General features: G+C 71.6%; 44 protein-coding genes and 1 riboswitch (2 of these 45 cut by a window edge). Of the genes, 32 read left to right on the top strand and 12 right to left on the bottom strand.

Annotated elements, in window-relative coordinates; all coding sequences use genetic code 11:
* Window positions 1–2,322: the 3' portion of a vitamin B12-dependent ribonucleotide reductase gene (locus tag ACZ4WH_RS18120; RefSeq protein ID WP_468181475.1), read on the top strand. The gene continues 564 nt to the left of window position 1, outside the view; the window shows 2,322 of its 2,886 coding nt (coding positions 565–2,886); its start codon lies beyond the left edge, outside the window; the stop codon is at window positions 2,320–2,322.
* 71 nt (window positions 2,323–2,393) lie between these two features.
* Here ACZ4WH_RS18120 and ACZ4WH_RS18115 read toward each other — a convergent pair whose 3' ends face one another.
* Window positions 2,394–2,927, bottom strand: coding sequence for a TerD family protein (locus ACZ4WH_RS18115; protein ID WP_468181473.1), 534 nt, complete (start codon window positions 2,925–2,927; stop codon window positions 2,394–2,396).
* A 156-nt stretch (window positions 2,928–3,083) separates the two neighbouring features.
* On the opposite strand from ACZ4WH_RS18115, the gene ACZ4WH_RS18110 reads away from it, so the two are divergent.
* The 3 genes from ACZ4WH_RS18110 (at window position 3,084) to ACZ4WH_RS18100 (ending at window position 5,414) form a co-directional block, all read left to right on the top strand.
* Window positions 3,084–3,689 (top strand): YdbC family protein, encoded by a 606-nt coding sequence (locus ACZ4WH_RS18110; RefSeq protein ID WP_468181471.1) that lies wholly within the window; start codon window positions 3,084–3,086, stop codon window positions 3,687–3,689.
* Window positions 3,690–3,836: 147 nt separating this feature from the next.
* A complete protein-coding gene (locus tag ACZ4WH_RS18105; protein ID WP_468181469.1) occupies window positions 3,837–4,496 on the top strand; it encodes a histidine phosphatase family protein in 660 nt (219 codons plus the stop codon).
* A 12-nt stretch (window positions 4,497–4,508) separates the two neighbouring features.
* Window positions 4,509–5,414 carry an ADP-ribosylglycohydrolase family protein gene (locus tag ACZ4WH_RS18100; protein WP_468181466.1) on the top strand — a complete coding sequence of 302 codons (906 nt, stop codon included), beginning with the start codon at window positions 4,509–4,511 and terminating at the stop codon, window positions 5,412–5,414.
* A gap of 380 nt (window positions 5,415–5,794) precedes the next feature.
* Here the strand turns inward: ACZ4WH_RS18100 and ACZ4WH_RS18095 are convergent, their stop codons facing one another.
* Complete coding sequence (locus ACZ4WH_RS18095; RefSeq protein ID WP_468181464.1) at window positions 5,795–7,345, bottom strand: MFS transporter; 1,551 nt, start codon at window positions 7,343–7,345, stop codon at window positions 5,795–5,797.
* 185 nt (window positions 7,346–7,530) lie between these two features.
* Here ACZ4WH_RS18095 and ACZ4WH_RS18090 point away from each other — a divergent pair, with 185 nt between their 5' ends.
* From ACZ4WH_RS18090 to ACZ4WH_RS18080, 3 genes are all read left to right on the top strand, one after another.
* On the top strand, window positions 7,531–8,154 hold the full coding sequence (locus ACZ4WH_RS18090) for a TetR/AcrR family transcriptional regulator (RefSeq protein WP_468181461.1): 624 nt from the start codon (window positions 7,531–7,533) through the stop codon (window positions 8,152–8,154).
* Window positions 8,155–8,235: 81 nt separating this feature from the next.
* Complete coding sequence (locus ACZ4WH_RS18085) at window positions 8,236–8,937, top strand: ribonuclease HII (protein ID WP_468181459.1); 702 nt, start codon at window positions 8,236–8,238, stop codon at window positions 8,935–8,937.
* Window positions 8,938–9,005: 68 nt separating this feature from the next.
* Entirely contained in the window at window positions 9,006–9,638 is a 633-nt protein-coding gene (locus ACZ4WH_RS18080; RefSeq protein ID WP_468181457.1) for a hypothetical protein, read from the top strand.
* 497 nt (window positions 9,639–10,135) lie between these two features.
* Here the strand turns inward: ACZ4WH_RS18080 and ACZ4WH_RS18075 are convergent, their stop codons facing one another.
* Together ACZ4WH_RS18075 and ACZ4WH_RS18070 are read right to left on the bottom strand one after the other, a co-directional pair.
* Entirely contained in the window at window positions 10,136–10,756 is a 621-nt protein-coding gene (locus ACZ4WH_RS18075; protein ID WP_468181455.1) for a hypothetical protein, read from the bottom strand.
* Between the two features lie 374 nt (window positions 10,757–11,130).
* On the bottom strand, window positions 11,131–13,296 hold the full coding sequence (locus tag ACZ4WH_RS18070) for a RecQ family ATP-dependent DNA helicase (protein ID WP_468181453.1): 2,166 nt from the start codon (window positions 13,294–13,296) through the stop codon (window positions 11,131–11,133).
* A 143-nt stretch (window positions 13,297–13,439) separates the two neighbouring features.
* Between ACZ4WH_RS18070 and ACZ4WH_RS18065 the strand changes: the two genes are divergently transcribed.
* The 7 genes from ACZ4WH_RS18065 to ACZ4WH_RS18035 all read left to right on the top strand — a co-directional run bounded on the left by ACZ4WH_RS18065 (window position 13,440) and on the right by ACZ4WH_RS18035 (window position 25,436).
* Entirely contained in the window at window positions 13,440–15,047 is a 1,608-nt protein-coding gene (locus ACZ4WH_RS18065; RefSeq protein WP_468181451.1) for a DUF4192 domain-containing protein, read from the top strand.
* 653 nt (window positions 15,048–15,700) lie between these two features.
* The gene (locus ACZ4WH_RS18060) at window positions 15,701–17,611 is read left to right on the top strand and encodes a glycogen debranching N-terminal domain-containing protein (RefSeq protein WP_468181449.1); all 1,911 of its coding nucleotides are present in this window, start codon (window positions 15,701–15,703) and stop codon (window positions 17,609–17,611) included.
* 153 nt (window positions 17,612–17,764) lie between these two features.
* The gene (locus ACZ4WH_RS18055; protein ID WP_014675471.1) at window positions 17,765–18,523 is read left to right on the top strand and encodes an NUDIX hydrolase; all 759 of its coding nucleotides are present in this window, start codon (window positions 17,765–17,767) and stop codon (window positions 18,521–18,523) included.
* A gap of 162 nt (window positions 18,524–18,685) precedes the next feature.
* Window positions 18,686–21,427 (top strand): ABC transporter ATP-binding protein, encoded by a 2,742-nt coding sequence (locus tag ACZ4WH_RS18050; protein ID WP_468181446.1) that lies wholly within the window; start codon window positions 18,686–18,688, stop codon window positions 21,425–21,427.
* 162 nt (window positions 21,428–21,589) lie between these two features.
* Complete coding sequence (locus ACZ4WH_RS18045) at window positions 21,590–22,477, top strand: FadR/GntR family transcriptional regulator (protein ID WP_468181444.1); 888 nt, start codon at window positions 21,590–21,592, stop codon at window positions 22,475–22,477.
* Window positions 22,478–22,914: 437 nt separating this feature from the next.
* Window positions 22,915–24,453 carry an RNA polymerase sigma factor gene (locus ACZ4WH_RS18040; RefSeq protein WP_468181442.1) on the top strand — a complete coding sequence of 513 codons (1,539 nt, stop codon included), beginning with the start codon at window positions 22,915–22,917 and terminating at the stop codon, window positions 24,451–24,453.
* Window positions 24,454–24,575: 122 nt separating this feature from the next.
* Window positions 24,576–25,436 carry a S1 family peptidase gene (locus tag ACZ4WH_RS18035; protein WP_468181440.1) on the top strand — a complete coding sequence of 287 codons (861 nt, stop codon included), beginning with the start codon at window positions 24,576–24,578 and terminating at the stop codon, window positions 25,434–25,436.
* Between the two features lie 99 nt (window positions 25,437–25,535).
* On the opposite strand, the gene ACZ4WH_RS18030 is transcribed toward ACZ4WH_RS18035, so the two are convergent.
* Window positions 25,536–25,766 (bottom strand): DUF7455 domain-containing protein, encoded by a 231-nt coding sequence (locus ACZ4WH_RS18030; RefSeq protein WP_030735014.1) that lies wholly within the window; start codon window positions 25,764–25,766, stop codon window positions 25,536–25,538.
* A gap of 441 nt (window positions 25,767–26,207) precedes the next feature.
* On the opposite strand from ACZ4WH_RS18030, the gene ACZ4WH_RS18025 reads away from it, so the two are divergent.
* The 6 genes from ACZ4WH_RS18025 (at window position 26,208) to ACZ4WH_RS18000 (ending at window position 33,674) form a co-directional block, all read left to right on the top strand.
* Complete coding sequence (locus ACZ4WH_RS18025; protein ID WP_468181438.1) at window positions 26,208–28,331, top strand: DNA gyrase/topoisomerase IV subunit B; 2,124 nt, start codon at window positions 26,208–26,210, stop codon at window positions 28,329–28,331.
* Between the two features lie 750 nt (window positions 28,332–29,081).
* Window positions 29,082–29,633 carry a DUF1453 domain-containing protein gene (locus ACZ4WH_RS18020; protein ID WP_468181436.1) on the top strand — a complete coding sequence of 184 codons (552 nt, stop codon included), beginning with the start codon at window positions 29,082–29,084 and terminating at the stop codon, window positions 29,631–29,633.
* On the top strand, window positions 29,630–30,781 hold the full coding sequence (locus ACZ4WH_RS18015) for a sensor histidine kinase (RefSeq protein ID WP_468181434.1): 1,152 nt from the start codon (window positions 29,630–29,632) through the stop codon (window positions 30,779–30,781). The genes ACZ4WH_RS18020 and ACZ4WH_RS18015 overlap by 4 nt, the downstream gene beginning before the upstream one ends.
* Window positions 30,778–31,467 carry a response regulator transcription factor gene (locus ACZ4WH_RS18010; protein WP_468181432.1) on the top strand — a complete coding sequence of 230 codons (690 nt, stop codon included), beginning with the start codon at window positions 30,778–30,780 and terminating at the stop codon, window positions 31,465–31,467. Before ACZ4WH_RS18015 ends, ACZ4WH_RS18010 begins: the two co-directional genes overlap by 4 nt.
* A gap of 69 nt (window positions 31,468–31,536) precedes the next feature.
* Window positions 31,537–32,085 (top strand): DUF485 domain-containing protein, encoded by a 549-nt coding sequence (locus ACZ4WH_RS18005; protein WP_468181430.1) that lies wholly within the window; start codon window positions 31,537–31,539, stop codon window positions 32,083–32,085.
* Entirely contained in the window at window positions 32,082–33,674 is a 1,593-nt protein-coding gene (locus ACZ4WH_RS18000) for a solute symporter family protein (protein WP_468181428.1), read from the top strand. The genes ACZ4WH_RS18005 and ACZ4WH_RS18000 overlap by 4 nt, the downstream gene beginning before the upstream one ends.
* A 16-nt stretch (window positions 33,675–33,690) precedes the next feature.
* Here ACZ4WH_RS18000 and ACZ4WH_RS17995 read toward each other — a convergent pair whose 3' ends face one another.
* Window positions 33,691–34,383 carry a response regulator gene (locus ACZ4WH_RS17995; RefSeq protein ID WP_468181426.1) on the bottom strand — a complete coding sequence of 231 codons (693 nt, stop codon included), beginning with the start codon at window positions 34,381–34,383 and terminating at the stop codon, window positions 33,691–33,693.
* 158 nt (window positions 34,384–34,541) lie between these two features.
* Here ACZ4WH_RS17995 and ACZ4WH_RS17990 point away from each other — a divergent pair, with 158 nt between their 5' ends.
* The 3 genes from ACZ4WH_RS17990 to ACZ4WH_RS17980 all read left to right on the top strand — a co-directional run bounded on the left by ACZ4WH_RS17990 (window position 34,542) and on the right by ACZ4WH_RS17980 (window position 37,333).
* Window positions 34,542–35,357, top strand: a complete 816-nt coding sequence (locus ACZ4WH_RS17990; protein ID WP_468181424.1) for an ABC transporter ATP-binding protein — start codon at window positions 34,542–34,544, stop codon at window positions 35,355–35,357.
* Window positions 35,347–36,210, top strand: coding sequence for an ABC transporter permease (locus ACZ4WH_RS17985; RefSeq protein ID WP_468181422.1), 864 nt, complete (start codon window positions 35,347–35,349; stop codon window positions 36,208–36,210). The genes ACZ4WH_RS17990 and ACZ4WH_RS17985 overlap by 11 nt, the downstream gene beginning before the upstream one ends.
* Window positions 36,211–36,274: 64 nt before the next feature.
* Window positions 36,275–37,333, top strand: coding sequence for an ABC transporter substrate-binding protein (locus ACZ4WH_RS17980; RefSeq protein WP_468181420.1), 1,059 nt, complete (start codon window positions 36,275–36,277; stop codon window positions 37,331–37,333).
* A 43-nt stretch (window positions 37,334–37,376) separates the two neighbouring features.
* Here the strand turns inward: ACZ4WH_RS17980 and ACZ4WH_RS17975 are convergent, their stop codons facing one another.
* The 4 genes from ACZ4WH_RS17975 to ACZ4WH_RS17960 all read right to left on the bottom strand — a co-directional run bounded on the left by ACZ4WH_RS17975 (window position 37,377) and on the right by ACZ4WH_RS17960 (window position 42,192).
* Window positions 37,377–38,057 carry a response regulator gene (locus ACZ4WH_RS17975; protein WP_468181418.1) on the bottom strand — a complete coding sequence of 227 codons (681 nt, stop codon included), beginning with the start codon at window positions 38,055–38,057 and terminating at the stop codon, window positions 37,377–37,379.
* Window positions 38,054–39,733 carry an ATP-binding protein gene (locus tag ACZ4WH_RS17970; RefSeq protein ID WP_468181416.1) on the bottom strand — a complete coding sequence of 560 codons (1,680 nt, stop codon included), beginning with the start codon at window positions 39,731–39,733 and terminating at the stop codon, window positions 38,054–38,056. The genes ACZ4WH_RS17975 and ACZ4WH_RS17970 overlap by 4 nt, the downstream gene beginning before the upstream one ends.
* A gap of 207 nt (window positions 39,734–39,940) precedes the next feature.
* Complete coding sequence (locus ACZ4WH_RS17965) at window positions 39,941–40,882, bottom strand: sucrase ferredoxin (RefSeq protein ID WP_468181414.1); 942 nt, start codon at window positions 40,880–40,882, stop codon at window positions 39,941–39,943.
* A 53-nt stretch (window positions 40,883–40,935) separates the two neighbouring features.
* Window positions 40,936–42,192: a citrate synthase gene (locus ACZ4WH_RS17960; protein ID WP_468181412.1), complete on the bottom strand. Its 1,257-nt coding sequence runs from the start codon at window positions 42,190–42,192 to the stop codon at window positions 40,936–40,938.
* 124 nt (window positions 42,193–42,316) lie between these two features.
* Here ACZ4WH_RS17960 and ACZ4WH_RS17955 point away from each other — a divergent pair, with 124 nt between their 5' ends.
* Both ACZ4WH_RS17955 and ACZ4WH_RS17950 read left to right on the top strand, forming a co-directional pair.
* Window positions 42,317–43,483, top strand: a complete 1,167-nt coding sequence (locus tag ACZ4WH_RS17955; RefSeq protein ID WP_468181410.1) for a citrate synthase/methylcitrate synthase — start codon at window positions 42,317–42,319, stop codon at window positions 43,481–43,483.
* 245 nt (window positions 43,484–43,728) lie between these two features.
* A complete protein-coding gene (locus tag ACZ4WH_RS17950; RefSeq protein ID WP_468181408.1) occupies window positions 43,729–44,796 on the top strand; it encodes a CobW family GTP-binding protein in 1,068 nt (355 codons plus the stop codon).
* A 165-nt stretch (window positions 44,797–44,961) separates the two neighbouring features.
* On the opposite strand, the gene ACZ4WH_RS17945 is transcribed toward ACZ4WH_RS17950, so the two are convergent.
* Window positions 44,962–47,421: a DNA gyrase/topoisomerase IV subunit A gene (locus tag ACZ4WH_RS17945; RefSeq protein WP_468181407.1), complete on the bottom strand. Its 2,460-nt coding sequence runs from the start codon at window positions 47,419–47,421 to the stop codon at window positions 44,962–44,964.
* Window positions 47,422–47,679: 258 nt separating this feature from the next.
* On the opposite strand from ACZ4WH_RS17945, the gene ACZ4WH_RS17940 reads away from it, so the two are divergent.
* From ACZ4WH_RS17940 to ACZ4WH_RS17925, 4 genes are all read left to right on the top strand, one after another.
* Window positions 47,680–49,083 carry a M16 family metallopeptidase gene (locus ACZ4WH_RS17940; protein WP_468181405.1) on the top strand — a complete coding sequence of 468 codons (1,404 nt, stop codon included), beginning with the start codon at window positions 47,680–47,682 and terminating at the stop codon, window positions 49,081–49,083.
* Window positions 49,080–50,468 (top strand): M16 family metallopeptidase, encoded by a 1,389-nt coding sequence (locus ACZ4WH_RS17935; protein ID WP_468181403.1) that lies wholly within the window; start codon window positions 49,080–49,082, stop codon window positions 50,466–50,468. Before ACZ4WH_RS17940 ends, ACZ4WH_RS17935 begins: the two co-directional genes overlap by 4 nt.
* Window positions 50,469–50,703: 235 nt before the next feature.
* Window positions 50,704–50,863: riboswitch (cyclic di-AMP (ydaO/yuaA leader) on the top strand.
* Window positions 50,864–50,875: 12 nt separating this feature from the next.
* The gene (locus tag ACZ4WH_RS17930; RefSeq protein ID WP_468181401.1) at window positions 50,876–51,631 is read left to right on the top strand and encodes a M23 family metallopeptidase; all 756 of its coding nucleotides are present in this window, start codon (window positions 50,876–50,878) and stop codon (window positions 51,629–51,631) included.
* 198 nt (window positions 51,632–51,829) lie between these two features.
* The gene (locus ACZ4WH_RS17925) at window positions 51,830–52,516 is read left to right on the top strand and encodes a GntR family transcriptional regulator (protein ID WP_468181399.1); all 687 of its coding nucleotides are present in this window, start codon (window positions 51,830–51,832) and stop codon (window positions 52,514–52,516) included.
* Between the two features lie 202 nt (window positions 52,517–52,718).
* Here the strand turns inward: ACZ4WH_RS17925 and ACZ4WH_RS17920 are convergent, their stop codons facing one another.
* Entirely contained in the window at window positions 52,719–53,000 is a 282-nt protein-coding gene (locus ACZ4WH_RS17920; protein WP_014675499.1) for an HPr family phosphocarrier protein, read from the bottom strand.
* A 176-nt stretch (window positions 53,001–53,176) separates the two neighbouring features.
* Here ACZ4WH_RS17920 and ACZ4WH_RS17915 point away from each other — a divergent pair, with 176 nt between their 5' ends.
* From ACZ4WH_RS17915 to ACZ4WH_RS17905, 3 genes are all read left to right on the top strand, one after another.
* Window positions 53,177–55,987 carry a bifunctional acetate--CoA ligase family protein/GNAT family N-acetyltransferase gene (locus ACZ4WH_RS17915; protein ID WP_468181397.1) on the top strand — a complete coding sequence of 937 codons (2,811 nt, stop codon included), beginning with the start codon at window positions 53,177–53,179 and terminating at the stop codon, window positions 55,985–55,987.
* 99 nt (window positions 55,988–56,086) lie between these two features.
* Window positions 56,087–56,683, top strand: a complete 597-nt coding sequence (locus ACZ4WH_RS17910) for a DUF5998 family protein (RefSeq protein WP_468181395.1) — start codon at window positions 56,087–56,089, stop codon at window positions 56,681–56,683.
* Window positions 56,683–57,671, top strand: partial view of an alkaline phosphatase family protein gene (locus ACZ4WH_RS17905; protein ID WP_468181393.1) — the 5' portion only. Its footprint extends 202 nt past the window's final position; the window shows 989 of its 1,191 coding nt (coding positions 1–989); it begins with the start codon at window positions 56,683–56,685; its stop codon lies off the right edge, out of view. The genes ACZ4WH_RS17910 and ACZ4WH_RS17905 overlap by 1 nt, the downstream gene beginning before the upstream one ends.

Below are 57,671 nucleotides of genomic sequence, written 5' to 3'. Positions count from 1 at the left end.
GCCGGCCTGAACCTCTCCCGCATCCGCTCCTCCAAGGAGCTGCTGTCCTCCGGCGGCAACGCCTCCGGCCCGGTCTCCTTCATGCGCGGCGCCGACGCCTCCGCCGGCACCATCAAGTCCGGTGGTGCCACCCGCCGCGCCGCCAAGATGGTCGTGCTCGACGTCGACCACCCCGACATCGAGGACTTCATCGAAACCAAGGTCAAGGAGGAGGAGAAGATCCGCGTCCTGCGTGACGCGGGCTTCGACATGGACCTGGGCGGCGACGACATCACGTCCGTCCAGTACCAGAACGCCAACAACTCGGTCCGTGTGAACGACGAGTTCATGAAGGCGGTCGAGAACGGCGACAAGTTCGGTCTGCGCGCCCGCATGACCGGCGAGGTCATCGAAGAGGTCGAGGCCAAGGCCCTCTTCCGCAAGATCGCCGAGGCCGCCTGGGCCTGCGCCGACCCGGGCATCCAGTACGACGACACCATCAACAACTGGCACACCTGCCCCGAGTCCGGCCGGATCACCGCGTCGAACCCGTGCAGCGAGTACATGCACCTGGACAACACGTCCTGCAACCTGGCCTCGCTGAACCTGATGAAGTTCCTGAAGGACGACGGCAAGGGCAACCAGTCCTTCGAGACCGAGCGTTTCCAGAAGGTCGTCGAGCTGGTCATCACCGCGATGGACATCTCGATCTGCTTCGCGGACTTCCCGACCCAGAAGATCGGCGAGAACACGCGCGCGTTCCGCCAGCTCGGCATCGGCTACGCCAACCTGGGCGCCCTGCTGATGGCCACCGGCCACGCCTACGACTCCGACGGCGGCCGCGCCCTGGCCGGCGCGATCACCTCCCTGATGACGGGTACGGCCTACCGCCGCTCCGCCGAGCTGGCCGCGGTCGTCGGCACCTACGACGGCTACGCCCGCAACGCCGACGCCCACAACCGCGTCATGACGCAGCACGCCGACGCCAACGGCAAGGCCGTCCGCATGGACGACCTGGACACCCCGGTGTGGGCCGCCGCCACGGAGGCCTGGCAGGACGTCCTGCGCCTCGGCGAGAAGAACGGTTTCCGTAACTCCCAGGCGTCCGTCCTCGCGCCGACCGGCACCATCGGCCTCGCCATGTCCTGCGACACCACCGGTGTCGAGCCCGACCTGGCGCTGGTGAAGTTCAAGAAGCTCGTCGGCGGCGGCTCGATGCAGATCGTCAACGGCACCGTCCCGCAGGCCCTGCGCCGCCTGGGCTACCAGGAGGAGCAGATCGAGGCGATCGTCGCCCACATCGCCGAGAACGGCAATGTGATCGACGCCCCCGGCCTCAGGCACGAGCACTACGAGGTGTTCGACTGCGCCATGGGCGAGCGCGCCATCTCCCCGATGGGCCACGTCCGCATGATGGCCGCGATCCAGCCGTGGATCTCCGGCGCCATCTCCAAGACGGTCAACATGCCGGAGACGGCGACCGTCGAGGAGGTCGAGGAGATCTACTTCGAGGCCTGGAAGCTGGGCGTCAAGGCACTCGCGATCTACCGCGACAACTGCAAGGTCGGCCAGCCGCTCTCCGCCAAGAAGAAGGAGACGGAGAAGAAGACCGAGGAGACCGCGGCCGTCGAGCCCAAGGTCGAGAAGGTCGTCGAGTACCGCCCGGTCCGCAAGCGCCTCCCGAAGGGACGTCCCGGCATCACCACGTCCTTCACCGTCGGCGGCGCCGAGGGCTACATGACGGCCAACTCCTACCCGGACGACGGTCTCGGCGAGGTCTTCCTGAAGATGTCCAAGCAGGGCTCGACCCTCGCGGGCATGATGGACGCCTTCTCCATCGCCGTCTCGGTCGGCCTCCAGTACGGCGTGCCGCTGGAGACGTACGTCTCGAAGTTCACCAACATGCGCTTCGAGCCGGCCGGCATGACGGACGACCCGGACGTGCGGATGGCGCAGTCGATCGTCGACTACATCTTCCGCCGCCTGGCACTGGACTTCCTGCCCTTCGAGACCCGCTCCGCGCTCGGCATCCACTCCGCCGAGGAGCGTCAGCGGCACCTGGAGACCGGCTCCTACGAGCCGGCCGAGGACGAGGTCGACGTCGAGGGCCTGGCCCAGTCGGCGCCGCGCGCCCAGGAGCTGAAGGCGGTCGCCACGCCGAAGGCCGAGGCCGAGGCGGCCAAGCCCGCGCCGCGGCAGGCGCACACCAGCGCCGAGCTGGTGGAGATGCAGCTGGGCATCCAGGCCGACGCCCCGCTGTGCTTCTCCTGCGGTACGAAGATGCAGCGGGCCGGTTCCTGCTACATCTGCGAGGGCTGCGGCTCGACCAGCGGCTGCAGCTGATGACACGCCGTTCCTGAAGTAAGGGGCGCCGGCCATGGCCGGCGCCCCTTACGCGTTGCGGAACCGGGCCGTCAGGACAGGTGTGCCCTGCCCATCACCTGGGTGAAGGTGGCCGGGTCCTCGTCGAAGCCACGCACGCCGGGACGGAACGTCCACTCCTCCGAGCCGTCCCGGACGAACTCGGCGATCGTGGCGGCCGTCGACCCGAGGACCGACGCGAAGCCGTCCTCGGCGAGCACGGTGTACCCCTCACGGATGCGGACGGCGGGATTCAGCACCTGGGCGAACGTCTTGTGCCCGGGCCGCTGTTGGATGACGACACCTACCACCACGCGCGCGTAGCGGTCGCTGAGGCGGTCCAGTTCGAGCGTCATGACCTCGTCCCAGCCGAAGCCCTTGCCGTCCGTGCTGTCGCGGTTGAGGAGGATCGTGCCGTCCGGCGAGCGGCTGTCGAAATGCACCAGATAGGCCGGATCCCCGTACGGGGCACCCGACAGGAACGTCGCCGCGACGATGTCCAGATCCGTCGGCGGCCGACCCGCCGGACTGGGGTCCCACTTGAGCGCGACCTCGACCTTGCGGATTCCCTTGCTGAAGCCGGTCACCAGGCTTTCCCTTCCCCCTGTGGCTCGCTCGACCCCAACTCCCCATCGGCCGGGGTTCCTTGCCGTCCATCGTCCCACGCGCGCGGGGGCACGTGTGCGGGCGATCTCCGCCGGAAGCGTGACCGACGCCACGCCGGGTGGCCTTACGATGGCGCGGTGCTGGTCAAGTGGATTCGCTGCACCGTGGTGGACCGCCGGGGGTTCGAGCGGGGACAGCGAAAATGGGCGGGGCTTCTGGGGGAGCCGGGTTTTCGGGGACAGGGCGGGGGCTGGAGCCGGCAGCGGGCGGGTGTGGCGCACACCTTCGCCTTCTGGGAGAGCCGTGCCTTCTACGACTCCTTCATGGCCCGCTCCCACGACCGCCTGGCCGCCGCCCAGTCCGGCACGTTCAAGGACGCCCAGGTCAAGTTGTTCGAGTACCGCTTCGACGTGAAGACGGGCTTCGAGCCGCGGTTCACCGATGCCGATCTGATCCGTGTGGCCCTGTGCCGGGTCCATGAGGAGCGCGTGGAGCATTTCACGCTCATGCAGGAGAAGGTCTGGAATCCCGCGATGGCGGGCTCGCCCGGCATGATCCGCGGCATGTTCGGCGAGGCGGCCGAGCAGGAGTTCCTCATCCTGTCGATGTGGCGGTCGGCGGCCGAGCACGGCAAGTACCGCACGGAGCGTGTGGAGCGCCTCGCCCTGCGTGCCCAGACCGAGGCGGACATCGCGGCGCTCTCCGGTGACATCGTGGACCTCGAGCCGACATGGACGGTCTGATGTGTCGGTTCGACAAACCAACGCACTGCCCCGAGGCCCCGATACGGCGGGTCCGGAAGCGGCCCCCGACACGGGACGCGTGTGACCTACGCCGTACAGGGCCCCTCTGAGTGCTCGACTCCGCGCAGTTCGAACTAGGGTTTTGGCATGGCACGACCACGGCGCATCGTCCTTGTCCGGCACGGCGAGTCCACGGGCAACGTCGACGACTCCGTGTACGAGCGCGAGCCCGACCACGCCCTCGCGCTGACCGACCGCGGCTGGCGGCAGGCCGAGGAGACCGGCAAGCGGCTCCGCGAGGTCTTCGGCCGGGAACGCGTGAGCGTGTACGTCTCCCCGTACCGCCGCACCCACGAGACCCTCCGCGCCTTCCACCTCGACCCCGACCTCATACGCGTCCGCGAGGAACCCAGACTGCGCGAGCAGGACTGGGGCAACTGGCAGGACCGCGACGATGTGCGCATGCAAAAGGCCTACCGCGACGCGTACGGCCACTTCTTCTTCCGGTTCCCGCAGGGCGAGTCCGGTGCCGACGTGTACGACCGGGTCGGCGGCTTCCTGGAGAGCCTGTTCCGCAGCTTCGAGGCCCCCGACCACCCGCCGAACGTTCTTCTGGTGACCCACGGGCTGGCGATGCGGCTGTTCTGCATGCGCTGGTTCCACTGGACGGTCGCGGAATTCGAGTCCCTGGCCAATCCCGGGAACGCGGAGATGCGGATGCTCGTTCTCGGACAGGACGGCAAGTACACACTCGACCGGCCCTTCGAGCGCTGGCGGGAACCGGTGCCGTACTGGGCGAACGGATAGAGTGGCAGGGCGATGACCGCTGACTCCTCTTCCCTCGTACGCCTGGAACGCGCCCTGGCGAGCCTGCGCGGACTGGCCGTGGGGGACGCGCTGGGCTCCCAGTTCTTCGTTCCCGTGAACTACCCGCTGCTGAAGCGCCGCGAGTTGCCCGCGGGCCCCTGGCAGTGGACGGACGACACCGAGATGGCCTGCTCCGTGGTCGCCGTTCTCGCCGCCCATCACCGCATCGACCAGGACGCGCTCGCCCGCTCCTTCGCCGAGCACCACGACTTCGACCGGGGCTACGGCCCCGCGGTCAACCGGCTGCTGCGCCTGGTCCGGGAGGGCGAGGACTGGCGCCGGCTGGCCGCCGGACTCTTCAACGGTCAGGGTTCCTGGGGCAACGGCGCCGCGATGCGGATCGCGCCGCTGGGCGCCTGGTACGCGGACGATCCCGAGCAGGCGACCCACCAGGCGGAGATCTCGGCCTATACGACGCACCAGCACCGGGAAGCCGTGGTCGGGGCCATGGCCGTGGCTGCCGCGGCGGCACTGGCCGGCTCACCGGACGGCCCGCCCGCCCCCGAGGCACTCCTCGACGGTGTCATCGCACTCGTCCCGAAGAGCGCGGTCGGCCAGGGCCTCCGCCGCGCCCGCGACATGCTCGACTACGGCGACCCCGCCACCGTCGCCGCCGTCCTGGGCTGCGGGCGCCGTACGACGGCCCACGACACCGTTCCCTTCGCCCTCTGGTCCGCCGCGCGCTCTCTCGGTGACTACGCGACGGCGTTCTGGACCACCGCTCAGGTCGGCGGGGACGTCGACACGACCTGCGCGATCGCGGGCGGCGTGCTCGCCGCCGGCAAGTCCGGGGCGCCGCCCGCCGAGTGGGTGCGGCACACCGAGGCACTGCCGGACTGGGTCCCCACGGGGGCCTGACGGCCGTCTGGCCCACGGGGGCCTGCGGCTTCCGTCTGACTCCGCCCGACTGCTTCCGGCGGCCCTGTGGCGACGGAACAGAAACTCTCCGTGTCCGTCGGGAACCCTCCGTGACCGTCGCCCGTTCTTCCGGTATCCGCCGTCCACCGCGTCTGTGGTCGGGTGGGTGGGCGGAGCCGTGACGAGGAGGGACGGAGGGGTGGGAGATGGCGATCGATTCGCGGGTGCGGGTGGCAGTGCTGGTCCCGGCTCTGGTCGTCCTGTTTCTCGGCTTGTCCAGGGCGCTGGTGGCAGTGGTGCGGCCGACCGGCCCCCCGCGTGCGCCGGCTGTTTCCCGGCGGCGGTCCGGTCGGCCGCGGCTTCGCGAGGCTCGGCCTGGATCAGCCGAGGTGCGGCCCCGCCGTGCCCGCGAGGGACTCGAGGTCGCCCTTGCGAACCCTGAGCACCAGCCAAGCGGTGAGGAAGGCCAGCGCTGCCATCGCGGCGGCAGGTATGAAGGCCGTGGAGATGCCATGGGCGAGCACGTCGTGACCCCAGGGCGCGGGCAGTTGGTGCGTCTTGGCGAACTCCGCCTTCTGCTCCGGCGAGCCGTCGGCGAGGAACTTCGGCAGTTGCCTCTTCGCCTCGTCCGTGCTGGCCGACCCGAAGACAGTCGTCAGGATGGACAGCCCGAGCGAACCACCGACCTGCTGCATCGCGTTGAGCAGTCCGGAAGCCGCTCCCACCTCGTGCGGGGCGACACCCGACACGGCGGTCACGGTGGCCGTCACGAAGTTCAGGCCCATGCCGAAGCCGAACACCAGCATGGGCCCCAGCACCCCGCCCACGTAGGTGCTGTCGGGCCGGATGAAGGTCTGCCAGGCCAGCCCGATCACCACCAGCGCGGAACCGCCCATCATGAACGGCTTGGGACCGAGCACCGGCAGGAAGCGCTGGGACAGGCCCGCACCGACCGCGATGGCCGCGGTCACGGGAAGGAAGGCGAGACCGGCCTTGATGGCGCTGTAGCCGAGCACGTTCTGCACGAACAGCACGATGTAGAAGAACATGCCGAACATCGCCGCGGCCAGGCTCAGCATGATCACGTACGTGCCCCAGCGGTTCCGGTCGGCGAACATCCTGAGCGGTGTGATGGGCTCCTTCGCCCGCATCTCGGTGAGGACGAAGGCGAACAGGAGCACCACGGCCGCGCCGAAGGAGCCCAGGGTGAGGCCGTCCCGCCAGCCGTCTTCGGCCGCGCGTATGAACCCGTACACCAGCGAGGCCATGCCGACCGTGGAGGTCAGGGCACCGGTGAGGTCGAAGCGTCCGGGATGCCGCTCGGACTCGTTGATGTACAGCGGTGCGAGCGAGGCGATCAGCACACCGATGGGCACGTTGACGAACAGCACCCACCGCCAGTCGAGCCAGTCGGTGAGCATGCCACCGGCGAGCAGGCCGATGGCACCACCGCCCGCGGAGACGGCGGCGAACACTCCGAAGGCCCGGTTCCGTTCGGGTCCCTCGGGGAAGGTCGTGGTGATCAGGGCCAGCGAGGTGGGCGACGCGATCGCGCCACCCACGCCTTGCAGGGCCCGTGCGGCGAGCAGTTGCCAGGGTTCCTGAGCCAGACCGCCCAGCAGCGAGGCGAAGGTGAACAGCAGGATGCCGGCCATGAACACCCGTCGGCGGCCGAGGATGTCACCGGCTCGCGCCCCGAGCAGCAGCAGACCGCCGAACGTGAGCGTGTAGGCGCTGACCACCCAAGTCAGGTCGGTGGTGCTGAACTTGAGTGCGTCTTGAATGTGCGGGAGCGCGATATTCACAATCGTCGCGTCGAGTACCACCATGAGTTGGCAAGCCGCGATGACGGTGAGTGCGATGCCGGGATGTCCATCCCGGCGGGCCACGCCCGGTTTCTGATCGTTCTTGAGCAACTGAGAGGTCGTCACTGTGGGTCCCCCATAAAGGCGTTAGTGAACGCTCGCGTTCACTGTCGCGTCTACGGTAGTGAGTCCCCAACAGTGAACGCAAGCGTTCACTTAATCGCGCGCCGCGTCCCGCGTCCCCCTGTTGCTGCAACGCGGCGCCACTCCCCCCGGAATCCCCGCTTCCCTTGCATGTTGGAGAAACGCAGATGGTTACCTCGCGCTGGACGGCCGCGTCCGCCCGGACGGCTTCCCCTCGTCGGCGCGGTGCGGTGTTGGAGCGCGCGATCCTCGATGCCGCTCTGGAGCAGCTCAGCACGGTCGGCTGGAAAGGCCTGACCATGGAGGGCGTCGCGGCCGGCGCCCAGACCGGCAAGGCCGCGGTCTACCGCCGCTGGCCCTCCAAGGAGGACCTGGTCGCCGATGCCCTGGTCTCCGGACTGCCTCGTGTGGAAAAGGCCCCGGACCTCGGGAGTGTCCGCGAGGACCTGCTCACTCTGTGCCGTCAGGTGCGGCAGATCATGTACTCGCGGCCCGGCGTCGCATTGCGTTCGGTCATTCACGAATGCGATCACGTCCAAGTCGAGCGCTTCGAGGGAGTGATCTTCGGGAGCGTGGTGGAGCCGACCGTCAAGCTGCTCCGCGAGGTCATCACCCGTGGAATAGGGCGAGGAGAGGTCCGCCCGGACGCGGCCAACGGGTACGTCTTCGATGCCGTCCCGGCCATGATGATGTACCGGTCGAAGATGTGCGCGAGCGAATGGAACGATCAGGATCTCGAAGAGATGATCGACCATCTGATGCTCCCGCTGCTGCGGCCGTACGGGACCTGATCCGCCGCGCCGGCACTCCCGATCCCGGCCGGGCGACCGGGGTGTCGCACGGCGATCCCGGCGGCGTACGCTAAGGGCGCCATGCCGTACGAACCACCTACTCACACCGTCGAGCGCTCCCTGCGCGCCACGACCGGAGCGAAGGTCATTGCCGGTGTCGACGAGGTGGGGCGCGGCGCCTGGGCCGGGCCCGTCACCGTCTGCGCGGCGATAACCGGGCTCCGTCGCCCGCCCGAGGGACTGACCGACTCCAAGCTGCTGACGATCAAGCGGCGTACGGAACTCGCCCTGACCCTGCGGTCATGGGTGACGGCCTACGCGCTGGGGCATGCTTCCCCGGAGGAGATCGACGACCTGGGGATGACGGCCGCGCTGCGGCTCGCCGCAGTCCGCGCCCTGGACGCCCTGCCGGTCCGCCCCGACGCCGTGATCCTCGATGGGAAGCACGACTACCTCGGCGCACCCTGGCAGGTACGCACGGTGATCAAGGGCGATCGGTCGTGCGTGGCCGTCGCGGCGGCGTCGGTGATCGCCAAGGTCCAGCGAGACAAAATGATGGCCGAACTGGGTATCGACCATGCACACTTCGGATTCGCGGACAACGCCGGGTATCCGTCGCCCGTGCACAAGGCCGCACTGGAGGAGTGGGGGCCCACCCCGCACCACCGATTGTCGTGGGCGTATCTTGATGCGTTGCCTCAGTGGCGGCACCTCAAGAAGGTCCGCAGCTGGGCGGACGGAAGCGTTCCGGAAATTGAGGGTCAGCTCGGTCTCGATTTCTGACGGTTCCGCTCGCACTGATGTGCCACCCGGTCATCCGCGCCGCACCAACGTTTGATAAATATCAGCTCATGCCTCTCATTCCCGAGGAGCCTCAGATTCACGAGAGTGCCCAGGGTCCCCGCGCCACTCCGGCCAGCGGCCGTACCGCGCCGACCCCCCGCCCCGTACCCGGCCCCCGCCCCGCGGCTCCGTCCCGCCCCGGTCGTCCCGGCCCTCTGCGGCCCACGCCGCCGGTGCAGCGCACGCCGCGTGACGTGGCTCCGGCCAAGCCTGGCCCCTCCGGCCCGGCCGCTACCGCCGCCACCGCGGCGAGCCCGCAGATCCAACTGATCCCGGCCTCGGCCGAGGGTGCGCTCGACGCCGCCGAGGAGGCCGTCGACCTGCTCCTGGACTCGGGCCGTGCCCCCGGCGACGTGCTCGTGATCACCACCGGTGCGCAGCACCCGTGGGCCGAACACGAGCTGTCCTTCGGCGAGACGTCCTACTGGGCGCAGCATGACGCCGGCGACGACGTCTTCTATGCGGATGCCGCCGTCGCCTCCCGTGCCGCGTCCCGCCCGGTGGTCGTCGTGGCCGTCAACGGAGGACCCGCCTCCGCCGCTGCCACCGCCCTCCCGCTGGCCCACTCCCGGGCCGGTGCCCTGCTGATCGTCTGCGGCGACCCGCAGCAGATCAACTCGGTGCTGGGCGCCGGCGTCTGAGCCGCGTCCGGCACCTCGGGACACCGGGGTGTCGAAGGAGCCGCTCCGGCGGAATCCGCACGGTGCGGCTTTTGGCATGCCTGCACGCCGGCGTGGCTCTCCGAGGGCGCCTCGATCATGGCGTAAGGCTTGCCCGGCACGCCTGCTCCAGGTCGTCACAGCGGCGGGCGTACGCCGGGCCGGACCGTGTGTTCCGCCTGCGCGACCGCGGGCAGGCGAACGTGCCGGGGCCGCTTCAGGGTTGATCTCGCCGGAGCGGATCTCGTATCTCCGCCGCCGGACCAACGCGTGAGCCCACCCGTGTCCTCGGCGCCGCTCGCGGCACACAACGGCCCGGCCCGGTCATCGCACACCGGCTACGGCTACCGGCTGGCCCGGGCGTTTGGTGGAGCCCGGCTGCCGTGCCGTTTGTGATGCCTCGCTGGCCTTGTTGTTCGTACAGCGCGGTGCGGGCGGCACGAGCCGTCGTACCGCCCGCGCCGCGCTGCTCAGCGGGTTCAGCGAGCCGCCGCCCGGCGCAGCACCTCGGAGACCGGGCCGCCGGTGCGCGGTACGAGCTGCGGGGTCTCCGCCGTGGCGAAGGGCTCCGGCGCCGAGTGCGCGTTGGGCCGGCGTCCGCCGCGCCCTTCGCCGAGCACCTGCCAGCCGTCATGCGTCAGCGTGATGTACGCCCCGCAGCGCAGCCCGTGCAGTGTGCAGGCATCGCGCAGTCCCCACATCCAGGCGCCGTCCTCCTCGGTCCAGCGCGCGTCGCCTTCACGGCAGTAGAGCAGGACGGCCGTGCGCACCGGCGTGCGGCGGCGGAGGTCGTGCGGAATCACCCGGCGCAACTGGGCCAGCAGCGCGTTGCGGAACATCCAGCCGTCGGCCGGGGCCGGACGGCGCGTGAACGAGGCGCTGGCCCGCAGCCGCTCGTCCGGGTCGAGAACCGCCACGATCGCCGTGAGCGGCTTCGGGTGATGGCGGGCATGCAGCCCGCTGACGACCTCACGGGGGTTGCGCAGCAGAGGGATTCCGGCAGCGGCCCACTCGGCCGGCTCGAGCAGGCGACTGGCGGAAGCGGCGGACGCGGACATCGACAACGAGGCCGCCGAGGACGAGGCGAATCCGAAGGTCACGTTCCTCCCTTCGGCTACGCGCCCACACTGCGGGCGAGGTCGGATTCGGGGGAGCGCGCACCGCAGCGGAGCCCAACCGGATCACGGACGAGCCGCGCGGGGAGCGGACCTCAATTCTTCCTGTCGAACTTGGCTGCGGCAACGAGCAATTGGCGCCGCCGACTGTTATCTGGTGGTGCGTCGCTTATATCCCTACCCAAAGGTTCGGCAGATGACGCCTGAGGTGTCCGGCCGCCGCCTGCCGGGTTCCGCGAGTGACTGCTTGCTCCTCCCTGAGCTGCGCGGCCGGCGGCAGCACGCCGCTCAGCCCAGGAAGGCGAGAACCGGCGGCCGCACCTCGCTCACCCCTGACGGCGACCAGCGGTCGCGACATGTCACCCCTGAACGGCGAGCACCAGCGGCAGCACTCCGCGCGCCCCGGACTTCCGGAGCAGGCGGGCCGCGACCGCGAGCGTCCAGCCCGTTTCCGTGAAGTCGTCGACCAGCAGCACCGGACCGTTCGCCTCGACGAGTGCCGACGCCAGGGAGTGCGGCACCGTCAAGGCGCCGTCGAGGGCCTTCAGTCGCTGCGCGCTGTTGCTGCGTGGCGACCTTGGCGCGTCCCCGGCGTACTCCACCGAGCCGAGCAGGGGGAGCCTGCCGATCTCGGCGATCCGGGCGCCCAAGGAGTGGATCAGCCGGGGCCGGCCGCGCGAGGCCACGGTGACGACGCCCACCGGCCGGGGCGGGGCGTCGGACGCACCGGAGGCCCAGCCGCCGGGGCCTCGGGCCCAGTCGGCCAGGACCTCCACCACGGCTCGCGCCACGTCGTCCGGCACCGCGGCGTCCGGCGTCTGGAGCGCGAGCAGCGGACGCAGCCGGTTGCCCCAGCCGATGTCCGACAGACGCCCCAGCGCCCGCCCGGGCGAGGCCTGTTCCCCGGCCGGGATGCGTCCCTTGAGGTCGATGCCGATGGCCGGGAGGCCGGTCGGCCACATGCGACGGGGCTCCACTTCCACCCCGGCGCGGCCCAGGTCGCTCCGCGCGGCGTCCAGGGCCGCCGTGGACAGACCGGAGGTGAAGCGCGGTCCGGCGCAGTTGTCGCAGCGGCCACAGGGCTTGGCGCCCTCGTCGTCCAGTTGGCGTTGCAGGAACTCCATCCGGCACTCGGCGGTGGTCGCGTACTCGCGCATCGCCTGCTGTTCCGCCGCGCGCTGTCGGGCCACCCACGCGTAGCGCTCGGCGTCGTAGGACCACGGCTGCCCGGTCGCGATCCAGCCGCCCTTGACGCGCCGCACCGCGCCGTCCACGTCGAGGACCTTCAGCATGGTCTCCAGGCGTGAGCGCCGCAGCTCGACCAGCGGTTCCAGGGCGGGCAGCGACAGGGGCCCGTCCGCCCGGGAGAGGACGTCCAGGGTGCGCCGGACCAGATCCTCGGAGGGGAAGGCCAGCGAGGCGAAGTACTCCCAGATCGCCTCGTCCTCCTTGCCCGGCAGGAGGAGTACCTCCGCGTGGTCCACACCGCGGCCGGCCCTGCCGACCTGCTGGTAGTAGGCGATGGGGGAGGAGGGCGAACCTAGATGGACCACGAATCCGAGATCCGGCTTGTCGAACCCCATGCCGAGCGCGGAGGTGGCGACCAGGGCCTTGACGCGGTTGGCGAGCAGGTCGTCCTCGGCCTGCTGCCGTTCGGCGTTCTCGGTCTTGCCCGTGTACGAGGCGACGGCGTGCCCGCGCTGCCGCAGGAAGGCGGTGACCTCCTCGGCGGCGGCCACGGTGAGCGTGTAGATGATGCCGGAGCCCGGCAGGTCGTCCAGGTGGTCGGCGAGCCAGGCCATCCGGTGCGCGGCGTCCGGGAGCCGCAGCACGCCGAGGCTCAGACTCTCGCGGTCCAGCGGCCCGCGCAGGACCAGCGCGTCGGACGTGCCTCCCGTGCCGAGCTGCTCGGCGACGTCCGCGGTCACTCGCGCGTTGGCCGTGGCGGTGGTGGCCAGGACGGGGACGCCGGGTGGGAGGTCGCCGAGCATGGTGCGCAGCCGGCGGTAGTCGGGGCGGAAGTCGTGTCCCCAGTCGGAGATGCAGTGGGCCTCGTCCACGACCAGCAGGCCGGTGGCCGCGGACAGCTTGGGCAGGACCTGGTCACGGAAGTCCGGGTTGTTCAGCCGCTCAGGCGAGACGAGCAACACGTCGACGTCGCCCGCCTCGATCTCGGCCTGGACGGCCTCCCACTCCTCGGTGTTGGCGGAGTTGATGGTCCGGGCGTGGATACCGGCCCGGCCGGCGGCATCCACCTGGTTCCGCATGAGCGCGAGCAGCGGCGAGACGATCACCGTGGGCCCGCTTCCTCTGGCCCGTAGCAGCGAGGTCGCCACGAAGTAGACCGCGGACTTGCCCCATCCCGTGCGTTGCACGACCAGGGCCCGGCGCCGGTCCGCGACCAGTGCCTCGATCGCCCGCCACTGGTCCTCGCGCAGCCGGGCCGCGCCCGTGGCATCCCCGACGAGCCGGGTGAGGACGGCGTCCGCCTCTGCCCGGAGATCCGCGTTGCTCGTGTGCTCCATGCGTCCCATACAACAGGACGGGACCGACAACCGGGCGGGCTCGGGCCGAGGCTGTGGACAACGCCGGGCGGCTTTGTCGTGTCCCTGATCCGACTTATCCACAGGCTCAACCGGAATCTCAAGATCCGCGAGATCTTCGGGGCATGACGAATCACAGCGAAACCACCGGACCCTTCGAGAGCAACGACATCTCGGGGCAGGAGCCGTCGACCGGACCGACCGAGCACGCCACGCAGGTCACGCTGCGCACCCCGGCCGAGCTGGCCGACGCCCTGCCCTACCTCCTCGGCTACCGCCCGGAGGACAGCATGGTGCTCGTCGCCCTGCACGATCACGTGGGCCGTCGCGGCAGGTTCGGCGGCCGGGCCCGGCTCGGCATCCCCGCGAACGAGGAGGACTGGGAGGCCGCCGCCCGGCAGCTGGCCCGCGGACTGGTCACCGGCAGCGAGCGGCGCGGCACCCGGCCCGAGCGGATGGTGGCCTACGTCTGCCAGGAACCGGGCCCGGGAGAGTCCGGACGGGACGTCAAACGACGGCTGGAGAGGCTGGCCCACCTGATGCGCACCGAATGCGGCAGCCTCGACGTGCCGGTCATCGAAGCCCTGTGCATCTCCGACGGCCGTTTCTGGTCGTACTGCTGCCCGGTCAAGGGCTGCTGCCCCGAGGACGGCTCGCCGATGGGCCTTCCCGGCACCTCCGTGCTCGCCGCGGCAGCCACCTACGCCGGCATCCAGGTGCGCGGCACGCTGCGGGAGCTGCGCGCCAGGTTGCAGCCCTGGGAGACCACCGCCGCGCTGGGACAGGAGATCGCTCTGGACGCGGCCGGCATGAGCCTGGTGCCCCGCCTCCTGGACGAGACGGCCCGTCAGGAGGTGGCGGAGGAGACCCTGGACCTGGCCGAGCGGATCATCCGCCGCTACGCCACGGAGGCACCGGTCTCCGGGACGCATTCGGCGGACGTACGCGACGACAACCTCCTCGCGGACGACGAGGCGGCCACCCTGATCCTCGGGCTCCAGGACCGCACGACCCGCGACAAGGCCGCCGCCTGGATGGAGGGGGAGGAGGCCGGTCCGGCGCTCCGGCTCTGGCGCGCCCTGGCCCGCCGCTGCGTCGGGCCCTACGGCGAGCACGCCGCCGCACCGCTGACCCTCGCGGGCTGGGTCGCCTGGTCCATGGGGGACGAACTGGAGGCGCGCGAGGCGTTGGCCATGGCACTGGCCGCCGATCCCGACTACCTCTTCGCCCGCCTGCTGCACCAGGCCTGCAACGAGGGGCTCGACCCCGAGTCGGTCCGCCGCTGCCTGCGCGCGGAGGGCGCGCGGCACAGGCCGAGGGAGACCACGGAACGAACGGACCAGGCACCCCGGACCGCTCCCACTGAGCCCCCGCGGACCGCCCCCACCGAGCCCCCGCAGACGGCGCTCACCGAGCCGCAAGGCCCGGCCCCCGCACCAGGAGCCGGCATTCAGGCGGACGATCCGGGCGCCGAACCCGGCTCCCGGACGAGCGCACAGCGACGGCGTCGTGCGCGCAGCGCGGACGGCGACGACAGTCGTCGCACAGCCCGCGCGAAGGGAGGCCGACGGAGGCCGGCCGACTCCCGCCCCCGATCGTCCGCCACCGAGGCCACCGGGCCCGGCACCCGCAGCCCGATCACCACGCGCACGCGTGCGGCGGGTGCGGGCGACGCCACAACCGGCGACGCCCGTTCGGACACCGGGCGTCCGCAGCCCGAGGAGAACGGATGAGCGTCGACCGGTGCGAACCCGGGAAAGTGCCGGTCCGCACGGGCAGGGCCGCACCGGTCCGCATGGGCCGGGCCGCCGATCCACCGGGGCACGACGGAGGCAGTCCCCGACGCCACCGGAGCGCACGCCCGGCGAGGCCCCGAGGCCAGTTGGCGCGGAGCACCCCGACGGCCACCCCCGCCGACCGGTCACGTCACCATTCGGTCGGCTTCATCGAGGCGAGCCGTGACCCGGACGAGTCCCCTTCCGTTCACCTGAGTGGCGGAAAGCCTGAACGGGCCCTGCCGCCGCACCTCCCCTGTCCTCCGGGGCGGCCCACCGGCCGCCCAGCACGTCCGAGGCACACCGAGCGCAGAAGAAGCCAGCCCATGCACCAGCAGCCGACTCCGCCCTCCGCCGCCGGCGAACGTCCGCCTCGGAGCAGGCCCGAGCCGTTCCCGGCGGACGGCGCCGGATCCCGCACACCGAAGGCAGCCGACCGTCGACTGACATCGTCCGGGGACATCCGTCCCCTCGTCCCGGCCACCCAGCGCGGTCGTCCGCCCCTCGTCACTGCCCGGCCCCGCCGGCCCGCCCTGACTCCCCCGCCCCGCACATCTCCGGGCAACCGTTCGGCGCCAGAGCTGCCGCCCACGCACACCGCGCTGATCTGTGTGGCCCTGCCCGGCCTCGCCATCTCCGGTGAGTCGGGGCAGCTGGCCGGCGCTGGTCTGGACGGGTTCTACCGGGGCGGCAGGCGGTTGCTCTCCCGGTGTCAGGTCCGCGTGGCAGGCCGGGAACCGCTGCCGGTGCAGGCCAGGACGGCCGGAGCCGACAGCGCCCGTTTCGTGGGGACGCTGCGCACCTCACCGGCCGCCGGTCCCGACCCCGATGCCGTCGTCGAACGGACACGCCACGCCGACGGAACCGAAAGGATCACGCTCCGCAACGCCGCCGCGCGTCCGGTGCGCCTGCCCGTCGAGGTCGCCCTCGGCACCGACCTGGCGGAAATCGGCGCCATCGCCGCCGGGACGGCAGGCGCCGAACTCCCGGCCAGCGTCCACGATTCGGGTCTGCGCTGGGCCAAGGCCGACGCCGCCGCCTGCGTCACCGCGGACCCGCCGCCCGCCGCCGCTCTGGCTTCCGCCGGGCTGCTGCGCTGGGAGCTGGACCTGCCACCTGGCGGGACGGCAGCCGTGGAACTGCGGGTACGACCCGAGGGCGCAGGCCCTCTGCGGGCCGCGGGGCACGCCGCCACCAGCCCGCTCGCCCCCGCCCGGGCGGCGTGCGACGACCCCCGGGTGGCCCCGCTGCTGCACTCGGCCGTCGCCGACCTCCAGGCACTGCTCCTGCGCGACTCCGCACACCCCTCCGACACCTACCTCGCGGCGGGCGTTCCCTGGCGCTGCGGAATGGCCCCGGCCGAGGCGCTCGCCGCCGCCCGCGTGGCGCTGCCCCTGGGCACCCGTCTCGCCGCGGGCACCCTGCGCGCCCTGGCCCGCACCCAGCTACCGGGCCCGGGTCCCCGGGCCGGCATGATCCCCGGCCCCCGACGCGACACAGGCCCGCACCTCCCGCCGAGCTGCACCGGAACGGAAGCCACACTGCTCTTCCCCGTCCTGCTCGCCGAAGCCCGCCGCTGGGGGCTGCCCGACCAGGAGACACAGGAACTGCTGCCCGCGGCCGAGCGCTGCCTGACCTGGCTGCGGACCACCCTCGGTGACGGCACCTACCTCCCCGATCCGCACCCCGCAGGACCGGCCCGCTGCGAGACCCAGGCCCACGCGCACCGCGCCGCCCTGCTCGGCGCCGACCTCCTCGACGCCTTCGGCAGACCGGGCGCCACGGAATTCCGCCAGTGGGCCCAGGCACTGCGGACGGCCTTCCGGGCCGACTTCTGGGTGGAGGGCCGCGGGGGCGGGCGCCCGGCCATGGCTCTGGCACCGGACGGCCGACCCGTGCCCCACCTGGCCGCCACCGCCGTCCACCTCCTCGACACCGGCCTGCTCGGCGCCGGCCTGCACGCCCCGGGCCTGCTCGACAAGGTGCAGACGGAACACCTGGCCCGGCTGCTCGGCGCCCCCGCCATGGACGCGGGCTGGGGGCTGCGCGGCCTCGGCACCAAGGAGGCGGGACACAATCCGTTCGGCCACCGGACCGGAGCCGTGCGGGTCCAGGAGACGGCACTCGCGGTCGCCGGACTGGTGGCGGAGGGATACGAGAAGGAAGCGGCAGGCCTGCTGAGCGGGCTGCTGGAAGCGGCGGAACACTTCGGTCACCGGCTGCCCGAGATGTTCGCCGGTGAACAGCGCTCCGCCGACACCGCGCCCCTCCCGCACCCGGCCGCCTGCCGTCCGGCGGCCACCGCAGCGGCCTCCGTGGTCCTGCTGCTCACCGCCCTCGCCGGCATCCGTCCCGACGCCCCCGCCCGCACGGTCACCCTGCGTCCCGTGCGGAGCGCCCCGCTCGGCGAACTCCAACTCAGCGGGCTGCGCGTCGCGGGCGCCCCTTTCGCGGTGCGGATCAGCCGACTGGGACTGGCCATGGTGGAGGAGGCGGCGGACGGCCTGCAACTGGGAGCGTGACATCTACGGAACAGCGGGGTGACCTCGTACGACACCACTGGATCGGCGAACGGAGAGCCGGTTCCGCGCTCCGTACCGGAACGAAGCGGAATCACCACCGGTGCGACCGACGAAGGGAGTGTTTATCGTCAGGGAGACGACTATGATCGCGGCATGCCCTACGACCCGTCAGCCTTTCCGCCCTTCGCCGTCACCGTGGATCTGGTCGTGCTGACCGTGCGCCGCCATTCCCTGTGCGCGCTGGCGGTCCGCAGGGGCGAGCCTCCCTTCCAGGGGCGCTGGGCGCTGCCCGGCGGCTTCGTACGGGCCGACGAGGATCTGTCCCAGGCGGCGGCGCGCGAGCTGGCCGAGGAGACCGGGCTGTGCGCGCACGACCCCTCGGTCCCGGCCCAGGACAACGGAGCCCACCTGGAGCAGCTCGCCACCTACGGCGACCCCAAGCGGGACCCGCGCATGCGCGTGGTCAGCGTCGCGCATCTCGCGCTCGCGCCCGACCTGCCCGCACCACGCGCCGGCGGCGACGCCAGCAACGCGCGCTGGGCCCCGGTCGAGGAACTGCTCCAGCAGGGTGGCTACGGCCGCGACGGCGAACCCGTGGCGCCACTCGCCTTCGACCACGCGCAGATCCTCGCCGACGGAGTGGAACGCGCCCGCTCCAAGATCGAGTACTCGTCGCTGGCCACCGCCTTCTGCCCGCCCGAGTTCACCGTCGGAGAGCTGCGCCGGGTGTACGAGGCGGTGTGGGGCGTGGCGCTCGACCCGCGCAACTTCCATCGCAAGGTCACCGGAACCCCCGGATTCCTCGTCCCCACAGGAGGTACGACCACACGCCAGGGCGGCAGGCCGGCCCAGCTCTTCCGAGCTGGCGGTGCCACCCTGCTCAACCCGCCGATGCTGCGCCCGGAGGTCTGAGACGCGGAGCGCAGGGCCCGCCGGACGACCGGCGAACCGGCCGCCCGCGCGGAGCCCCGGCTCCCTCGAACGGCGGACAAGATCGGGCCTAGACCAAGCGGCATGTTTTCGCAAGTCGCCTTATACCGGGAAAACCGGACATGTAGCGCTATCTTGCTGAAGGTGATCCAGGCCTTCGGACTGACCAGCAATCCCCGCAAGGCGCATCCGCCCGCTGTCGACGACATCTCCTTCGAGGCGCGCGCCGGGCATGTCACCGCGCTCCTCGGGGCCGCCGGCGCGGGCAAGACGACGGCGCTCAAACTGATGCTTGAGCTCCAACCAGGGCGCGGCATCACCTACTTCAGAGGCCGACCCCTGCACCGGATCGCGCATCCGTCGAGGGAGGTCGGCGTACTCCTCGGCGACGTACCGGGCCACCCGTCCCGCTCGGTCCGCGGCCATCTGCGCATGCTGTGCGCGGCCTCGGGAGTTCCCGCGCGGCGAGCCGACGAGGTCCTCGAAGTGGTCGGTCTCGTCAGCCTCCGTGAGGAGCGCCTCGGCACGCTGTCGCGCGGCATGGACCGCAGGCTCGGCCTGGCCTGCGCCCTGCTGCCCGACCCGCACACGCTCGTCCTGGACGAACCCGCCGACGGACTATCCACCCGCGAGGCCCAGTGGCTGCACAGCATGTTGCGGGCCCACGCCGCCCAGGGCGGCACAGTGCTCTTCACCACGGCCGACACCAAGGAAGCGGCGCGCACCGCCGACCGGGTCGTCACGCTCGACGCCGGCAAAGTCGTCGCGGACCAGGACGCAAGGGCGTTCGCCCGCACCCGGCTGCGCCCCCGCGTTGCCGTCCGCAGCCCCCACGCCGCACGCCTCGCGGCCCTGCTCACCAAAGACGCGCGCACCGCCCGCCGCTCCGTCGAAGTCGTACGCGAGGGCGGCAACCGCCTGTCCGTGTACGGCACCACGACCGCCGACGTCGGCGAGATCGCGTTCCGCCACGGCATCCTCGTCCATCAACTCGCCGACGAGGTCGGCGACATGGGGCCCGGAGCCGGTGCCGAGGACGATGAGGCGCTGTGCTCCACCGAGCCCCAGCAGGCCGTACCGGACGTACCGCCGGCAGACCGGGAGGCCCGGCCGGACAACGGCCCGGCGGCGCCCGACGCCCGGCAGGGGGAACCCGAGCGCCCCGCTGCGGGCCCTTCGTGGGCGCGTCGCGGACGTACCGTGTCCGGCTGTTCGGCGCCCGAGTCCGCCGCGGGTTCCCCGCTGGAATCCGGCCCCGCCGCGCTCGACGGCTCACCGGAGAACCTGAGTGGCGCCGTGGACGAGTTGCCGACGGCGCCCGAGCACGCGAGGCCGGCGGTGTCCGAGGAGGCCGCGACGCCTGCCCTCCACGTGACGGACTCGCGCGCCATGGATCCGCCGGTGGAATCAGGGGCCAGGGCGGCCGATCCGACAGCGGGCGAACCCCGCGCGACGGTCCGCGACCGATCCGCGCCGAAGCCGGACACCCCGGCGCCGGGGCTCTCGTCGGTCGATGCGGTGATCGCCGGGCAGTCGTCGGGGCAGCGGGAACGCACCCCCGACTCCTCGGCGCCGGAGTCCGAGCGGGCCGTGGCCGGCGTCTTCCCGGTCGGTGAAGGGCAATTGGCCTCCGGGCTTGCGGCGCGGGAGCGCGGGTGGGCCGACGACGGTGAGCGGTCTGCGCCCGGCCAGGGTCTTGATCGAGCCGGCGCGGCGGATCGACCGCTGATCATCTCCAGCGAACCGACGCATGACACGTCCTCGGCCGCCGCGGCCTCACCGGCCGACCGCACCCACGACGGAGTCACCGCGTCCGGTGAGAAGGGCACGGCCGGTGGTGGCGCCGGGGACCCGTCCGCCAGAGCCGCCGGCGGCCGGTCCGCCGGCTCGACGGGCACCCCGGACGCCGGCCTCGGCGGACGCGCGGCGGCCTCCGAGCCGCAGACCGGAAGTACCCGCACCCCCACAACAACCATCGCCGGCGCCCGTACCCTCCTCCCCGGCGCCAGGAATCCCGGCGCCCGGCAGCAGCAGACCGGCCGCGCCGCCCTGCCCGACGGTGTCCGCCCCCTCCCCGCCCCCTTCCCCCTCCCACCCCCCATCTCCGTCCGCCCCGCCCGCAGCCCCCTCCGCCCCCTGCGCTACGAGATCCGGCGCGCCAGCGGAATCGGCACCGGGTTCCTCACCTGCGGGGCCGTGCTGGTGGTGTCCGCCCTCACCGCCGTACTCCTGGCGCGGCTCGGTCACACCCCGCAGGCGCGGCTGTTCGCGGCGTGGCCGCGGGAGCTGCCGCTGCCGCCCACGGCGCTCGCGGCCGGGCTGCTCGGTGCGCTGGCCTTCGGGGACGAGTTCCGCCACCCCGCCCTGGCGGCGGACCGCGGCACCGTCCCCCGCCGGCTGGGGCTGCTCGCCGCGAAACTGCTCGTCTCCGGAGCCACCGCGGTACTGCTCGCCTTCCTCACCGTGGGCTGCGACGCCGAAGTGCTCTACATCGTCTACGGACGGGAGCTGGCGCAAGTTCCCGCGGACTGGCTTTCGCTGACCGCGAGTTGGTTCGGGCTGGTCGTCGGCTGTGCGTGGGCCGGTGTGCTGGCGGCCGGTGTGTTCCGGTCCACGACGGCCGGACTGGCGGCCGTCCTCGCCGTACCCGTTCTCGTCGTGCCCCTCGTGCACAAGGCGCTTCAGGGTCCGGCCGTGCGGATGGCGGCCGACTTCCCGGTGCGGATGCGGGAGGTCTTCCTGCTGCGGTGGCCCTTCGGAGGTGAGCGGTACCTGGTCGCGGCCGCGCGGGTGCTCGCTCAACCCGTCGGGGGAGCGCTGGCGTTGTCGCTGGCGGCGCTGCTCTGCGCGTACCTGCTCACAGCGCTGCGGACCCGGTTCCGATGACGACCGTGCGTACGCTTCCGTTCTCACTGTGTGCACAACTCCCCGAAGAACGCCCATTTCTTTCCGATAAGGCGTCAATTGCGACGGCGTGAGCGATCACCCTTTCGTGTGCTTTTCACCAAAGACCTCAAGGGAGTTGAAGACGGCGCCGACAAAGGATCCGTGAGTACCCTTGCGCACACCATGATGACCGCCGCCCGCTCCGCAGACTCAGGTCTGGCCGGCCCGGGCGAACTCGACCGCTACCCCTACGCCGAGGCCCCGGTGGCCGACCGCGTCGGCGCGCCCGCCTGGGACGGCGGGGACCCCGAGCTGGGCCGTGTCGGCAGGCGGAGCTCGGGCAGCCGCGGACGCGGACTGCACGGCCAACTCGTCCAGCAGCTCGGACAGATGATCGTCTCCGGCGACCTGGGCGCCGACCGACCGCTGGTGCCGGAGGAGATCGGCCAGCGCTTCGAGGTCTCCCGCACCGTCGTCCGCGAGTCCCTCCGCGTCCTCGAGGCCAAGGGCCTGGTCAGTGCCCGCCCGAACGTCGGCACGCGCGTGCGTCCCGTCAGCGACTGGAACCTTCTCGATCCGGACATCATCGAGTGGCGGGCCTTCGGGCCGCAGCGCGACGACCAGCGCCGGGAACTGAGCGAGCTGCGCTGGACGATCGAGCCGCTGGCCGCCCGTCTCGCCGCCGGGCACGGGCGCGAGGAGGTGCAGCAGCGCCTCTGTGACATGGTCGAGATCATGAGCCACGCGCTGGCCCAGGGCGACGCGCTCACCTACTCGCGCGCCGACACGGAGTTCCACGGGCTGCTCATCCAGATCGCGGGCAACCGCATGCTCGAGCACCTGTCCGGCATCGTCTCGGCGGCGCTCCAGGTCTCCGGCGGCCCCGTCACCGGCTGTGACCGGCCGAACGAGGCGTCCCTCGCGCAGCACGCGCGGATCGTCGACGCGCTCGGCACCGGCGACGGCGCGGCGGCGGAGGCGGCCATGCGCCAGCTCCTCACCGTCCACCCCGAGGTGGAGCGCGTGGTGCCCGCCCCGCGCGAGCACTGACCTCGCGAGGAACGCGGTGCGGTCGCCGGTGTGCGGCTTTCTCGTGGTATTCGTGGCGGCGCCGGGCCCTGGTACCGGCCGCCGCCGGACCCCGCCGGACCTTCCGGAGTCCGGCCGGGTCCGGCGGTGCGACGGGAAGTCCTGGTCGTGGGCGCGGCCGGTCCGAAGGCCAAGGACGATCCCTTCTGTGCACATCTGACCACTTTTGACCGCTTACGGGGTGTGACTCGGGCCACGCAGATTGGGCGTAACGCTCGTGGAGACAGCGCGATGACCTAAGAGGTGATAGCCGCGGAGGGAATACGGACGCCGAACCAGGCGCTGTGCATCTTCCCGGCCCCCGCCCGCGCCGTCGGCCCATCCCCAGGCCGGTGGTCGGCTCCTGTCCGCAGTGGACGGTGCCGGAAGCCGTTTTCCAACGTTCCGAGAGGTTGTTCGTGTCGGCCAGCACATCCCGTACGCTCCCGCCGGAGATCGCCGAGTCCGTCTCTGTCATGGCGCTCATTGAGCGGGGAAAGGCTGAGGGGCAGATCGCCGGCGACGATGTGCGTCGGGCCTTCGAAGCTGACCAGATTCCGGCCACTCAGTGGAAGAACGTACTGCGCAGCCTCAACCAGATTCTTGAGGAAGAGGGTGTGACGCTGATGGTCAGTGCCGCAGAGCCCAAGCGCACCCGCAAGAGCGTCGCAGCGAAGAGCCCCGCCAAGCGCACCGCCACCAAGACGGTCGCGGCGAAGACGGTGACCACCCGGAAGGCCACCGCCACCACGGCCGCCCCCGCGGCGCCCGCGGCCCCGGTCCCAGCCGATTCCGCCGAAGACGCCGCGGCGAAGAAGGCCGTCGCCAAGAAGGCGACCGCCAAGAAGACGGTCGCCAAGAAGGCTGTCGCGAAGAAGACGGCCGCCAAGAAGACCACGGCCAAGAAGGACGACGTCGAGATTCTCGAGGAAGAGGTTCTCGAGGACGCGAAGGTCGCCGACGAGCCCGAGGGCACCGAGAGCGCCGGCTTCGTGCTGTCCGACGAGGACGAGGACGACGCGCCCGCGCAGCAGGTCGCCGCGGCGGGTGCCACCGCCGACCCGGTCAAGGACTACCTGAAGCAGATCGGCAAGGTCCCCCTGCTCAACGCCGAGCAGGAGGTCGAGCTGGCCAAGCGCATCGAGGCGGGTCTGTTCGCCGAGGACAAGCTGGCGAACGCCGACAAGCTCGCCCCGAAGCTCAAGCGCGAGCTGGAGATCATCGCCGAGGACGGCCGCCGCGCCAAGAACCACCTCCTGGAGGCCAACCTCCGTCTGGTGGTCTCCCTGGCCAAGCGCTACACCGGCCGCGGCATGCTGTTCCTGGACCTCATCCAGGAGGGCAACCTCGGTCTGATCCGCGCGGTCGAGAAGTTCGACTACACCAAGGGCTACAAGTTCTCCACGTACGCCACCTGGTGGATCCGTCAGGCGATCACCCGCGCCATGGCCGACCAGGCCCGCACCATCCGTATCCCGGTGCACATGGTCGAGGTCATCAACAAGCTCGCGCGCGTGCAGCGCCAGATGCTCCAGGACCTGGGCCGCGAGCCCACCCCGGAGGAGCTGGCCAAGGAACTCGACATGACCCCCGAGAAGGTCATCGAGGTCCAGAAGTACGGCCGTGAGCCCATCTCGCTGCACACCCCGCTGGGCGAGGACGGCGACAGCGAGTTCGGTGACCTCATCGAGGACTCCGAGGCCGTCGTCCCGGCCGACGCGGTCAGCTTCACGCTCCTCCAGGAGCAGCTGCACTCCGTCCTGGACACCCTGTCCGAGCGCGAGGCGGGCGTCGTCTCCATGCGCTTCGGTCTCACCGACGGTCAGCCGAAGACCCTCGACGAGATCGGCAAGGTGTACGGCGTGACGCGTGAGCGCATCCGCCAGATCGAGTCCAAGACCATGTCGAAGCTGCGCCACCCGTCGCGTTCCCAGGTGCTGCGCGACTACCTCGACTAGGTAAGCGGTCGTACGACGGCGAAGGCCCGGTTCCCCTCGCAGGGGCCGGGCCTTCGTGCTGCGCGCTTCAGTTGCCTGGATGACTCTGGGTGTCCCAGGAGGACCCAGAGTGAGGAGCATGCATGCGCCGTTCCCTTGTCCGGGCACTGATCCGGCCGCTGGCCCTGGCAGCCGGCGTGACCGCGATACCCCTGGTGAGCACGCCTCCCGCCGTCGCCGACAGCGTAGTGGTCGGAGGGTTTCCGATCGACGTCTCCCAAGCTCCGTGGACGGTCGCGTTGGCCAGCCGTGACCGGTTCGGAGGTATGCGGGCGGGCCAGTTCTGCGGGGCTGTGGCCGTCGGGCGGACCACCGTGCTCACCGCCGCCCACTGTCTGTCCGAGGAGGTCCTCGGGGCACCGCCCAACCGTGTGCGCGACCTCAAGGTCATCGCGGGCCGCACCGACCTGCTGTCGGGGCAGGGAGAGGAGATCGCCGTACGCGACATCCGGCTCAATCCCGCCTACGACGTCACGACCAACTCAGGGGACTTCGCGGTCCTCGGTCTCGCCACGCCGCTGCCGCAGAGTGCGGTCGTCACGATGGCGGGCGCGGGCGATCCGGCGTACGCACCAGGCACCCAGGCCATGGTGTCCGGGTGGGGGGACACGACCGGCGAAGGGGCCTACGCGCGCCGACTCCATGCCGCACGCCTACACGTACTGCCCGACGAGACGTGCGCCCGTGCCTTTCCGGGCGGCCCCGACGGCGCCTACCGGGCCGCCACCATGCTGTGCGCCGGTGAGGCCGGTGGAGGTCCCGACGCCTGCCAGGGGGACAGTGGCGGGCCTCTGGTGGCCGGAGGGCGGCTGATCGGCCTCGTGTCATGGGGGAGCGGCTGCGGACGGCCGGGACTGCCCGGCGTCTACACGCGGGTCTCCGAGATCGTACGAACGCTCCAGGCGGCCGCAGGGGACGAGGAACAGCCTCCCGGGCGCACATGAGCGCGCGCCTGCGGGCATGAGCACGGGCGGCCGCTCCTGGCGAGGAGCGGCCGCCCGTGCACCGGCCTGTGCCGGGGCTGGCTCGTCGTGGTGCGAGATTCAGCGCTCTTCTTCGGAAGCGGTGTTCGGAACGGACGTCAGCCGCTCCGTCTCGTCCTGTATCTCAGCGGCGATCTTCTTGAGTTCCGGCTCGAACTTGCGACCGTGGTGGGCGCAGAAGAGCAGTTCTCCGCCGCTGAGCAGGACGACGCGCAGGTATGCCTGGGCGCCGCAGCGGTCGCAGCGATCGGCGGCCGTCAACGGGCTCGCGGGGGTCAGAACAGTAGTCACGTCGCCTCTTCTCTAGCTCGACGAGCTGTCGTACCAGGGTCAACATCCAACCAGCCCGAAAACGTTCCCGCTCGTGGCTTTTCCTCGAAAAAATCTTTCCGGGGCGGCTGTCTGCTGCCGGTTGGCGGCGAATGTGCCGTATTGCGTCTCTTGTATGCGTACGGGTTCGCGCTGTCTTGCTGTCTCGGTCCTCCCGGCCGGGTTGCCGGTTGTTCATGAGGACGTGCCCGGAGCCTAAATGGTTCATGCCTCGAAGGGAACGTGATGTGTACTTCACTCCATCGAGGGATCGAACGTGTATGCGAGTGTGGACTAGTGTGAGGTGCCGACGAGGGTGGCGTTACACCGGCTCTACCAGGGCTCGGTACCCTCTGTGCGGCGACCGAAGCCGCCCCCTTACCCAAAAGGGGGCCACCTGAAATTCAGCGAGGAGCGAACCGCGTGACCGCCGATACGTCCGTGCCGTCCACAGCGCTGCTGGCAGGAGCAGACCGGGACGGTTCCAACTACACCGCGCGGCACCTGCTCGTCCTCGAGGGTCTTGAGGCCGTGCGCAAGCGCCCCGGTATGTACATCGGCTCGACCGACAGCCGCGGTCTGATGCACTGCCTGTGGGAGATCATCGACAACTCGGTGGACGAGGCCCTCGGTGGCTACTGCGACCACATCGAGGTGATTCTCCACGACGACGGCTCCGTGGAGGTGCGTGACAACGGCCGCGGCATCCCCGTGGACGTGGAACCGAAGACCGGCCTGTCCGGCGTCGAGGTCGTCATGACCAAGCTGCACGCCGGCGGCAAGTTCGGCGGCGGCTCCTACGCGGCCTCCGGCGGTCTGCACGGCGTCGGCGCCTCCGTGGTCAACGCCCTCTCCGCCCGTCTCGACGTCGAGGTGGACCGCGGCGGCAACACCCACGCCATCAGCTTCCGGCGCGGCGTGCCCGGTGCCTTCGCCACCGACGGTGCCGAAGCGAAGTTCGAGGCCAAGAGCGGTCTGCGCAAGACCAAGAAGATCCCCAAGACGCGCACCGGCACGCGCGTGCGTTACTGGGCCGACCGGCAGATCTTCCTCAAGGACGCCAAGCTGTCCCTGGAGAACCTGCACCAGCGCGCCCGGCAGACCGCGTTCCTGGTGCCCGGCCTGACCATCGTCGTCCGCGACGAGTTCGGCCTCGGCGAGGGCGGCAGCAAGGGCGAAGAGTCGTTCCGCTTCGACGGCGGTATCAGCGAGTTCTGCGAGTACCTGGCGAACGACAAGGCGATCTGCGACGTCCTCCGCTTCTCGGGCAAGGGCACCTTCAAGGAGACCGTCCCGGTCCTGGACGAGCACGGCCAGATGACCCCCACCGAGGTCACCCGTGAGCTGGGCGTCGACGTCGCGATGCGGTGGGGCACGGGCTATGACACGACCGTCAGGTCGTTCGTCAACATCATCGCCACGCCCAAGGGCGGCACCCACGTCACCGGCTTCGAGCAGGCCCTCACCCAGACGCTGAACGATGTGCTGCGCGCCAAGAAGATGCTGCGTGTGGCCGAGGACAACATCGTCAAGGACGACGCCCTGGAGGGCCTCACCGCCGTCGTCACGGTCCGGCTGGCCGAGCCGCAGTTCGAGGGGCAGACCAAGGAGGTCCTCGGTACCTCGGCCGCCCGCCGCATCGTGAACAGCGTGATCAGCAAGGAACTGAAGGCGTTCCTGACGGCCACCAAGCGTGACGCCGCCACCCAGGCCCGGGTCGTCATGGAGAAGGTGGTCGCGGCCGCTCGCACCCGGGTCGCGGCCCGCCAGCACAAGGACGCCCAGCGCCGGAAGACGGCCCTGGAGTCCTCGTCCCTGCCGGCCAAGCTCGCCGACTGCCGCAGTGACGACGTCGACCGCAGCGAGCTGTTCATCGTCGAGGGCGACTCAGCGCTCGGTACGGCCAAGCTGGCACGGAACTCCGAGTTCCAGGCCCTGCTGCCGATCCGCGGCAAGATCCTCAACGTGCAGCGGTCGTCGGTGACCGACATGCTCAAGAACGCCGAGTGCGGCGCGATCATCCAGGTCATAGGAGCGGGCTCGGGCCGCACCTTCGACATCGACCAGGCCCGCTACGGCAAGATCATCATGATGACCGACGCCGATGTGGACGGCTCGCACATCCGCTGCCTGCTGCTCACTCTGTTCCAGCGCTACATGCGGCCCATGGTCGAGGCCGGCCGGGTCTTCGCCGCCGTGCCGCCGCTGCACCGCATCGAGCTGATCCAGCCGAAGAAGGGGCAGGAGAAGTACGTCTACACGTACTCCGACCGCGAGCTGCGCGACAAGCTCATGGAGTTCCAGAGCAAGGGCATCCGGTACAAGGACTCCATCCAGCGCTACAAGGGTCTGGGCGAGATGGATGCCGACCAGCTGGCCGAGACCACGATGGACCCGCGCCACCGCACCCTGCGCCGCATCAACCTCTCCGACCTGGAGGCCGCCGAACAGGTCTTCGACCTGCTGATGGGCAATGACGTGGCTCCCCGCAAGGAGTTCATCTCCGGCTCGGCGGCGACGCTGGACCGGTCACGCATCGACGCGTAGCCGCTGCGCTGGGCTTCGGACGACGGGGGCTTTCGGTCGACGGGGGTAGTTGCCTGGGGCTGAGGGCTTGCTCGGGGCCCAGCGTTTCGTATGGGCGTGCGTGCGTTGGTGGGCGTGGCGTGTGGTGGTCCGCGTTGGCCTGCGTTGCGGAGCTGGGGAGGGCGGTGGGGTAGGCGGGGCTCGGGTGGGAAGCGGTCCTGGTGGGAGGCGGGACGAGGTGGGGGGCGGGGCTTGCCGGGTGGCTGCCGAGCGAAGGCCGAGCGGACGCCTGCCGGGGCGTTCCGGTGTGAGCCGGGGCCGGACGGGTTGAGTGGCCGGGGCGGAAGGCAGGGTGTCCGCTGTTGCCGCCAGCCGCCAGCCGCCAGCCGCCAGCCGCCAGCCGCCAGCCGCCAGCCGGCGCCGTCGGCCCTCGTGCCCGTAGCCCATGCCGAGCGGCCACCGCCCGATCAGGGCGGGACGGCCCACCATTCCCAGGTCGGCTCTGGTGCGGCGGTCCCCTCAGGACGCAGCTCGCTTGATCACCACTAGCCCGCCCGCCCCGCACCATCACCCACCACCCCCGTCCCGCCCCCTACACCCACCCACCATCCGACCCTGAAGGTCTCTCCACCCCCGGGTGGAGAGCGGCCGGTGCCAGGTTCCACCCGTGATCCACCCCGGCTCCGATCCCCTGGCCTGCGGACTTCCGTAACTTCGAAGGCGTCGGCAGCACTCGCTTCCGGCACCGCCTTCTCACTCACGGAGGTCAAGATGCCCGGGCTCGTCAACGCGCTGGTGATCGTGGTCGTCGCCGCCATAGTGATCGCGCGCCAGTTCCGCGCCCGGGCGATCGACACGGACCGGCGCTGGTGGCTGCTGCCCCTGATCCTGGCCGTCCTCTCACTGCGTGAGCCCGGCATCCTCGACGCCCACCACCGCGCCGAATCCGCCGTCCTGCTCGTGGTCGAGTTGCTCATCGGCCTGGCCACCGGCGTCGGCTGGGGCTGGACCACCCGGGTCTGGACCGCGCCGGACGGCGTCGTATGGACCAGGAGCAGCAAGGCGAGCGGCGCCGTATGGATCGTGGGCATAGCCCTGCGAGCCGGCGTCTTCGCCCTCGGCTCCGCCCTCGGCGTGCACCAGGACAGTTCCGCACTGATGCTCGGCCTCGCCGGCACCCTGCTGGTCCGCGGCGGACTCCTGGCCTGGCGGGCCCAGTCCGTCGGCGCCGCGAGCCGTCCCGCCGCGAGCCGTCCGGCCCTGAGCCGTCCCGCCCCGGCGTACGGTGACGACCAGCGGTCGGCGTGGAAGGAGCGCGTGTGACGGAGAACGCCTGGACACGCTGGCCGTCACGCGAAGCCCTCGGCCGCGCGGGAACCACCCGCCCCCGGCGCCTGCTCGTCTGGGCCGTCCGACTGCTGGTACTGGCCATGCTCCTGTGGGCTGCCTTCAGCCAGAGGCACGTCGGTCTCTGGGAAGCGCTCGCGGCAGCGGCGGGGGTCCTCCTCGCCGGTCTCGTCTCCTGGGCCTTCTTCCGGACCACCTACGAGCACCGGCTGGTGCCCTCCCTCGCGCTCATGGGCGTGCTCCTGGGCATCGCGGTCGCCGCCGAGGCCACGGGATTCAGAGGGCCGGCCCTCGTGATCTGGTGCGGCTGTGGAGTCGGCGCGCTGGAGCGGCTGCCGCTCGGGGCCGCGGTCCCCGTCGCGTCGGTGGCGCTGGCCTCCTACTCCGCGTTCACCAACGACGTCTGGCTGTCCACGGCCGCCACCGTGGCCGGCATGGCCCTCGCCGGGTACGTCCTGCGGCTGGACGGGGAAGCCCGGGGCAGTGCGCAGCGGCTGCTCGCCCAGGAGCGTGCCGCCCGTGCGGCCGAGGCCGAGTCCGCGGCCCTCGCCGAGCGTGCCCGCATCGCACGGGAGATCCACGACGTGCTGGCGCACAGCCTCTCGGCGCAGCTCGTGCACCTGGAGGCGGCCCGACTGCTGATCGAGAACGGCGCGGATCGTGAGCGCATCCTGGAGCGGGTGGTGGCCGCCCGGGGCATGGCCCGCGACGGACTCGCCGAGACCCGGCAGGCCCTGTCCGCGCTGCGGGGCGAGCTGACCCCGCTGGAGGACTTCCTCACCGAACTCGTCAGCACGGCCCACGGCGCCGAGGTCACCGTCACAGGTGAACGCAGACCCCTGCCGGCCGAGGCGTCCCAGGCCGTGCGGCGGGTCGCGCAGGAGGCGCTGACGAACGTCCGCAAGCACGCCCAGGGCGCCAAAGTGACCGTGCGGCTCGACTACAGCCGGCATGAAGTGACGCTGAACGTACGGGACTCGGGCGGCGAAGCGGGCGAACTGAACGGATCCGGGGGCGGATACGGTCTGCTGGGCATGCGTGAGCGCGCCGAACTGCTGGGCGGTTCGCTGGACGCGGGACCGGACGAGGAGGGGTTCGTGGTGACGCTGAAGGTTCCCGTATGACGGAGACGGAGGGGGAGAGGAAGCCCGCACGGGTGGTGGTGGCCGACGATCAGACCGTGGTCCGTGAGGGCATCGTGATGTTGCTCGGGCTGTTGCCCGGCGTGGAGGTCGTCGGGGCCGCGGCAGACGGGGAGGAGGCGGTGCGGCTGGTTGGGGAACTCGCTCCGGACGTCGTGCTGATGGACCTCAGGATGCCCCGCTGCGACGGTGTGGAGGCCACCCGGCGGATCCGGGCGCAGTACCCGGGAACGCAGGTCGTGGTGCTCACCACCTACGCGGACGACGAGTCGCTGTTCCCCGCACTGCGGGCCGGTGCCCGGGGGTACCTGACCAAGGACGCGGGTGGTGAGGAGATCGTCCGTGCCGTGCACAGTGTGCTCTCGGGGGACGCGGGGCTGTCGCCGAGTATCCAGCGACGTTTGCTGGAGCGGCTGTCGCAGGCCGAGCCCGTGCCGGTGCCGGCGGCCTGCGAGGCGCCCGACGGGCTGACCACGCGCGAGACCGAGGTCCTGGTGCTGATCGCCGACGGTCTCAACAACCAGGAGATCGCTCGCCGGCTGCATGTGTCGACCGCGACCGTGAAGACACACATCAACAACCTCTTCGCCAAGACGGGCCTCAAGGACCGGGCGCAGGCCGTGCGGTACGCCTACAGCAAGGGGCTGGTGCGGCCGCCCACCGGGTGAATCACCTGATGGGGTGAAGAGCCGGAGGAAGAAGAGTCAGGGATCTTCCCGTTCTGTCCATCCTTGGGCATGCAGTCAAGCAACGATCGTCCAGGCGGAGTCGGGGACGGTCCCGAGAGATCGGCCGGGAACCAGGAAGGCGACGGCGCGTCCTTTCGCGACGTGACGTACGACGACCCTTGGTACGACGCGTTGGCCTCGGGCTGGGGCGAGCTGGACGGTGCGGGCATGCGGGCGCCGGCCGTGCCGCCCGCGCGCGCTGAGCCCGGCACGGCGGCGGCGCGTGCTCGCGACGTGTATGTCGAGGTGCAGCGGAGCGAGGCGTTCCAAGAGGTGCGCCGCAGGTACCGGCGGTTCGTGGTGCCGGGGGTCGTGGCCTTCCTGGTCTGGTACGTGGGGTACGTGGTCGCCGCGACGACCGCGCCGGGACTCATGGCCCGGCCCGTGGTGGGGGCGGTGAACGTGGGGATGTTCGCGGGGCTCGGGCAGTTCCTCACGACGTTCCTGCTCACCTGGGCCTACGCCCGGCACGCGCGGCTGCGCCGGGACAGGACCGCGCTGGAGTTGCGCTGGGACACGCAGGAACTGGCCCGCGGAGCGCGGGGAGGGACCCCGTGACCGGTGACCATCAGACTCTGGCGCTGCTGCTGTTCAGCGGGTTCGTGGCGGTCACCCTCGGGATCACGACGTGGGTCAGCCGCAGGCGGCACGGTTCGGCGGAGGAGTTCTACGCGGGCGGGCGGCTGTTCTCCCCGATGGAGAATGGTTTTGCCATCGCGGGCGACTACATGTCGGCGGCCTCCTTCCTCGGGATCAGCGGGCTCATCGCGCTGTACGGGTACGACGGGCTGCTGTACGGGGTGGGTTTTCTCGTGGCGTGGCTGGTCGTGCTGTTCCTGGTGGCCGAACTGGTGCGCAACTGCGGGCGGTTCACGCTGGCGGACGTGGTGGCCGCGCGGATGCGCGAGCGGCCGGTGCGGATCGCCACGGGAACGTCCTCGGTCACGGTGTCCGTTCTGTATCTGGTGGCGCAGATGGTCGGCGCGGGCAGCCTGGTGGCACTGCTGCTGGGGCGGACGAGCGGCGCGGCCCAGGCCTGGACGGTCATCGGTGTCGGCGCGCTCATGGTGATCTATGTGTCGTTGGGAGGGATGCGGGCCACCACCTGGATCCAGATCGTGAAGGCGGTCCTCCTGCTGAGCGGGACGGTCGTGCTGACCGTGCTGGTCCTGCTGCGCTTCCACGGCGATGTCGACCGGCTGCTGCTCACGGCGGCGGAGCGCAGCGGTCATGGGAAGGCGTTCCTGGCGCCGGGGCTGAAGTACGGCGGGGACTGGAACGCCCGGTTCGACTTCATCAGCCTGGGGCTCGCACTGGTGCTGGGCACGGCCGGCCTGCCGCACATCCTGTCCCGCTTCTACACCGTGCCGACCGCGCGGGCCGCCCGCCGTTCCGTGGTGTGGTCGATCGGTCTGATCGGCAGCTTCTACCTGATGACGATCGTCCTCGGCTTCGGGGCGGCGGCGGTGGTGGGGCCGCCGGCCGTGCGCGGATCCAACGCGGCCGGGAACACGGCGGTGCCCCTGCTCGCCCTCGACCTGGGCGGCGGAGCGGGCTCGACCGGGGGCACCGTGCTGTTCGCGGTGGTCGCCGCCGTGGCTTTCGCCACGATCCTCGCGGTGGTCGCGGGCATCACGCTCGCCTCCTCCGCCTCGGTGGCCCACGATCTGTACGCGTCACTGCGCCGACGGCACGGCAAGCCCCGCAGCGAGGTCGCCGTGGCCCGGTGCGCGGCGGTCGGTATCGGCGTCGTGGCGATCGGGCTCGGCCTGCTGGCCCGCGATCTCAATGTCGCCTTCCTCGTCGGCCTCGCCTTCGCGGTCGCCGCGTCGGCGAACCTGCCGGTCCTGCTCTACTCGCTGTTCTGGCGCGGCTTCACGACGCGGGGCGCGGTGTGGGCGGTGTACGGCGGGCTGGTCCCGGCGATCGGGCTCGTGCTGTTGTCCCCGGTGGTGTCCGGCAGCCCGGGCTCGCTGTTCCCCGGCGTCGACTTCCAGTACTTCCCGCTGGAGAACCCGGGCATCGTCTCCATCCCGCTCGGCTTCCTCGCCGGCTGGCTGGGCACCGTCACCTCGGACGAGGTCCCGGACGAGGCCAAGTACGCCGAGACGGAGGTGCGTTCGCTGACCGGGGCCGGAGCCGTGTAGCCGGACGCGAGCCTCGCTACGGCGCCACCCATGCGTACCGGTGTTCCGGGCGGCCGGTGTCTCCGTACTTCAGGGAGAGGCGGAGACGGCCCGCCTGTTCGAGGTGGCGGAGGTAGCGCTGGGCGGTGGAGCGGCTCAGTCCGGTCCGGGCGGCCACCTCATGGGCCGAGAGCGGATGGTCGGCGCCGTGCAGGACACCGCAGATGAGGTCGGTCGTGGGCTCCGAGTGACCGGTCGGCAGGCCGGGCGCGGAAGGGGCGGGGGCGGTGCGGAGGGCGCCGAAGATCCGGTCGACCTGTTCCTGGCCCGTCAGGCCCCGGCCGCCCACCCGGTCGACCGTGCGGCGCAGGGCGGCGTAGGAGTCCAGGCGGGTGCGCAGCGCGGCGAAGGTGAACGGCTTGACCAGGTAGTGCAGGGCGCCCAGGCGCATCGCCTGCTGGACGGTCGTCACATCGCTGGCCGCCGTGATCATGATGACGTCGGTGCCGTGGCCCTGCTCCCGCATGCGGTGCACGAGTTCCAGGCCGGTCTGGTCCGGCAGGTAGTGGTCGAGCAGGACCAGGTCGATGGAGCCGCGCTCCACGGCGGCCAGGGCCTGGGCGGCGCTGTGCGCACGGGCGGCCACCCGGAAGCCGGGAACCTTTCCCACGTACTTGGCGTTGATCTCAGCGACACGGAAGTCGTCGTCGACCACCAGGACGTCAATCATCAGGCCTCTCCTTACAAGGCCGGCGAGCGTTCAGCCCGTGTTCGGCTCCGCAGTTGTAGCGCGAGCAAAACGAGCACAACAGGTTCTTGCGAGCAAAAGAACGGCTTGTGCTCACAAGACTCCTACTGTGGCCGGGGCCACACCTACCGTCCCGGCCCATGAGCGCACACACCAGCCCCGCCATCGAGCTGCGGGGCGCGAGCAAGACCTTCAGAACCCCGTCCGGGGGACTGCACACGGCCGTGCGCGGTCTGGACCTCACCGTGGAGCGCGGCGAGTTCGTGGCCGTCGTAGGACCGACCGGATGCGGCAAGTCCACCACGCTGACCCTGGTCAGCGGCCTGGAGGAGCCCACCGACGGCGAGGTGCTGGTGGCCGGCGAGCCGGTCGACGGGGTCGGTGACAAGGTCGGCTTCGTCTTCCAGCAGGACGCCACCTTCCCCTGGCGGACGGTGCTGTCGAACGTCATGGCGGGCCCGCGCTTCCGGGGCGTACCCAAGGCGGAGGCCAAGCAGAGGGCCCGCGACTGGCTGGCCCGCGTGGGGCTCACCGCCTTCGAGGACCGCTATCCGCACCAGCTCTCCGGCGGCCAGCGCAAGCGGGTCGCCCTGGCGGCCACCTTCGTCAACGACCCCGAGATCCTGCTGATGGACGAGCCGTTCTCGGCGCTCGACGTGCAGACCCGGGCGCTGATGTCGGACGAGCTGCTGGAGCTGTGGGAGGGCACCGGCGCCTCCGTCGTCTTCGTCACCCACGACCTGGAGGAGTCCATCGCGCTGGCCGACAAGGTCGTCGTGATGACCGCCGGACCCGCGACCGTGAAGCAGGTCTTCGACATCGACCTGCCCCGCCCGCGCAAGGTCGAGTCGGTCCGGCTGGAGCCGCGGTTCATCGAGATCTACCGCGAGATCTGGGAGTCCCTCGGCGAAGAGGTCCGCATCACCCGCGAGAGGGGTGCCGCCCATGTCGCCTGAGGTCCTCAGCACTCCGGTCGTGGACACCGTCAAGACGCCCGATCGCGCGCAGACCCGCGCCCAGGCCGCACGCCGGCGCAAGCTCCTCGTCAACGCCGTGCGCGTGGTGCTCCTGGTGGCCGTCCTCGGACTGTGGGAGGTGCTGTCCCGCGCCAAGGTCATCGACCCGTTCAACTTCTCGATGCCCTCGAAGATCTGGGACCAGATCTGGACCTGGGTGACCCACGGGACAGCACTCGGCTCCCTGGGCGAGCAGATCTGGTACACGCTGTACGAGGCCCTGCTCGGCTGGGTCATCGGTGTGGTCGCCGGTGTGCTGCTCGGTATCGCGCTCGGGCGGATCAGATTGCTCGCCGAGGTTCTTGGTCCATACATCAAGGTGCTCAACTCGATTCCCCGGATCGTGCTGGCGCCCATCTTCCTGATCTGGTTCGGTCTCGGGCCGTCCTCCAAGGTGGCCTCCGCCGTCGTGCTCGTCTTCTTCCCGGTGTTCTTCAACGCCTTCCAGGGCGCCCGGGAAGTGGACCGCAACCTCGTGGCCAACGCCCGCATCCTGGGCGCGAGCGACCGCAGGGTGACCCTCCAGGTGGTCATCCCGTCGGCCACCTCCTGGATCTTCACCAGCCTGCACGTCAGCTTCGGCTTCGCGCTCATCGGCGCCATCGTCGGCGAGTACATCGGCGCCACCAAGGGCATCGGCCTGCTCGTCTCGCAGTCGCAGAACACCTTCAACGCGGCCGGCGTGTACGCCGCGATGGTCATCCTCGCCGTCGTCGCCCTCGTCGCCGAGGGGCTGCTGACCTTCGTCGAGCACCGCGTCTTCCGCTGGAAGCCCACCGGTTCCGACAGCTGACCGGTCCCCTCGTCACCCCCCGCGCCCCTTCCCGCACCGCCCTCTCACAAGGACGTGAACCCGCATGCGCAAGACCGCCAGATACGCCTCCCTGGCCGCCGCCGGACTGCTCGCCCTCTCCTCGCTCACCGCCTGCGCCAACGACGCGGCAAGCTCCACGGCCGACACCGGCAGCGGTGGGGGCGGCGGAAAGGGCGAGAGCGTCAAGATCATGGTCGGTGGCCTGGACAAGGTCATCTACCTGCCCGCGATGCTCACCCAGCGCCTCGGCTACTTCCAGGCGGAGGGGCTGAACGTCCAGCTCCTCAGCGAGCCCGCCGGGGTCCAGGCCGAGACCGCGCTCGTCTCCGGCCAGGTGCAGGGAGCGGTCGGGTTCTACGACCACACCCTCGACCTCCAGGTGAAGGGCAAGTCGGTGGAGTCGGTCGTGCAGTTCTCGCACGCGCCCGGCGAGGTCGAGGTCGTCTCCGACAAGGCCGCCGGCGACCTCACCTCGCCCAAGGACTTCAAGGGCCGCAAGCTGGGCGTGACCGGGCTCGGTTCCTCGACCGACTTCCTCACCAAGTACCTCGCGGTCAAGAACGGAGTGAAGATCAGTGACTTCACGCCGGTCGCGGTAGGGGCCGGGCCCACGTTCATCGCGGCGCTCCAGAAGGGCGCGATCGACGGCGGCATGACCACCGACCCGACCGTCGCGACGCTCCTGGACAAGAAGGCCGGGAAGATCCTCATCGACATGCGCACCCCCGAGGGGTCGCAGGAAGCGCTGGGCGGGCCGTACCCCTCGTCAAGTCTGTACATGCAGACGGACTGGGTGAACGGACACAAGGAGACCGTCCAGAAGTTGGTCAACGCATTCGTCAAGACGCTCAAGTGGATGTCCACGCACAGCGCCGACGAGATCGCCGCCAAGATGCCCGCCGACTACTCCCAGGGCAACAAGGCGCTGTACGCGCAGGCCATCAAGAGCACCCTGCCGATGTTCACCGACGACGGCGTGATGCCCCAGGACGGTCCCGAGACCGTCGAGAAGGTCCTCAAGGCGTTCAACCCCAACATCAAGAACGCGAAGGTCGACTTGAGCAAGACCTACACGACGGAGTTCGTCAAGGCGGTCAAGTGAACCGTTGCGCCGGTCCACGTGTGTCCGTCCACACGTGACGCGCTCAGGCGCGGGTCGCCCACACGTAACGGTGTTCCGGGCGGCCCGCGTCGCCGTACTTGAGGGTCAACCGGGCCCGGCCCGTGCGCTCCAGGAGCTTCAGATACCGCTGGGCGGTCTGCCGGCTCACCCCGGTCCGCTCGGCGATCTCCTGAGCGGACAGGGGGCGTTCGGCGTTCAGCAGCGCCTGGCGCACCAGCTCGGCCGTCGTGGGGGAGTGCCCCTTGGGCAGCCCGGGCTCCGACGGGGCGGACAGGGCGCCGAAGATGCGGTCCACCTCCGCCTGCTCGGCTTCGCCGCCACCGTCCAGGGTGCGCCGCAGCTCGGCGTACGCCTCCAGCTTCGCCCGCAGACCGGCGAAGGCGAACGGCTTCACCAGGTACTGCAACGCGCCCTGCCGCATGGCCGCCTGCACGGTCGACACGTCCCGCGCGGCCGTCACCATGATCACGTCGGTCTGGTGGCCGCGCCGGCGCATCTCCTGGACCACCGCGAGACCCGTGTCGTCGGGCAGGTAGTGGTCCATCAGGACGAGATCCAGCTCGGGCAGCGCCTCCACCTGACGCAGCGCCTCGGCCGCGTTGTGCGCCTCGCCGGCCACATGGAAGCCGGGCACCTTCTCCACGTAGGCGGCGTTGACCCGGGCGACGCGGGTGTCGTCGTCGACGACCAGGACCTCGATCATCGGGCTTCCTCCTCGGCGACGGCAGCGGTCTCAAGAGACCCTTCGGGCACGGCCGGTTCGAGTTCCGGCTCGGTCAGTGCCTCGGGCAGGACCACGGTGAACTCCGCGCCACCGCCGGCCGCCGCGCCCACGGCCGCGCTCCCGCCCTGCCGCTCAGCGAGCCGGCGCACCAGCGACAGACCGATGCCCCGCTTGCCGTGCGCGGGCGGCTTCTTGGTGGACCATCCCTCCGTGAAGATCAGCTCCCGCTGGTCCTCGGGGATGCCGGGGCCCGTGTCGCGCACCCGCAGGACGACCGTACGGCCCTCCGTGCGCAACTCGACCTCCACGCGCGCGTGCGGTGTGCCCGCGACCGCGTCGAGAGCGTTGTCCACGAGGTTGCCCACGACCGTGACCAGGCCCCGGGGGTCGATCAGCCGGTCCGGGAGCCGGGTGTGCTCCGACACCCACAGGGCGACCCCGCGCTCGGCCGCCACGGTCGCCTTGCCGACCAGCAGTGCGGCCAGCAGCGGGTCCTGGATCTTCTCCGTGACCTGCTCGGCGGTGGCCCGGTGGTCCCCGACCACCTCGCCGACGAACTCCACGGCGTCGTCGTACATCTCCAGCTCCAGCAGCCCCAGCAGGGTGTGCATGCGGTTGGCGTGTTCGTGGTCCTGGGCGCGCAGGGCGTCGATCAGCCCGCGCGTGGAGTCGAGTTCGCGTCCCAGCTGCTCCAGTTCGGTGCGGTCGCGCAGGGTCGCCACCGCGCCGCCGTCGTCGGTGGGCATGCGGTTGGCGACCAGCACGCGATGGCCGCGCACGGTGAGCAGATCGGTGCCGGTCACCCGGCCGGCCAGCACGTCCGTCGTACGGCCCGCGCCGAGCGCCTCGTCCGGGGTCCGTCCGGCGGCCTCGTCGCCGATGCCCAGCAGCCGCCGCGCCTCGTCGTTCAGCAGGCGGATACGGCCGCCCCGGTCGAGGGCGACCACGCCCTCCCGGATGCCGTGCAGCATCGCCTCGCGCTCCGCGAGCAACGCCGAGATGTCGGAGAAGGCCAGGTCCCGGGTCTGCCGCTGGACCCGGCGCGAGATCAGCCAGGCGGCCAGGGCGCCCACCGCGAGCGCACCGCCGGCGTACGCGAACAGGCCCGGGATCGCGCTGATCAGCCGCGCCCGCACACTGTCGTAGGCGATGCCGACCGAGACCGCGCCGACGATGCGGTGGTCGGCGTCGTACAGCGGCACCTTGCCGCGCGCCGAGCGCCCCAGGGTACCCCTGTCGATCTCCATGACCTCCTTGCCGGCCAGGGCGTCGCTGGGGTCGGTGGAGACGCGCCGGCCGACCTCCGAGGCCGTGGGGTGTGACCAGCGCACCCAGTTCCGGTCCAGCACCACGATGTACTCGGCGTGCGTGGCCCGCCGGATCCGCTCGGCCTCCTTCTGCACCGGGCCGTTCCTGGTCGGCGGGGTGGTGAGGACGCCGTCGGCGATCTCCGGGTCCTGAGCGGTGGTCTCGGCGATGGCCAGCGCGCGGCGCATCGCCTCCTGGTCCAACTGCTTGCTCAGCGGCGCGAGGAAGAGCCCGGTCGCGAGCACCGCGACTCCCGCGGCGATCGCCACCTGCATCAGCAGCACCTGGGAGAACATCCGCCGCGGCAGGCCGAGGCGGAGCCGACGGGCGGGGGGAGTGGGGCTCATACCCATGACGGTACGTGGGGCGACCGGACGCACCCCAGCGGGTGTGGTGTGGATCTCTTGATCCACCTGTTGATCAGGGGTGGACGGCCCTCGTGCCCATGACGGCCCTCGTGCCCATGACGGCCCTCGTGCCCATGACGGCCCTCGTGCCCATGGTGGTGCCCCGGCCCATGGCGGCACCCGCGCCTGACGGCCCCCCGCCCTCGGCTAGCTCGCCAGTGCCGTCGGTCTCAGCTCGCGCACCTCGACCACGTCCATCCGCGCGGGCGCGCCGAGCAGCGCCGCGCCACAGCTCTCCGGGCGGGGCGGCAGCGACGCGCCCTGCGCCACGGTGACCCGCCACCGGCGGCCGTCGGCGTGCCGGACGGTGACCTCCCAGCCCGGAGCCGCCTCGTCGGTCCGTACGACACTGAGCACGCCCGCCCGGTACTCGCCCGCGGCGGACCGGACGGCCAGCTCCGCCGCCTGGCCGGGCCGTTCCCACGCGGAGCACCCCCGGCACCCCTCCACGACCACACGTCCCTCCTGGACGCCGTGCAGGGCCTCCTTGACGGTGTGCGCCTCGGCGCGGCCGTAGGCGTAGCCGTACGGCAGGACCAGCACCGTGGGCGCGAACCGATGTCCACCCAGATGGGTGACCTCCCAGACGCCGCGCACCCCCGAGGCGACCAGCTCCGTGGCGAGCGGGCGGCCCAGGAGGGCACAGCAGCGGTCGCGCTTGCCGTTGGTGCACACGAGCGCCAGCGGATCACCCCGGTGCGGCCGTCCGCCGAGCGCCGCGCCGAAGGAACGGTGGTCGCCTTCTCCGAGGGCCGCGAAGTCCAGGTCGAGCAGCCGCCGCGGATCGCGCGTGGTGGCGCCGTGCAGCCACACGCGCCCCGGAACGGTGTGGGCGGCGTACACCTGCCGGATCGGGGGCGTACCGGGGTCGGCGTGGCGCCCGGGGCGCCTGATGAGCGCGATCCGCACGCCGGTTCCGTCGGCGGCGGCCTCCAGCGCCCGGCCCAGCGCGGGGTCCAGGTGACTGGATGTGAGCGCCTTGGCGCCCCACGGGCCGGGCTGTTCCAGCAGCAGCCACGTCGTCGCCGTGGCCGCCGTACCGGAAACCGGCTCGTCAAGGCTCCGGGAGACGGTCGCACACCTACTCACAGAGGTGAGCCTAACCTGACTTTCCCCGGGGCGACTTCCGGCCCGGCCGTGTCCTACTCCGGGAGGGGCTGCGGCGGGCGCGGACCGACGTAGTGGCCGCTGGGGCGCATGCGCAGCGGGCGCTCGCCGTACTCCTCCAGGGCATGGGCGATCCAGCCGGCGGTCCGCGCGACGGCGAAGATCGTCTCGCCGGCCGTGGCCGGCATGCCGCTGGACGCGGTGAACACCGCCAGGGCCAGGTCCACGTTGGCGTGCAGCGGGGTGTGCCGGGCGGTCGTGGCGACGATGTCACGGGCCGCGAGCAGCGCGGACTCCGCGCGCGGGACCTGCTCCAGGAGGTCGAACAGCACGCGCGCGCGGGGGTCCTCGCCCGCGTACAACCGGTGGCCGAGACCGGGCACGCGGCGGCCCGCGCGCAGCTCGTCGGCGATCACCGGGACCGCCGTGCCCTGGTCGAGCACGTCCAGGAGCATCCGGTGGGCCAGGCCGCTGGCGGCGCCGTGCAGCGGGCCCTCCAGCACGCCGAGCCCGGCCGAGACGGCCGCGTACGCGTGCGCCCGGGCGGAGGCGGCGACCCGCACCGCCAGCGTGGACGCGGCCAGGTCGTGGTCGGCGAGCAGCGCCAGCGCGGTGTCCAGGACGCGCAGGGACGCCTCGTCGGCCGGGTGGCCGGTCAGCCGGCCCCACAGGCGCTGCGCCAGCTGCCCGCCGTCCTTGTGGCCGGGCCGGGCCGGCGGGAGCGCGGCGACGAGGGTCGGGATGAGGATGCGCGCGGTGTTCAGCACGGCGTCCTCGGACAGGTCGAAGCGCAGCGGGTCCTCGGCCGCCGCGGCGATCGCGGCCACCCGCAACCGGTCGACCGGGGAGGCGTGTTCGGACAGGGCGTCCACCGCGCGGCGGGCGACCTCGACGGTGGCCTCGGGTGCGGAGAGAGTCACCCCAGGGGTCAGCCGGCCGGTCCAGAGCCACTCCGCGACCTCCTCGTAGGAGTGGCGGGTGGCCAGTTCGACGGCGTCCACGCCCCGGTAGAAGTACCGGTCCTGTTCGATCAGCGTGATCCGGGTGCGTACGGACAGGTCCCCGCCGGAGCCCGGACTCCCGGCCGCCTCACGCCGGTTGCGGCGGGCGAGGGCCTCCACCTCCTTGGCCTCGAAGGTGCTGGAGCGGCCGCCGGGTTCGCGTCTGCTGCTGAGCAGGCCACGGCTCACGTACGCGTAGACCGTCTCGGGCTTCACGCCGAGCAGTTCGGCGGTCTCCTTGGTGCTCAGCCGGCGCCCGGGACGGTGGGGAGCGGTGTCGTGATCGCGCATGGGGGTCACCGTAGTCGCCTCTGGACATATTGATGGCGATGTATTGATTGGATCGATGTTGACAAGAAAACAGTCAAGCATGGACAGTCGCATCAAGTTCCGGTCAAGCCCAGCGAGGAAAACCATGGCCATCGACATCACCGCCACCCCGCTCATCGACGCCCCGCGCGGTCTCGCCGGCGTCGTCGTCACCGAGACCGAGATCGGTGACGTCCGGGGTCGGGAGGGCTTCTACCACTACCGCCAGTACTCGGCCGTCGACCTCGCCAGCACCCGGAGCTTCGAGGACGTCTGGCATCTCCTGGTCCACGGCACCCTTCCGGACGCCCGGCGCGGTGCCGCGTTCGCCGCCGAGACCGCCGCGCTGCGGCGCCTGCCCGAGGAGATCCGCGCGGCCCTGCCCGCCATCGCCGCGGCCGGCCGGGGCTCCGGGCCGCTGGCCGGACTGCGCACGGCGCTGTCCCTGCTCGGCGCCGCGCAGGGCTTCCGGCCGGTGTACGACATCGACGCCGACCGGCGGCGCGCCGACACCGTGGCCGCCTGCGCGGCCGTACCCACCCTGCTCACCGCGCTGTACCGGCTCGGCCGGGGGCTTGACCCGGTCGAGCCGCGCGAGGACCTGTCGTACGCGGCCAACTACCTGTACATGTTGACGGGTTCGGAACCGGATCCGCGCCGGGCCCGTGCGGTCGAGCAATACCTGATCTCAACCATTGATCATGGATTCAATGCGTCAACCTTCACCGCACGCGTCATCGCCTCCACGGGCGCCGATGTGGCGGCCTGCCTGACCGGTGCCGTCGGCGCCCTGTCCGGGCCGCTGCACGGAGGCGCGCCCAGCCGGGCCCTGGACACCCTGGACGCGATCGGCACGCCCGACCGGATCGACGCCTGGATCCGCGAGCGGGTGCTCGCCGGTGACCGGATCATGGGCTTCGGGCACGCCGTCTACCGCACGGAAGACCCCCGGTCCCGGATGCTGCGCGAGATCGCCCTCGGCTTCGGCGGCCCGCGGGTCCACTTCGCGGTGGAGGTCGAGCGCCGCGTGGAGGCCATCCTCGCCGAGCTGAAGCCCGGCCGAGAACTCCACACGAACGTCGAGTTCTACGCCGGTGTGGTCATGGAACTCTGCGGTCTGCCCCGGGAGATGTTCACCCCCACCTTCGCGGCGGCACGGGTCGTGGGCTGGAGCGCCAACATCCTGGAACAGGCCGCCGACTCGAAGATCATCCGCCCCGTGGCGCGGTACGTGGGCCCGGAGCCGAAGGTGGCGGTGCCCGCCGCCGAGTGAGCGCGCCGAGGGCCGTATCCCCGCGCCGACCACCGTATCGCCACAGCGCCCGCTGTATCCCGGCGCCGACCGCCGTACCACCGCGCCGCCCGCTGTATCCCCGCCCCGACCGCCGCACCCCTTCGGGTTCCGTCCCGCTCGTATCCTTGACGCTCGGTCCATGCCCGTCCGCGTGCCGGGCCGCGAGCCGGTGCGCGCTGGTACGTCAGAGAGGTCGCCCGTTGGGGAAGAGCTTGGGGAACAGCTTGGGAAACAGCGGTAGCCCGCAGCAGATCCCGGTCGTCGTGCTCGCCGGTTTCCTCGGCTCCGGGAAGACCACGCTCCTCAACCATCTGCTGCACCGCAGCGGAGGCAGCCGGATCGGGGCCATCGTCAACGACTTCGGGGCCATCGAGATCGACGCGATGGCCGTCGCCGGCGCCCTGGGCGACGCGACCGTCTCGCTCGGCAACGGCTGCCTGTGCTGTGCCGTCGACGCGAGCGAACTCGACCTCTACCTGGACCGGCTCGCCGCGCCCGGCACAGGGATCGACGTGATCGTCATCGAGGCCAGCGGACTGGCGGAGCCCCAGGAACTCGTGCGCATGGTGCTCGCCAGCGAGCATCCGGGGATCGTCTACGGCGGCCTCGTCGAGGTCGTGGACGCCGCCGAGTTCGACGACACCCGGGCCAAGCACCCCGAGATCGACCGGCACCTGGCCCTCGCCGACCTGGTCGTCGTCAACAAGCTGGACCGCACGGACGACGCCGAGCGGATCGTGGGACTCGTCCGCTCGCTCACCGACCGCGCAGCCGTCGTCCCCGCCACCTACGGCCGGATCGACCCCGAGTTCCTCTTCGACTGCCGGCCGAGCGAGGAGCGGATCGGGCAGTTGTCCTTCGACGACCTGGACGACCACGACGCCGACGACCACGCCGGGCATCTGCACACCGGCTACGACAGCCTGTCCTTCACCGCCGACGTGCCCCTGGAGCCGCGTCGGCTCATGCGGTTCCTGGACAGCCGGCCCGAGGGGCTGTACCGGATCAAGGGATACGTCGACTTCGGGCCGTACGACCCGCTCAATCGCTACGCCGTGCACGCCGTCGGCCGGTTCCTGCGTTTCTACCCGGAGCCCTGGGGGCCCGGCGAGGACCGCGTCACCCAGCTCGTGCTGATCGGCGCGGGCATCGATGCGGACACCCTCGGCAAAGAACTGGAGGCGTGCGGGAACGACGCCCCACACGCCGACGAACACGGCATGTGGGGCGTCCTGCGCTACGTACGGCGCCCGGACGAAGCGGAAGCCGACGTGGAGGACCCGCCCGCCTAGAGACCGCGGAGCCTGCCCGGAGCCCGCTCAGCGCCGTGCGCGGAGCGGGCCCAGGCCTCCGAGAGAGCCCCGTAGAGCCCGCCCGGGCCCCGCCTACAGCACCGGCCCCGCCTACAGCACCGGCCCCGCCTACAGCACCGGTCCCGCCTACAGCACCGGCCCCGCCTACAGCACCGGTCCCGCCACCACCGACACCGTCTTCGGCAGCGACGTGCCCGAGCCGTCCCGGCGCGGGTCCGGCTCCGGCAGGTCCGCCGGGGTGCCGTTCTTCTGCGCCGCGCGCGCGGGCACCGGGCCCGCCCAGGCCAGCGACAGGCAGTCCTCGCCCTTCAGGAACCGCTGGCAGCGCACGCCGCCCGTGGCCCGGCCCTTGCGCGGGTACTGGTCGAACGGGGTGAGCTTGGCCGTCGTCTGCACCGAGTCGTCCAGCGTGCCGCGCGAGCCCGCCACCGTGAACACCACCGCGTCGACGGCCGGGTCGACCGCCGTGAAGGAGATCACCTTCGCGCCCTCGGTGAGCTTGATGCCCGCCATGCCGCCGGCCGGGCGCCCCTGCGGGCGGACGATGGAGGCCTGGAAGCGCAGCAACTGCGCGTCGTCCGTGATGAACACCAGGTCCTCCTCGCCGGTGCGCAGTTCGACCGCGCCGACGATCCGGTCGCCCTCCTTGAGCGTGATGACCTCCAACTCCTCCTTGTTGGTCGGATAGTCGGGCACCACGCGCTTGACGACTCCCTGCTCGGTGCCGAGCGCGAGACCCGGGGACGACTCGTCCAGCGTGGTCAGGCAGACCACCGTCTCGTCGTCCTCCAGGGAGACGAACTCCGCCAGCGGGGCCCCTCCGGAGAGGTTCGGCACGGTCGCCGACTCGGGCAGCTGCGGCAGGTCGACCACGTTGATCCGCAGCAGCCGGCCCGCCGAGGTCACCGCGCCGATCACCCCGCGCGCGGTCGCCGGCACCGCCGAGACGATCACGTCGTGCTTGACGCGCTTGGCGCCCGCGGCCTCCGGGAACGGCTCGTCGGTCGCCGTACGGGCCAGCAGGCCCGTCGAGGACAGCAGCACCCGGCACGGGTCGTCGGCCACCTGAAGCGGGACGGTGGCCGCCTGGGCGCCCGCGGACTCCAGCAGCACCGTGCGCCGGTCGGTGCCGAACTTCTTCGCCACGGCGGCCAGTTCGGCCGAGACCAGCTTGCGCAGCTCCGTGTCCGACTCCAGGATGCGGGTCAGCTCCTCGATCTCCGCGGTGAGCTTGTCCTTCTCCGCCTCCAGCTCGATCCGGTCGTACTTGGTGAGCCGGCGCAGCGGCGTGTCGAGGATGTACTGCGTCTGCACCTCGCTCAGCGAGTAGCGCTCGATCAGGCGCTCCTTGGCCTGCGCGGAGTTCTCGCTGGACCGGATGATCCGGATGACCTCGTCGATGTCGACCAGCGCGGTCAGCAGGCCCTCGACGAGGTGCAGCCGGTCGCGCTTCTTGCCGCGGCGGAACTCGCTGCGGCGCCGGACCACCTCGAAACGGTGGTCCAGATAGACCTCCAGCAGCTCCTTCAGGCCCAGGGTGAGCGGCTGGCCGTCGACCAGGGCGACGTTGTTGATGCCGAAGGACTCCTCCATCGGGGTCAGCTTGTACAGCTGCTCCAGGATCGCCTCCGGCACGAAGCCGTTCTTGATCTCGATGACCAGGCGCAGGCCGTGCTCGCGGTCGGTGAGGTCCTTGACGTCGGCGATGCCCTGGACCTTCTTCGCGTTGACCAGGTCCTTGATCTTCGCGATGACCTTCTCGGGGCCGACCGTGAACGGCAGCTCGGTGACCACCAGGCCCTTGCGGCGGGCGGTGACGGGCTCGACCGAGACCGTCGCGCGCATCTTGAAGGTGCCGCGACCGGTCGCGTACGCGTCCCGGATGCCGTCCAGGCCGACGATCCGGCCGCCGGTGGGCAGGTCCGGGCCCGGGACGTGCTTCATCAGCGCGTCCAGGTCCGCGTTCGGGTTCCGGATCAGGTGGCGGGCGGCGGCGATGACCTCGCGCAGGTTGTGCGGCGGCATGTTCGTCGCCATGCCGACCGCGATGCCCGAGGAGCCGTTGACCAGCAGGTTCGGGAAGGCGGCGGGCAGCGCCACCGGCTCCTGCTCCTGGCCGTCGTAGTTCGGCGCGAAGTCGACCGTGTCCTCGTCGATCGACTCGGTCATCAGGCCGGTCGCCTCGGCCATCCGGCACTCGGTGTACCGCATGGCGGCCGGCGGGTCGTCGTTGCCCAGCGAGCCGAAGTTGCCGTGGCCGTCGACCAGCGGCACGCGCATGGAGAAGGGCTGCGCCATGCGCACCAGGGCGTCGTAGATCGACGCGTCGCCGTGCGGGTGCAGCTTGCCCATGACCTCGCCGACGACACGCGCGCACTTCACATAGCCGCGCTCGGGGCGCAGGCCCATCTCGTTCATCTGGTACACGATCCGGCGGTGCACCGGCTTGAGGCCGTCACGGGCGTCCGGCAGGGCGCGCGAGTAGATGACCGAGTACGCGTACTCCAGGTAGGAGCCACGCATCTCGTCCACGACGTCGATGTCGAGGATCCTCTCCTCGAACGAATCGTCGGGCGGCGGGGTCTTCGTGCTGCGGCGGGCCATCGCTGCCGGCTCCTTGCTGAAAGGATGGACGGAACTGACGCCGACCATTGTGGACCGAGGTACTGACAACCCGTGCCACGACCCGGTTCCGGAGGACCTGCGGGGAGCCGGGCCGGGTCCTGGGCGGGGCACGGAATCCGCTGTGGGCGTACGTCCCGCGGGAACTTCGCCGAGGCCCCGCACGCTTTGCATACAGTGGCAGGAACGGCAGGAAAACCGCGGTTTCCATCAACCGCCTCCGCTCGCGAAGGGACGTACATGCCCATGGGTCACACGACCACAGCCGAGGCAGGCTCCGGGGGCCTGACAGCGACCGAGCACCGCCTGGCCAACGGTCTGCGCGTGGTGCTCTCCGAGGACCACCTGACCCCGGTGGCGGCGGTCTGCCTCTGGTACGACGTCGGCTCGCGCCACGAAGTCAAGGGGCGTACCGGCCTGGCTCACCTTTTCGAGCACCTGATGTTCCAGGGCTCCGCGCAGGTCAAGGGCAACGGCCACTTCGAGCTGGTGCAGGGCGCCGGCGGCTCGCTGAACGGCACCACCAGCTTCGAGCGGACCAACTACTTCGAGACCATGCCCGCCCACCAGCTGGAGCTGGCGCTCTGGCTGGAGGCCGACCGCATGGGCTCGCTGCTGGCCGCTCTGGACGACGAGTCCATGGAGAACCAGCGGGACGTCGTCAAGAACGAGCGCCGCCAGCGCTACGACAACGTGCCGTACGGCACCGCCTTCGAGAAGCTGACCGGGCTCTCCTACCCCGAGGGCCACCCCTACCATCACACGCCGATCGGCTCGATGGCGGACCTGGACGCGGCCACCCTGGAGGACGCCCGCCAGTTCTTCCGCACCTACTACGCGCCGAACAACGCGGTGCTCTCCGTGGTCGGCGACATCGATCCCCAGCAGACCCTCGCCTGGATCGAGAAGTACTTCGGCTCCATCGCGTCCCACGACGGCAAGCCCGCCCCCCGTGACGGCACCCTGCCGGACGTCATCGGCGAGCAGCTGCGCGAGGTCGTCGTGGAGGAGGTCCCGGCGCGTGCCCTGATGGCCGCCTACCGGCTCCCGCACGACGGCACGCGCGCGTGCGACGCGGCCGACCTCGCCCTGACCATCCTGGGCGGCGGCGAGTCCTCCCGCCTGTACAACCGGCTGGTGCGCCGGGACCGTACGGCCGTCACGGCCGGCTTCGGCCTGCTGCGCCTGGCCGGGGCGCCCTCCATGGGCTGGCTGGACGTGAAGACCTCCGGTGACGTCGAGGTGCCGGTCATCGAGACCGCCATCGACGAGGAGCTGGCCCGGTTCGCCGCGGAGGGCCCCACGCCCGAGGAGATGGAGCGCGCCCAGGCGCAGCTGGAGCGCGAGTGGCTGGACCGGCTCGGCACGGTCGCCGGCCGCGCCGACGAACTGTGCCGGTACGCGGTCCTGTTCGGCGACCCGCAGCTCGCCCTGACCGCCGTCAAGCGCGTCCTGGAGGTGACCCCGGAGGAGGTCCGGGAGGTCGCCAAGGCCCGCCTGCGGCCCGACAACCGCGCGGTCCTCGTCTACGAGCCGAAGTCCCCGGAGGCCGCCCCGGACGCCGAGATCCCCGAGGACCCGGAGCAGGAAGCGACCGTAGAGGCGGGCCGCGACGAGACCGAGAACGAGGAGACGGCCAAGTGACCCAGCTCGCCACCATGGACTTCCACCCCCAGCCGCAGCCCGGCGAGGCCAGGCCCTGGGCGTTCCCGGCGCCCGAGCGCACCGCGCTCGACAACGGCCTGACCGTGCTGCGCTGCCACCGCCCGGGCCAGCAGGTCGTCGCCGTCGAGGTGCTGCTGGACGCGCCGCTGGACGCCGAGCCGGCCGGCCTGGACGGCGTCGCCACGATCATGGCGCGGGCCTTCTCCGAGGGCACCGACAAGCACTCCGCCGAGGAGTTCGCCGCCGAGCTGGAGCGCGCGGGCGCCACCCTGGACGCGCACGCCGACCACCCCGGCGTCCGGCTCAGCCTGGAGGTCCCGGCCTCCCGCCTGGCCAAGGGCCTCGGCCTGCTCTCCGACGCCCTGCGCGCGCCCGCCTTCGCCGCGAGCGAGGTCGAGCGGCTGGTCCGCAACCGCCTGGACGAGATCCCGCACGAGCTGGCCAACCCCTCCCGCCGGGCCGCCAAGGAACTCTCCAAGGAGCTGTTCCCGGCGACCGCGCGCATGTCCCGCCCGCGCCAGGGCACCGAGGAGACGGTCGAGAAGATCGACGAGGCGGCCGTACGCGCCTTCTACGACCGTCATGTGCGGCCCGCCACGGCCACCATGGTCGTCGTCGGCGACCTGACCGGCGCCGACCTGGACGCGCTGCTGGGCGACACCCTGGGCGCGTGGACCGGCACCCCGGGCGAGCCCCGGCCGGTGCCGCCGGTGACCGCCGACGACACCGGGCGCGTGGTCATCGTGGACCGGCCCGGCGCGGTCCAGACGCAGCTGCTCATCGGCCGGATCGGTCCGGACCGGCACGACCGGGTGTGGCCCGCCCAGGTGCTCGGCACGTACTGCCTCGGCGGCACCCTCACCTCCCGCCTGGACCGCGTGCTGCGCGAGGAGAAGGGCTACACCTACGGCGTGCGCGCCTTCGGGCAGGTCCTGCGGTCCGCGCCGGACGGCACGGGCGCGGCGATGCTCGCCATCAGCGGCTCCGTGGACACCCCGAACACCGGCCCGGCGCTGGACGACCTGTGGAAGGTGCTGCGCACCGTCGCGGCGGACGGCCTGACCGACGCCGAGCGTGACGTCGCCGTGCAGAACCTCGTCGGTGTGGCGCCGCTGAAGTACGAGACCGCGGCGGCCGTCGCGAGCACGCTCGCCGACCAGGTCGAGCAGCACCTGCCCGACGACTTCCAGGCGACGCTGTACCAGCAGCTGGCGGCCACGGGCACGGTGGAGGCCACCGCGGCCGTCGTGAACGCCTTCCCGGTGAACCGCCTGGTGACCGTCCTCGTCGGCGACGCGTCGCAGATCAAGGCGCCGGTGGAGGCGCTGGGCATCGGTGAAGTGACCGTGGTGGCGGCCGAGTAGACGCGACTGCGGTGGCGGCCGGGTGACGGCACGCGCGCGTGGGGCCCTGGCGACCTATGGGTCGTCAGGGCCCCGCTGTTCCACTCCGCCCCCCAGATGCCCGTTTTGAGGCGGAGGTTGCCTGTCTGCCCTGTGGGATGCGCTACAAAAACCGGGACACGTTTGAGGATTGACAGCGCGCCACCGTAGCGTCGTCCGGGCTGTTCGTCAGGCAGTGCGCCGCACCCGCGGCACCGGACAGTCATCGCCGAGTCCCCGTACGGCGCGAGCCAGGGGAGCCGGGGACCCACGTCCCTGGGGTGAATCGGGCGCCCGCGCGGCTGCGAGGGGGCCCGTAGGAGACCTTCCTGCTCCGAACCCGTCAGCTAACCCGGTAGGCGAGAGGGAAGGAAAGGACCAGCCACTTCATGGCGTTCATGTGCGCCACCGGTAAGCACCGCAAGCCCGGCCGGGTGAAGCGGACCACCGTTCAGGCGGCCGGCGTCGCGGCCCTCACCACCACCGGTGTGATCGGCACCCTCGCAGCCTCCCCGGCGCTCGCCGCCGAGAACTCCACGGAGCAGACCGGCCTCACCCCGGTCGTCGCCGTGTCCGAGGACGTCGCCGACGAGATCGACGCTCAGGCCGCCGCGCAGCAGCAGGCCGCCGAGCAGAAGGCTGCCGAGGAGGCCGCGGCGAAGGCGGCGGCCGAGCGGGCCCAGGAGATCCGCGCCGCCAAGGCCCGGGCCGCCCGTGAGGCCGAGCGCAAGCGGCTGAACGCCTTCGTCGCCCCGATCGCGCACTCGTACGTGTCGACCGCCTACCAGGCCAGCAGCTCCCTGTGGTCCTCCGGTTCGCACACCGGCATCGACTTCCACGCGGCCAGCGGCACGGCCGTCCACGCGGTGGGCTCCGGCACGGTCGTCTCCACGGGCTGGGGCGGCGCGTACGGCAACCAGGTCGTGATCCGCATGGCCGACGGCATGTACACCCAGTACGGGCACCTGTCGTCCATCGGAGTCACGGTGGGCCAGAAGGTCGTCCCGGGCCAGCAGATCGGCCTGTCCGGCGCCACCGGCAACGTCACCGGCCCGCACCTCCACTTCGAGGCGCGCACGACCCCCGAGTACGGCTCGGACATCGACCCCGTCGCCTACCTCCGCAAGCACGGCGTGAACGTCTGACACCGACCGCACGGCTGTCCGAGGCCCCGGCTCACCGAGCCGGGGCTTTCGCCGTTTTTCACGGTGTCCGCCGGATCCGCTGTCCAAAAAATAGCCATGGATTAGGGCCCGCCGTCGGAAATTCCGGCTCATTGGAATAGAGTCACGGAACACACGTCCATCGTCGACGTTTCACGGGGATTAAGGCGGAGGTCGGACATGCGTATTCCGGCGCACTCGGTGTGCACGGCCATCCGGGACGACATCGTCGCGGGTGTCTACGAGCGCGGCAGCCGCCTCACCGAGGAAGTCCTGGCCCGCCGCTACGGCGTCTCACGCGTCCCCGTCCGCGAGGCCCTGCGCACCCTGGAGGCCGAGGGCTTCGTGGTGACGCGCCGGCACGCGGGCGCGTGCGTGGCCGAACCGACCGAGCAGGAGGCCGCCGACCTGCTGGAGATGCGGACGCTGCTGGAGCCGCTGGGCGCCGCCCGGGCCGCGCAGCGGCGCACCGAGGCCCATCTGAAGGTGCTGCGCGGTCTGGTCCGGCTGGGCCAGGAGCGGGCCCGCAGGGGCGGCATCGAGGACCTGCGCTCGCTGGGCGGCTGGTTCCACGAGACGCTGGCCCAGGCCTCCGGCAGCACCTCACTGACCTCGATGCTCACCCAGCTGCGGCACAAGATCGCCTGGATGTACGTGGTGGAGGCGCCGCTCAGCCCGATGGAGTCCTGGACGGAGCACGGCGCGATCGTGGACGCGGTGGCGCGCGGGGACGGGGAGCGCGCGCGGGCGCTCACGGCGCTGCACGCCGAGCGAGCGACGGGTGCGCACCGGCTGCGCTTTTCCCCCGCCGCGGAGCGTGTGAGGAGTTCGCAACACCCCGTAAACATGTCGGGCCCGCGGCATTAACAAGCGCACCGTATACAAAGAAGAGTAATTTCCGGGCGGGGTATTTCCTGCTGCCCGAATTCATCGCGCCGTATTCGCGAGAGTTCGCCGGGAGTCGGCGGGCGGTAAATCGACGGCACATCGGGCCGAGCGTGCGCGCATACGGCGAAGCCGCGCCGCCCCGAAAGGCGAACGCGGCTCCGGCGCTCTGCGCGGTGGTCGCTCAGACGGTCTCGGGCAGCTCTTCCAGGCCCTCGGAGACCAGCTTGGCCAGACGGTCCAGGGCGGCGTCGGCGCCCTCGGCGTCGGAGGCGAGGACGATCTCCTCGCCACCCTGGGCACCCAGGCCCAGGACGGCCAGCATGGAGGCCGCGTTGACGGGGTTGCCCCCGGCCTTGGCGATCGTCACCGGGACGCCTGCGGCCGTGGCGGCTCGGACGAAGATGGAGGCGGGGCGGGCGTGGAGGCCCTCGGCCCAGCCGACGTTGACGCGGCGCTCAGCCATGTGTTGCTGCCCTTCGGTGTTCAGGTTGTCTAGACCAGTTTCCCATACCGTGAAGCGTGTCCGGAGCGGACCTTCGTCCCCTCCGGTGTGGCGCCGGACCGCGGCCTCGGTCCGGCTTGTCGTCCTCCACAGACTGCCTCGCGCCGTTGTCGGACGCGAGCCGTACTCTGGGGCCCATGCAGACCTCGGCGGACCGGCAGGACCGGCACCAGTACCCCGCCCACTGGGAGGCGGACGTGGTGCTGCGCGACGGTGGCACCGCGCGCATCAGGCCCATCACCGTTGATGACGCCGACCGCCTGGTCAGTTTCTACGAGCAGGTCTCGGACGAGTCGAAGTACTACCGCTTCTTCGCGCCGTACCCACGGCTCTCCGCCAAGGACGTCCACCGCTTCACGCACCACGACTTTGTGGACCGGGTGGGACTCGCGGCCACCATCGGCGGCGAGTTCATCGCCACCGTACGCTATGACCGCATCGGCACCGACGGTATGCCCGCGTCCGCGCCCGCCGACGAGGCCGAGGTCGCCTTCCTGGTGCAGGACGCCCACCAGGGCCGCGGGGTCGCCTCCGCCCTGCTGGAGCACATCGCGGCCGTCGCGCGCGAGCGGGGCATCCGCCGTTTCGCCGCCGAGGTGCTGCCCGCCAACAACAAGATGATCAAGGTGTTCACGGACGCGGGCTACACCCAGAAACGCAGCTTCGAGGACGGCGTGGTCCGCCTGGAGTTCGACCTCGAACCCACCGACCGCTCCCTCGCCGTGCAGCGCGCGCGGGAACAGCGCGCCGAGGCCCGTTCCGTACGGCGGCTCCTCGCGCCCGGCTCCGTCGCGGTGGTCGGCGTCGGCCGCGCCCCCGGCGGGGTGGGCCGCGGCGTCCTCGGCAACCTCCGCGACGCCGGCTACCCCGGCCGTCTGTACGCCGTGAACAAGGCCTTCCCGCAGGACCTCAAGGAGGTCGACGGGGTGCCCGCGCACCGCTCGGTGCGGGAGATCGACGGGCATGTGGACCTGGCCGTCGTCGCCGTACCGGCCGCGCACGTGCCCGCCGTGGTCGCCGAGTGCGGGGAGCACGGCGTCCAGGGCCTGGTCGTGCTCTCCGCCGGATACGCCGAGAGCGGGCCCGAGGGACGGGAGCGGCAGCGGGCCCTCGTGCGGGCCGCGCGCGCGTACGGCATGCGGATCATCGGCCCGAACGCCTTCGGGATCATCAACACCGCCCCGGACGTCCGGCTGAACGCCTCCCTCGCCCCCGAGATGCCCCGCCCCGGCCGCATCGGGCTGTTCGCCCAGTCCGGCGCCATCGGCATCGCCCTGCTGTCCCGGCTGCACCGGCGCGGGGGAGGGGTCACCGGGGTCACCGGCGTGTCCACCTTCGTGTCCGCAGGCAACCGCGCCGACGTCTCCGGCAACGACGTCCTCCAGTACTGGTACGACGATCCCGAGACCGACGTCGTCCTCATGTACCTGGAGTCCATCGGCAACCCCCGCAAGTTCACCCGCCTCGCCCGGCGGACGGCGGCGGCGAAGCCGCTGGTGGTGGTGCAGGGGACGGGCACGGCACCGCCGGGGCACGCGGTACGGGCCACCCGGCTGCCGTACGAGACCGTCTCCGCGCTGCTCCGGCAGGCCGGCGTGATCCGGGTCGACACGATCACCGAGCTGGTCGACGCGGGGCTGCTGCTCGCCCGGCAGCCGCTGCCCACCGGACCGCGCGTGGCCATCCTCGGCAACTCGGAGTCGCTGGGCGTGCTGACGTACGACCGGTGTCTCGCCGAGGGCCTGCGGCCCGCGCGGCCGGTCGACCTGACGACCGGGGCGACGGCGGAGGACTTCCACCGGGCGCTCGCCGCCGCGCTGGCCGACGGCACGAACGACGCCGTCGTCGTCACGGCGATCCCCGCGATCGGGGAGGGCTCGCCGGGGGACGCGGAGCTGGCGGAGGCGCTGCGGTCGGCCGCGGCGGCGGTGCCGGGGAAGCCGGTGCTCGTGGTGCACGTGGAACTCGGTGGGCTGGCGCAGGCGTTGTCGGCGGCGGCGAGCACCGCACCGAGGGCCGTCGAGAAGGTGCCCGGTACCGAGGGAGCGGCGGTTCCCGCCGCACTGACCGCCCCGCCCGAGGGCACCCACCTCATCCCCGCCTACCCCGCCGCCGAACGGGCCGTCCGCGCCCTCGCCGAAGCCGTGAAGTACGCGCAGTGGCGACGGGAGGCGGCCGATCCCGGGAAGGTGCCGGAGTACGACGACATCGACGAGAAGGGGGCCGCCCGGCTGATCGGCGAGCTGCTCGCGCGCGGGCAGGGCCTCACCATCTCCGACGCGGAGACCTGTGAGCTGCTCGGCAAGTACGGCATACCCGTGCGCCGCGCCCTGCCCGCGCTCACCCCGGACGCCGCCGTCGAAGCCGCCCGCGCGCTCGGCTACCCGGTCGCCCTCAAGGCCACCGCCCCGCACCTCAGGCACCGCGCCGACCTGGGCGGCGTACGCCTCGACCTCGCGGACGAGGAACAACTGCTGCGGGCGTACGCCGAATTGACCGAGCTGTTCGGGCAGCCGGAGCAGTTGCGGCCGGTGGTGCAGGGGATGGCACCGCGCGGGGTCGACACGGTCGTACGGGCCGTGATCGACCCGGCGGCCGGGGCCGTGCTGTCGTTCGGCCTCGCCGGGGCCGCCTCGCAGCTGCTCGGCGACATGGCCCACCGGCTGATCCCCGTCACCGACCGCGAGGCGACCTCGCTGCTGCGATCGATCCGGACGGCACCGCTGCTGTTCGGCTGGCGCGGCTCCACCCCCGTGGACACCCCGGCCCTGGAGGAGCTGCTGCTGCGGGTGTCGCGGCTGGTCGACGACCACCCGGAAGTGGTCGCGGTCACCCTGGAGCCGGTCGTCGTCGCCCCCCACGGAGCCACCGTGCTCGGCGCCACGGTACGACTCGCGCCCCCACCGGCCCGCGACGACCTGGGCCCACGGACCCTGCCGGCGTACTGAGCGGGCACAGCCCCGCCGAGGCCGGCCGGGCGTCGGCTTCCCGGTGACCGGCCGCGGGTGCGGGCGACTGGCCCGGAGCGCTCTTGCCCACGGATTAGGATGGACGCCATGGCCAAGACCAGTACGACGACCCAGGGGCTGCGCGCGGCGATCGAGCGCAGCGGCTACTACCCGGCCCTCGTGGCCGAGGCGGTGGAGGCCGCTGTGGGCGGCGAGCCCATCCGGTCGTACCTGGTCCACCAGGAGACCACCTTCGACCAGAACGAGGTGCGCCGGCACGTCACCGTGCTGGTCCTCACCGGCAACCGCTTCATCGTCAGCCACACCGACGAGCAGGCCGCCGACAGCACGTCCCCGACGCCGTACGCCACCACCTCCACCGAGTCCGTGAAGCTCGACCGGATCTCCTCGGTCGTGGTCAGCCGGGTGGTCGCGAACCCGGAGCAGTACAAGCCGGGCACCCTGCCCCGCGAGGTCGTGCTGACCATCGGCTGGGGCGCGGTCAACCGCATCGACCTGGAGCCCGCCGCCTGCGGCGACCCCAACTGCGACGCCGACCACGGCTACACGGGCAGCTCCACGGCGGACGACCTCAGCCTGCGCGTCAGCGAGGCCGGGGACGGCCCGGAGACGGTGCGCCAGGCGCTCGCCTTCGCGCAGTCCATCTCGGAGGCGACCGCGGACGTCACGCGCTGATGTCCCAGCTCTCCGCCTGGGACCACCCGGAACCCCTCGCCCTGGACACCGCGCCGCTGCCCGAGTACGGCACCGGCTCCCTCGCCGACCTGCTGCCCACCCTGGCCGCCGGCATGGGCGTGCCCGGCCTGACCGCAACGATCGCGGAACTGGCCCCCGCCGACCGGGTCTGTGTCTTCCTGATCGACGGCCTCGGCTGGGAACAGCTCAGGGCCCATCCCGACGAGGCCCCGTTCCTGACCTCCCTGCTCGGCAGCTCGCGCGGCGGCACCGGCCGCCCGCTCACCGCCGGCTACCCGGCGACCACCGCGACCTCCCTCGCCTCCGTCGGCACCGGCCTGCCGCCCGGCGTCCACGGGCTGCCCGGCTACACCGTGCGCAACCCGGACACCGGCGCGCTGATGAACCAGCTCCGCTGGCAGCCGTACACCGAACCGCGCTCCTGGCAGCCGTACCCCACCGTCTTCCAGCTGGCCCAGCAGGCCGGGGTGCACGCCGCCCAGGTGTCCTCGCCCGCCTTCGAGCACACCCCGCTCACCAAGGTGGCGCTCAGCGGCGGCACCTTCCACGGGCGGCTCACCGGCGAGGAGCGCATGGACCTCGCGGCGGAGCAACTGGCCGCGGCCGACCGCGCGCTGGTGTACACGTACTACGCCGAACTGGACGGCTCCGGACACCGCTACGGCATCGCCTCCGACACCTGGCGCGGTCAGCTCATGTGCGTCGACCGGCTCGTCCAGCGCCTCGCGGAGCAGCTGCCACCGCGCAGCGCCCTCTACGTCACCGCCGACCACGGCATGGTCGACATCCCGTTCGACGAGCGGCACCGCATCGACTTCGACGAGGACTGGGAGCTGCGCGCCGGAGTCGCCCTGCTGGGCGGCGAGGGCCGGGCCCGGCACGTGTACGCGGTGCCGGGTGCCGAGAACGACGTCCTGACCTGCTGGCGCGAGGTGCTCGGGGAGCAGTTCTGGGTGGCCTCGCGGGA

The sequence above is a fragment of the Streptomyces sp. NPDC029138 genome (assembly GCF_055564375.1).
The sequence above is the reverse complement of the archived record's forward strand: the minus strand, read 5'-3'. Positions and strand labels throughout refer to the sequence as shown.

What these genes read in the sequence shown, in the direction of transcription:
- ACZ4WH_RS18105 (WP_468181469.1), top strand. Translation starts at nt 3,837, where the DNA reads ATGGCACGACCACGGCGCATCGTCCTTGTCCGGCACGGCGAGTCCACG.
- ACZ4WH_RS18100 (WP_468181466.1), top strand. Translation starts at nt 4,509, where the DNA reads ATGACCGCTGACTCCTCTTCCCTCGTACGCCTGGAACGCGCCCTGGCG.
- ACZ4WH_RS18090 (WP_468181461.1), top strand. Translation starts at nt 7,531, where the DNA reads ATGGTTACCTCGCGCTGGACGGCCGCGTCCGCCCGGACGGCTTCCCCT.
- ACZ4WH_RS18085 (WP_468181459.1), top strand. Translation starts at nt 8,236, where the DNA reads ATGCCGTACGAACCACCTACTCACACCGTCGAGCGCTCCCTGCGCGCC.
- ACZ4WH_RS18080 (WP_468181457.1), top strand. Translation starts at nt 9,006, where the DNA reads ATGCCTCTCATTCCCGAGGAGCCTCAGATTCACGAGAGTGCCCAGGGT.
- ACZ4WH_RS18070 (WP_468181453.1), bottom strand. Translation starts at nt 13,296, where the DNA reads ATGGAGCACACGAGCAACGCGGATCTCCGGGCAGAGGCGGACGCCGTC.
- ACZ4WH_RS18065 (WP_468181451.1), top strand. Translation starts at nt 13,440, where the DNA reads ATGACGAATCACAGCGAAACCACCGGACCCTTCGAGAGCAACGACATC.
- ACZ4WH_RS18055 (WP_014675471.1), top strand. Translation starts at nt 17,765, where the DNA reads ATGCCCTACGACCCGTCAGCCTTTCCGCCCTTCGCCGTCACCGTGGAT.
- ACZ4WH_RS18035 (WP_468181440.1), top strand. Translation starts at nt 24,576, where the DNA reads ATGCGCCGTTCCCTTGTCCGGGCACTGATCCGGCCGCTGGCCCTGGCA.
- ACZ4WH_RS18020 (WP_468181436.1), top strand. Translation starts at nt 29,082, where the DNA reads ATGCCCGGGCTCGTCAACGCGCTGGTGATCGTGGTCGTCGCCGCCATA.
- ACZ4WH_RS18010 (WP_468181432.1), top strand. Translation starts at nt 30,778, where the DNA reads ATGACGGAGACGGAGGGGGAGAGGAAGCCCGCACGGGTGGTGGTGGCC.
- ACZ4WH_RS18005 (WP_468181430.1), top strand. Translation starts at nt 31,537, where the DNA reads ATGCAGTCAAGCAACGATCGTCCAGGCGGAGTCGGGGACGGTCCCGAG.
- ACZ4WH_RS17995 (WP_468181426.1), bottom strand. Translation starts at nt 34,383, where the DNA reads ATGATTGACGTCCTGGTGGTCGACGACGACTTCCGTGTCGCTGAGATC.
- ACZ4WH_RS17990 (WP_468181424.1), top strand. Translation starts at nt 34,542, where the DNA reads ATGAGCGCACACACCAGCCCCGCCATCGAGCTGCGGGGCGCGAGCAAG.
- ACZ4WH_RS17985 (WP_468181422.1), top strand. Translation starts at nt 35,347, where the DNA reads ATGTCGCCTGAGGTCCTCAGCACTCCGGTCGTGGACACCGTCAAGACG.
- ACZ4WH_RS17980 (WP_468181420.1), top strand. Translation starts at nt 36,275, where the DNA reads ATGCGCAAGACCGCCAGATACGCCTCCCTGGCCGCCGCCGGACTGCTC.
- ACZ4WH_RS17975 (WP_468181418.1), bottom strand. Translation starts at nt 38,057, where the DNA reads ATGATCGAGGTCCTGGTCGTCGACGACGACACCCGCGTCGCCCGGGTC.
- ACZ4WH_RS17970 (WP_468181416.1), bottom strand. Translation starts at nt 39,733, where the DNA reads ATGAGCCCCACTCCCCCCGCCCGTCGGCTCCGCCTCGGCCTGCCGCGG.
- ACZ4WH_RS17960 (WP_468181412.1), bottom strand. Translation starts at nt 42,192, where the DNA reads ATGCGCGATCACGACACCGCTCCCCACCGTCCCGGGCGCCGGCTGAGC.
- ACZ4WH_RS17955 (WP_468181410.1), top strand. Translation starts at nt 42,317, where the DNA reads ATGGCCATCGACATCACCGCCACCCCGCTCATCGACGCCCCGCGCGGT.
- ACZ4WH_RS17945 (WP_468181407.1), bottom strand. Translation starts at nt 47,421, where the DNA reads ATGGCCCGCCGCAGCACGAAGACCCCGCCGCCCGACGATTCGTTCGAG.
- ACZ4WH_RS17940 (WP_468181405.1), top strand. Translation starts at nt 47,680, where the DNA reads ATGCCCATGGGTCACACGACCACAGCCGAGGCAGGCTCCGGGGGCCTG.
- ACZ4WH_RS17930 (WP_468181401.1), top strand. Translation starts at nt 50,876, where the DNA reads ATGGCGTTCATGTGCGCCACCGGTAAGCACCGCAAGCCCGGCCGGGTG.
- ACZ4WH_RS17925 (WP_468181399.1), top strand. Translation starts at nt 51,830, where the DNA reads ATGCGTATTCCGGCGCACTCGGTGTGCACGGCCATCCGGGACGACATC.
- ACZ4WH_RS17920 (WP_014675499.1), bottom strand. Translation starts at nt 53,000, where the DNA reads ATGGCTGAGCGCCGCGTCAACGTCGGCTGGGCCGAGGGCCTCCACGCC.
- ACZ4WH_RS17915 (WP_468181397.1), top strand. Translation starts at nt 53,177, where the DNA reads ATGCAGACCTCGGCGGACCGGCAGGACCGGCACCAGTACCCCGCCCAC.
- ACZ4WH_RS17910 (WP_468181395.1), top strand. Translation starts at nt 56,087, where the DNA reads ATGGACGCCATGGCCAAGACCAGTACGACGACCCAGGGGCTGCGCGCG.